At 30.2% G+C, this 57,671-nt stretch carries 58 protein-coding genes and 1 other RNA gene (2 of these 59 cut by a window edge); 35 read left to right on the top strand and 24 right to left on the bottom strand.

The window, feature by feature from the left end; all coding sequences use genetic code 11:
- The 5 genes in view from CLV86_RS03310 to CLV86_RS03290 are tightly spaced (at most 7 nt apart) and all read left to right on the top strand, a layout consistent with a single transcriptional unit that may run on beyond the window.
- Positions 1-154, top strand: the 3' portion of a protein-coding gene (locus CLV86_RS03310; RefSeq protein ID WP_121049635.1) for a hypothetical protein. The gene continues 44 nt to the left of window position 1, outside the view; only the last 154 of its 198 coding nucleotides appear in the window; its start codon lies off the left edge, out of view; its stop codon occupies positions 152-154.
- Positions 151-999: an NAD(P)H-binding protein gene (locus CLV86_RS03305; RefSeq protein ID WP_121049632.1), complete on the top strand. Its 849-nt coding sequence runs from the start codon at positions 151-153 to the stop codon at positions 997-999. Before CLV86_RS03310 ends, CLV86_RS03305 begins: the two co-directional genes overlap by 4 nt.
- 7 nt (positions 1,000-1,006) lie before the next feature.
- Positions 1,007-2,155, top strand: coding sequence for an ergothioneine biosynthesis protein EgtB (gene egtB / locus CLV86_RS03300; protein ID WP_121049629.1), 1,149 nt, complete (start codon positions 1,007-1,009; stop codon positions 2,153-2,155).
- The gene (locus CLV86_RS03295; protein WP_121049626.1) at positions 2,156-3,103 is read left to right on the top strand and encodes an L-histidine N(alpha)-methyltransferase; all 948 of its coding nucleotides are present in this window, start codon (positions 2,156-2,158) and stop codon (positions 3,101-3,103) included.
- A 1-nt stretch (position 3,104) separates the two neighbouring features.
- Positions 3,105-3,770 (top strand): aspartate/glutamate racemase family protein, encoded by a 666-nt coding sequence (locus CLV86_RS03290; protein ID WP_121049622.1) that lies wholly within the window; start codon positions 3,105-3,107, stop codon positions 3,768-3,770.
- A 114-nt stretch (positions 3,771-3,884) separates the two neighbouring features.
- On the opposite strand, the gene CLV86_RS03285 is transcribed toward CLV86_RS03290, so the two are convergent.
- Positions 3,885-6,263 carry a TonB-dependent receptor gene (locus CLV86_RS03285; protein WP_121049619.1) on the bottom strand — a complete coding sequence of 793 codons (2,379 nt, stop codon included), beginning with the start codon at positions 6,261-6,263 and terminating at the stop codon, positions 3,885-3,887.
- A 228-nt stretch (positions 6,264-6,491) separates the two neighbouring features.
- On the opposite strand from CLV86_RS03285, the gene CLV86_RS03280 reads away from it, so the two are divergent.
- From CLV86_RS03280 to CLV86_RS03260, 5 genes are all read left to right on the top strand, one after another.
- Complete coding sequence (locus CLV86_RS03280; RefSeq protein ID WP_121049615.1) at positions 6,492-7,055, top strand: TetR/AcrR family transcriptional regulator; 564 nt, start codon at positions 6,492-6,494, stop codon at positions 7,053-7,055.
- 71 nt (positions 7,056-7,126) lie between these two features.
- A complete protein-coding gene (locus CLV86_RS03275) occupies positions 7,127-7,675 on the top strand; it encodes a carboxymuconolactone decarboxylase family protein (protein WP_076733914.1) in 549 nt (182 codons plus the stop codon).
- Positions 7,676-7,733: 58 nt separating this feature from the next.
- Entirely contained in the window at positions 7,734-8,378 is a 645-nt protein-coding gene (locus CLV86_RS03270) for a DsbA family oxidoreductase (RefSeq protein ID WP_076733913.1), read from the top strand.
- Between the two features lie 127 nt (positions 8,379-8,505).
- On the top strand, positions 8,506-9,261 hold the full coding sequence (locus tag CLV86_RS03265) for a haloacid dehalogenase type II (protein ID WP_121049612.1): 756 nt from the start codon (positions 8,506-8,508) through the stop codon (positions 9,259-9,261).
- Between the two features lie 205 nt (positions 9,262-9,466).
- Entirely contained in the window at positions 9,467-11,041 is a 1,575-nt protein-coding gene (locus CLV86_RS03260; RefSeq protein ID WP_121049609.1) for a hypothetical protein, read from the top strand.
- Between the two features lie 68 nt (positions 11,042-11,109).
- On the opposite strand, the gene CLV86_RS03255 is transcribed toward CLV86_RS03260, so the two are convergent.
- Both CLV86_RS03255 and gldJ read right to left on the bottom strand, forming a co-directional pair.
- Positions 11,110-12,393 (bottom strand): UDP-N-acetylmuramoyl-tripeptide--D-alanyl-D-alanine ligase, encoded by a 1,284-nt coding sequence (locus CLV86_RS03255; RefSeq protein ID WP_121049606.1) that lies wholly within the window; start codon positions 12,391-12,393, stop codon positions 11,110-11,112.
- A gap of 66 nt (positions 12,394-12,459) precedes the next feature.
- Positions 12,460-14,124, bottom strand: coding sequence for a gliding motility lipoprotein GldJ (gldJ, locus tag CLV86_RS03250; RefSeq protein WP_076733909.1), 1,665 nt, complete (start codon positions 14,122-14,124; stop codon positions 12,460-12,462).
- 287 nt (positions 14,125-14,411) lie between these two features.
- On the opposite strand from gldJ, the gene porU reads away from it, so the two are divergent.
- From porU to CLV86_RS03215, 7 genes are all read left to right on the top strand, one after another.
- A complete protein-coding gene (porU, locus tag CLV86_RS03245; RefSeq protein ID WP_121049603.1) occupies positions 14,412-18,302 on the top strand; it encodes a type IX secretion system sortase PorU in 3,891 nt (1,296 codons plus the stop codon).
- A gap of 32 nt (positions 18,303-18,334) precedes the next feature.
- Positions 18,335-19,582, top strand: coding sequence for a type IX secretion system outer membrane channel protein PorV (gene porV / locus CLV86_RS03240; protein ID WP_076733907.1), 1,248 nt, complete (start codon positions 18,335-18,337; stop codon positions 19,580-19,582).
- A gap of 92 nt (positions 19,583-19,674) precedes the next feature.
- On the top strand, positions 19,675-20,157 hold the full coding sequence (cdd, locus tag CLV86_RS03235) for a cytidine deaminase (protein WP_121049600.1): 483 nt from the start codon (positions 19,675-19,677) through the stop codon (positions 20,155-20,157).
- A 165-nt stretch (positions 20,158-20,322) separates the two neighbouring features.
- Positions 20,323-21,324 carry a pyruvate dehydrogenase (acetyl-transferring) E1 component subunit alpha gene (gene pdhA, locus CLV86_RS03230; RefSeq protein WP_121049597.1) on the top strand — a complete coding sequence of 334 codons (1,002 nt, stop codon included), beginning with the start codon at positions 20,323-20,325 and terminating at the stop codon, positions 21,322-21,324.
- 6 nt (positions 21,325-21,330) lie between these two features.
- Positions 21,331-22,968, top strand: coding sequence for a pyruvate dehydrogenase complex dihydrolipoamide acetyltransferase (locus CLV86_RS03225; protein ID WP_121049595.1), 1,638 nt, complete (start codon positions 21,331-21,333; stop codon positions 22,966-22,968).
- A gap of 105 nt (positions 22,969-23,073) precedes the next feature.
- Entirely contained in the window at positions 23,074-24,078 is a 1,005-nt protein-coding gene (locus CLV86_RS03220) for a M28 family metallopeptidase (RefSeq protein ID WP_121049592.1), read from the top strand.
- Entirely contained in the window at positions 24,071-24,757 is a 687-nt protein-coding gene (locus CLV86_RS03215) for an SDR family NAD(P)-dependent oxidoreductase (RefSeq protein ID WP_076733902.1), read from the top strand. The genes CLV86_RS03220 and CLV86_RS03215 overlap by 8 nt, the downstream gene beginning before the upstream one ends.
- Positions 24,758-24,987: 230 nt before the next feature.
- On the opposite strand, the gene CLV86_RS03210 is transcribed toward CLV86_RS03215, so the two are convergent.
- Together CLV86_RS03210 and CLV86_RS03205 are read right to left on the bottom strand one after the other, a co-directional pair.
- Entirely contained in the window at positions 24,988-25,425 is a 438-nt protein-coding gene (locus CLV86_RS03210) for a PaaI family thioesterase (protein WP_028284032.1), read from the bottom strand.
- Between the two features lie 183 nt (positions 25,426-25,608).
- Positions 25,609-26,109, bottom strand: a complete 501-nt coding sequence (locus CLV86_RS03205) for a hypothetical protein (protein ID WP_121049589.1) — start codon at positions 26,107-26,109, stop codon at positions 25,609-25,611.
- A gap of 223 nt (positions 26,110-26,332) precedes the next feature.
- Here CLV86_RS03205 and CLV86_RS03200 point away from each other — a divergent pair, with 223 nt between their 5' ends.
- The 4 genes from CLV86_RS03200 (at position 26,333) to CLV86_RS03185 (ending at position 29,299) form a co-directional block, all read left to right on the top strand.
- A complete protein-coding gene (locus CLV86_RS03200) occupies positions 26,333-27,376 on the top strand; it encodes a flavin-containing monooxygenase (RefSeq protein WP_121049585.1) in 1,044 nt (347 codons plus the stop codon).
- Positions 27,377-27,535: 159 nt separating this feature from the next.
- A complete protein-coding gene (locus CLV86_RS03195; protein WP_121049581.1) occupies positions 27,536-28,861 on the top strand; it encodes a DEAD/DEAH box helicase in 1,326 nt (441 codons plus the stop codon).
- 3 nt (positions 28,862-28,864) lie between these two features.
- Entirely contained in the window at positions 28,865-29,074 is a 210-nt protein-coding gene (locus CLV86_RS03190; protein WP_121049578.1) for a DUF6500 family protein, read from the top strand.
- Positions 29,075-29,299, top strand: coding sequence for a VF530 family protein (locus CLV86_RS03185; protein ID WP_121049576.1), 225 nt, complete (start codon positions 29,075-29,077; stop codon positions 29,297-29,299).
- Positions 29,300-29,301: 2 nt separating this feature from the next.
- On the opposite strand, the gene CLV86_RS03180 is transcribed toward CLV86_RS03185, so the two are convergent.
- From CLV86_RS03180 to CLV86_RS03140, 10 genes are all read right to left on the bottom strand, one after another.
- Positions 29,302-29,970: a DNA alkylation repair protein gene (locus CLV86_RS03180; protein ID WP_121049574.1), complete on the bottom strand. Its 669-nt coding sequence runs from the start codon at positions 29,968-29,970 to the stop codon at positions 29,302-29,304.
- Positions 29,967-30,419 (bottom strand): tRNA (cytidine(34)-2'-O)-methyltransferase, encoded by a 453-nt coding sequence (locus CLV86_RS03175; protein ID WP_121049572.1) that lies wholly within the window; start codon positions 30,417-30,419, stop codon positions 29,967-29,969. The genes CLV86_RS03180 and CLV86_RS03175 overlap by 4 nt, the downstream gene beginning before the upstream one ends.
- A 72-nt stretch (positions 30,420-30,491) precedes the next feature.
- Positions 30,492-30,635, bottom strand: coding sequence for a hypothetical protein (locus CLV86_RS14205; protein WP_170148507.1), 144 nt, complete (start codon positions 30,633-30,635; stop codon positions 30,492-30,494).
- Positions 30,636-30,729: 94 nt separating this feature from the next.
- On the bottom strand, positions 30,730-31,494 hold the full coding sequence (gene trpA / locus CLV86_RS03170) for a tryptophan synthase subunit alpha (protein WP_121049569.1): 765 nt from the start codon (positions 31,492-31,494) through the stop codon (positions 30,730-30,732).
- Positions 31,495-31,497: 3 nt separating this feature from the next.
- The gene (gene trpB, locus CLV86_RS03165; protein ID WP_121049566.1) at positions 31,498-32,679 is read right to left on the bottom strand and encodes a tryptophan synthase subunit beta; all 1,182 of its coding nucleotides are present in this window, start codon (positions 32,677-32,679) and stop codon (positions 31,498-31,500) included.
- A gap of 43 nt (positions 32,680-32,722) precedes the next feature.
- Positions 32,723-33,358, bottom strand: coding sequence for a phosphoribosylanthranilate isomerase (locus CLV86_RS03160; protein ID WP_121049563.1), 636 nt, complete (start codon positions 33,356-33,358; stop codon positions 32,723-32,725).
- Positions 33,355-34,137 carry an indole-3-glycerol phosphate synthase TrpC gene (trpC, locus tag CLV86_RS03155; protein ID WP_121049560.1) on the bottom strand — a complete coding sequence of 261 codons (783 nt, stop codon included), beginning with the start codon at positions 34,135-34,137 and terminating at the stop codon, positions 33,355-33,357. The genes CLV86_RS03160 and trpC overlap by 4 nt, the downstream gene beginning before the upstream one ends.
- Positions 34,137-35,129 (bottom strand): anthranilate phosphoribosyltransferase, encoded by a 993-nt coding sequence (gene trpD, locus CLV86_RS03150; protein WP_121049557.1) that lies wholly within the window; start codon positions 35,127-35,129, stop codon positions 34,137-34,139. The genes trpC and trpD overlap by 1 nt, the downstream gene beginning before the upstream one ends.
- Before the next feature lie 105 nt (positions 35,130-35,234).
- Positions 35,235-35,801, bottom strand: coding sequence for an anthranilate synthase component II (locus tag CLV86_RS03145; protein WP_121049554.1), 567 nt, complete (start codon positions 35,799-35,801; stop codon positions 35,235-35,237).
- Position 35,802: 1 nt separating this feature from the next.
- Positions 35,803-37,200: an anthranilate synthase component I family protein gene (locus CLV86_RS03140; RefSeq protein WP_121049551.1), complete on the bottom strand. Its 1,398-nt coding sequence runs from the start codon at positions 37,198-37,200 to the stop codon at positions 35,803-35,805.
- A gap of 321 nt (positions 37,201-37,521) precedes the next feature.
- Here CLV86_RS03140 and CLV86_RS03135 point away from each other — a divergent pair, with 321 nt between their 5' ends.
- From CLV86_RS03135 to CLV86_RS03105, 8 genes are all read left to right on the top strand, one after another.
- Complete coding sequence (locus CLV86_RS03135; protein WP_121049548.1) at positions 37,522-38,076, top strand: TlpA disulfide reductase family protein; 555 nt, start codon at positions 37,522-37,524, stop codon at positions 38,074-38,076.
- Between the two features lie 11 nt (positions 38,077-38,087).
- On the top strand, positions 38,088-38,702 hold the full coding sequence (locus CLV86_RS03130; RefSeq protein WP_076733884.1) for a thioredoxin family protein: 615 nt from the start codon (positions 38,088-38,090) through the stop codon (positions 38,700-38,702).
- 112 nt (positions 38,703-38,814) lie between these two features.
- Complete coding sequence (locus CLV86_RS03125; RefSeq protein WP_076733883.1) at positions 38,815-39,126, top strand: rhodanese-like domain-containing protein; 312 nt, start codon at positions 38,815-38,817, stop codon at positions 39,124-39,126.
- Positions 39,127-39,145: 19 nt separating this feature from the next.
- The gene (locus tag CLV86_RS03120) at positions 39,146-39,538 is read left to right on the top strand and encodes a rhodanese-like domain-containing protein (protein ID WP_121049545.1); all 393 of its coding nucleotides are present in this window, start codon (positions 39,146-39,148) and stop codon (positions 39,536-39,538) included.
- Between the two features lie 66 nt (positions 39,539-39,604).
- Positions 39,605-39,835, top strand: coding sequence for an EamA family transporter (locus tag CLV86_RS14430; RefSeq protein ID WP_346226706.1), 231 nt, complete (start codon positions 39,605-39,607; stop codon positions 39,833-39,835).
- Positions 39,836-40,034: 199 nt separating this feature from the next.
- Positions 40,035-40,337 carry an EamA family transporter gene (locus CLV86_RS14425; protein ID WP_346226596.1) on the top strand — a complete coding sequence of 101 codons (303 nt, stop codon included), beginning with the start codon at positions 40,035-40,037 and terminating at the stop codon, positions 40,335-40,337.
- Positions 40,338-40,503: 166 nt separating this feature from the next.
- On the top strand, positions 40,504-44,079 hold the full coding sequence (locus CLV86_RS03110) for a bifunctional metallophosphoesterase/BamA family protein (RefSeq protein ID WP_121049543.1): 3,576 nt from the start codon (positions 40,504-40,506) through the stop codon (positions 44,077-44,079).
- A 197-nt stretch (positions 44,080-44,276) separates the two neighbouring features.
- A complete protein-coding gene (locus CLV86_RS03105) occupies positions 44,277-44,705 on the top strand; it encodes an FKBP-type peptidyl-prolyl cis-trans isomerase (protein ID WP_076733854.1) in 429 nt (142 codons plus the stop codon).
- Positions 44,706-44,844: 139 nt separating this feature from the next.
- Here CLV86_RS03105 and ssrA read toward each other — a convergent pair.
- Positions 44,845-45,239: a transfer-messenger RNA gene (ssrA, locus tag CLV86_RS03100) on the bottom strand.
- A gap of 324 nt (positions 45,240-45,563) precedes the next feature.
- Between ssrA and CLV86_RS03095 the strand changes: the two genes are divergently transcribed.
- The 3 genes from CLV86_RS03095 (at position 45,564) to CLV86_RS03085 (ending at position 49,244) form a co-directional block, all read left to right on the top strand.
- Entirely contained in the window at positions 45,564-45,776 is a 213-nt protein-coding gene (locus tag CLV86_RS03095; RefSeq protein WP_121049540.1) for a hypervirulence associated TUDOR domain-containing protein, read from the top strand.
- Between the two features lie 62 nt (positions 45,777-45,838).
- A complete protein-coding gene (locus CLV86_RS03090; RefSeq protein WP_121049537.1) occupies positions 45,839-47,047 on the top strand; it encodes an NAD(P)-dependent oxidoreductase in 1,209 nt (402 codons plus the stop codon).
- 64 nt (positions 47,048-47,111) lie between these two features.
- Complete coding sequence (locus CLV86_RS03085) at positions 47,112-49,244, top strand: carboxypeptidase-like regulatory domain-containing protein (RefSeq protein WP_121049534.1); 2,133 nt, start codon at positions 47,112-47,114, stop codon at positions 49,242-49,244.
- 84 nt (positions 49,245-49,328) lie between these two features.
- On the opposite strand, the gene CLV86_RS03080 is transcribed toward CLV86_RS03085, so the two are convergent.
- From CLV86_RS03080 to CLV86_RS03060, 5 genes are all read right to left on the bottom strand, one after another.
- Positions 49,329-51,218, bottom strand: coding sequence for a TlpA family protein disulfide reductase (locus CLV86_RS03080; protein ID WP_121049531.1), 1,890 nt, complete (start codon positions 51,216-51,218; stop codon positions 49,329-49,331).
- Between the two features lie 206 nt (positions 51,219-51,424).
- Positions 51,425-52,822 (bottom strand): cell envelope integrity protein CreD, encoded by a 1,398-nt coding sequence (gene creD / locus CLV86_RS03075; RefSeq protein ID WP_121049528.1) that lies wholly within the window; start codon positions 52,820-52,822, stop codon positions 51,425-51,427.
- A 55-nt stretch (positions 52,823-52,877) separates the two neighbouring features.
- Positions 52,878-53,171 (bottom strand): winged helix-turn-helix domain-containing protein, encoded by a 294-nt coding sequence (locus tag CLV86_RS03070; RefSeq protein ID WP_076733848.1) that lies wholly within the window; start codon positions 53,169-53,171, stop codon positions 52,878-52,880.
- 35 nt (positions 53,172-53,206) lie between these two features.
- Positions 53,207-53,530, bottom strand: coding sequence for a hypothetical protein (locus CLV86_RS03065; protein ID WP_121049525.1), 324 nt, complete (start codon positions 53,528-53,530; stop codon positions 53,207-53,209).
- Positions 53,527-54,135 (bottom strand): hypothetical protein, encoded by a 609-nt coding sequence (locus tag CLV86_RS03060; protein ID WP_076733846.1) that lies wholly within the window; start codon positions 54,133-54,135, stop codon positions 53,527-53,529. Before CLV86_RS03060 ends, CLV86_RS03065 begins: the two co-directional genes overlap by 4 nt.
- A 149-nt stretch (positions 54,136-54,284) precedes the next feature.
- Here CLV86_RS03060 and CLV86_RS03055 point away from each other — a divergent pair, with 149 nt between their 5' ends.
- Together CLV86_RS03055 and CLV86_RS03050 are read left to right on the top strand one after the other, a co-directional pair.
- Positions 54,285-54,644 carry a hypothetical protein gene (locus CLV86_RS03055; protein ID WP_076733845.1) on the top strand — a complete coding sequence of 120 codons (360 nt, stop codon included), beginning with the start codon at positions 54,285-54,287 and terminating at the stop codon, positions 54,642-54,644.
- Positions 54,645-54,657: 13 nt separating this feature from the next.
- Positions 54,658-55,029, top strand: a complete 372-nt coding sequence (locus CLV86_RS03050; RefSeq protein ID WP_076733844.1) for a DUF1801 domain-containing protein — start codon at positions 54,658-54,660, stop codon at positions 55,027-55,029.
- 5 nt (positions 55,030-55,034) lie between these two features.
- Here CLV86_RS03050 and CLV86_RS03045 read toward each other — a convergent pair whose 3' ends face one another.
- From CLV86_RS03045 to kdsA, 3 genes are read right to left on the bottom strand one after another with little or no spacing between them, the layout of a single operon-like run.
- Positions 55,035-55,262 carry a hypothetical protein gene (locus CLV86_RS03045; RefSeq protein ID WP_121049522.1) on the bottom strand — a complete coding sequence of 76 codons (228 nt, stop codon included), beginning with the start codon at positions 55,260-55,262 and terminating at the stop codon, positions 55,035-55,037.
- Between the two features lie 33 nt (positions 55,263-55,295).
- On the bottom strand, positions 55,296-56,156 hold the full coding sequence (locus CLV86_RS03040; protein WP_121049519.1) for a hypothetical protein: 861 nt from the start codon (positions 56,154-56,156) through the stop codon (positions 55,296-55,298).
- 19 nt (positions 56,157-56,175) lie between these two features.
- Positions 56,176-56,994 (bottom strand): 3-deoxy-8-phosphooctulonate synthase, encoded by an 819-nt coding sequence (gene kdsA / locus CLV86_RS03035; RefSeq protein ID WP_121049516.1) that lies wholly within the window; start codon positions 56,992-56,994, stop codon positions 56,176-56,178.
- Between the two features lie 317 nt (positions 56,995-57,311).
- Here kdsA and typA point away from each other — a divergent pair, with 317 nt between their 5' ends.
- A protein-coding gene (gene typA, locus CLV86_RS03030) for a translational GTPase TypA (protein ID WP_076733840.1) crosses the window boundary here: on the top strand, positions 57,312-57,671 show its beginning. It continues 1,440 nt past the right edge of the window; the window shows 360 of its 1,800 coding nt (coding positions 1-360); the start codon lies at positions 57,312-57,314; its stop codon lies off the right edge, out of view.

Raw genomic sequence — 57,671 nt, 5'->3', positions numbered from 1 at the left:
ATACAAAATAAAAGATGAAAAAGAAACATTTACCGCTATTCAAGATGAAGAAGCTTTTAAAAAAGTGGGTCAAATGAAAAAAGCTATGGAGAAATTTAAAATCAAAGCTGAAAATTTAGAGAAAGAGTTACAAGAATTAAAATCAAAAAAATGAAAATAGCAATTACATCGGTAACTGGGCAGTTAGGATCTGCAATAGCCACACAATTAATAAAAGAAATAGGTAAAGAGAATGTTATTGGTATTGCCAGAACTCCAGAAAAAGCAAAACACTTTGGAATAGAAATTAGAAAAGGAGACTATAATAGTCGAGAGCAGTTTAATAATGCTTTAGTTGGAGTAGACACAGTATTGTTAGTTTCTGGGATGGATGCGCCAGAAAAACGAATAGAACAACATAGAAATGTTATAGAAGCGGCTAAATTAAATGGAGTAAAAAAGATTGTTTATACAAGTATAGTAGGTGCAGAGCAAGGTAATGCATTTAGTCCTATCGTGCAGAGTAATAGGCAAACCGAAAAAGATATTCAAGAATCGGGACTTAATTGGGCTATTGGTAGAAATGGAATTTATATTGAACCAGATATTGAGTATATTGAAAACTATATTAAAGAAGGAGAAATAAGAAATTGTGCGCAAAACGGAAAATGTAGTTACACAAGTAGAAAAGAATTAAGTTATGCTTATGTTAATATGCTTTTAAATGATAAACTCAATGATGAAATTTATAACTTGGTAGGCGAAGCAATTACACAAACAGAACTTGCTAATTATATTAATAAGGTTTATGGAACAAATCTTATATTTAACTCAATCTCTGTAGAGGCATATACAAAAGAGAGAAAAACGGAATTAGGCGATTTTATGGGAACAATTATTGCTGGTATTTACGAAGGTATTTTAAACGGCATATATAATTTAAAATCCGATTTTAATATAGTAACAGGAAGGCAACACAAATTAGCTTTAGAAATAATAAAGGAAATAAAACATAATTAATAACAGCATGAGTAGTATCGAGTATTTTACTAAAGTTAGAGAACAAACAATCTCCTTTTGTAAACATTTAAGTATAGAAGATTACTCTATACAGGTGGCTACATTTGCTAGTCCTGCAAAATGGCATTTAGCTCATACTACTTGGTTTTTTGAGACTTTTATATTAAAAAATTATGTACAAGATTATGCGGAATTCGATGCTAATTTTAATTTTTTATTTAATAGTTATTATAACAATGTAGGTAGCAGAATATTACAAGCTAATAGAGGTAATATGTCGCGTCCTGGTATAGATGAAGTATATAAATATAGAGCACATGTAGATGCTAAGATGCAAGATTTTTTAACAAACCTTAACGATGAAAAAATTCTAGATTTAGTAACATTAGGTTTAAATCATGAGCAACAGCATCAAGAATTATTAATTACAGATGTAAAATACATGTTTGGTCACAATCCTATTTTTCCTGTTTATAACAAAGATTTTAATTTAATAAAAGATGTTAATTTAAATAAAAACAGTATTAAAATTAATTCAGGATTGTACAAAATTGGATATCAAGGAAATGATTTTTGTTACGATAATGAATTGGGTGTTCATCAAGTATTTGTAGATGATTTTGAAATAAATAATTATTTAGTTACAAATGACGATTATATAGAGTTTATAGAATCTGGAGCGTATTCAGATTTTAATTTGTGGTTAGACGATGGTTGGTCTTGGGTGAATAAAAATAAAATTAACGCACCAATGTATTGGCATAAAATAGATAATGAGTGGCATAATTATACTTTAGCAGGATTGCAAAAAGTAGATAAAAAGGCCATATTATGCCATATAAATTATTACGAAGCTCATGCATTTGCAGAGTGGAAAGGCATGAGGTTGCCAACAGAGTTTGAATGGGAAATTGCGGCGCAACAGCTTAATTGGGGAAAACGTTGGGAGTGGACAAATAGTGCGTATTTGGCATATCCAAATTTTAAAAAGGAAAATGGAGCTGTAGGAGAGTATAATGGAAAATTTATGAGTAATAGAATGGTGCTTCGTGGAGCATCTGTTGCCACCTCTAAAAACCATAGCAGACATACATATCGTAATTTTTTTAACCCAACAGAAAGATGGCAGTTTACTGGAATTAGATTAGTAAAATAGATGATAGATATATTTAAAAAAGAAATAAAACAAGGGTTAGAAAGTAATCCAAAAACACTGCCTTCAAAATATTTTTACAATAAAAAAGGAGACGCATTATTTGTAGAAATAATGAATTTACCAGAATATTATTTAACACGTAGTGAATTAGATATTTTTCAGAATAAAACTCAAGAATTAATAAGTGCTTTGCAATTAAATGTTGATACTCATTTCGAACTAATAGAATTGGGAGCTGGCGATGGTTTAAAAACAAAAAAGCTATTAAGTACTTTAAATAAACAAAACTATAAGTTTGATTATTTGCCAATAGATATTTCAATAAATGCTTTAAATCTTTTAAAAAAGGATCTTTTAGAAACCTTGCCAGACGTATCTGTAAAAACACAACAAGGAGACTATTTTGAAATACTAGCTTCTTTAAAACAAAGTAACAAGCCTAAAGTAATTTTGTTTTTAGGTTCTAATATTGGTAACATGAATGATGAAAAAGCAGAACAATTTATATATAATTTGGGTGTTAATTTAAAACCTGGAGATAAATTGTTGCTTGGTGTAGATTTAATAAAATCTAAGGATATTGTTTTGCCAGCGTATAACGACGAAAAAGGAATTACTGCACAATTTAATCTTAATTTATTAGAAAGAATAAATCAAGAATTAGATGGAGATTTTAATTTGAATAAATTTAAACACCAACCAGAATACAACGAAGCTCAAGGAATAGCAAAAAGTTTTATTGTTAGTACAGCAAACCAAACTGTAAATATTAAAGCCATTGGAGCGTCTTATAATTTTGAAGCTGGTGAAAAAATTCACACTGAAATTTCTAGAAAATATAATGATGCATTAATTAAAAATATTATATCTAATACAGATTTTACTTTAGATACTAAAATACTAGACAGTAAAAAATACTTTGCAGATTATATATTAACAAGAAACTAAAATGCATAAAACAAATCTTGCTATTTTAGGTTTAGGAAGCCGCTCTACCATATTTTATTTAAACGAATTAAATATTTTATATAATAAAATTAAAGGAGGTTATAGTACTTGTCCGTTTATATTATTAAATACAAATTTTAATACTATTAACTCTTTGTTGCCTAACCCATCTAGTCAATTAGATAAGGTTTTAAGCGCTTATGTAAACAAAATTGAAGCTTTAGATATAACGCATCTTTTAATTCCAAATATTACACTTCACGAAACTATAGATAGAATAAAAACAAAAAAAAATATTCTTCATCCTATTGCTTTAACTATAAAAAAAATTAAACAAAACAATTGGAATACAGTTGTTCTATTTGGTTCTTTTTTTAGTATGAATTCTACATATATTAAAAATGCATTTAATGCAAATGGTATAAAAGTGGTTTTGCCTTCTCAAGAAGATATGTTGTTTATTGATGAGGTGAGAAAGAGAATTTATTCTGAAACAGAATCTATGCAATTAATTGAAAAATATCATTCTTTATTACATAAATACTCAGTAATACATCCTGTTATTTTGTGCTGTACAGAGTTATCTATTTTAAAGCCAAAAAATAATGAGCTTATACTAGATATGGCAGAAGTGCAATTGCAAGAAGCTGTACAATTTGTTGTGTAAAAATTAAATTTTTACATAGAAATCTTCTAAAATTATTTTAGCATATATTATAAAAAAACAAAGCACAACCTTTTAAGATTGTGCTTTGTAAGATTAGACTAATTTTAAAATATTTTAAAACCTGTAGGTTAATACTCCGGCAAAGTTTCTTGGATCTGTTTGGTTAATATAGCTTGTTCTGTAAGCGTTGTAACCAATATTATCGAATACATTATTAACTAACACTCTAAAATTAAAGTGCTTATTAAAATTATAAGCCGCTTGAGCATTAACTTGTGTATAAGCATCTACATTAAATGGTTCTTGGTTTGGTACAATACCTTCGTGTGTAACTGCTCCCGCACTCCAATTGTTAATTGGTCTTTCTCCTGTATAATAAATACCTGCTCCAAACGATAAACCTTCTAATTTTTGTATAAAGCTATAATTAGCATAAGCATTAAAAGTATGTTTTGGAGTGTTTAATGGAGCAGAACCATAAACATAAGATGTGTGCTCTTTATACTGTGCATCTATGTATGAGTAACCAGTAATAACTTCTAGGTTTTCTAAAACACGACCACTAAGTTCTACTTCAACACCTTTACGTTCATCGTTTCCACCTTTAGCATAATATCCTGTTTCTATCCAGTTTTCGTCGTAAACAGGTAGGTTAATATCTTTGTTATTAATTTTAAAATAGGTAAAATTAAAACGTAATCTGTTATTTAACCAGTTGGTTTTAATACCAGTTTCAAACTGGTCGTAACGCTCGTTACCTAATTCTTCTCCATTTACATCTAAACGTGTTCCTGTTCTTGGGTAAGAACTATTGGTATAAGAAGCAAATACATTTATGTTTTTAAAAGGCGAAACTATAATTCCTCCTAATGGGTTAAAAGCATCACTCTCGGTAGTTTCTGTTTCTGTAATTGTTCTTGTTTTACTATAACGTAAACCTATAAAAGCTTTTAAATATTTATTAAAAGTAACAACATCTTGTGCTACAAAACCTAAAGCTTTAGATTTTGCTCCTGCTGTAGTTAGCGCAGAAAACTCAATATCGGTTGGTAATATTTTACTGTTGCTAGTAAATACATCTATAGTATCTATTGTTGCTACACGTTGTGATGTTGTACCGTAATCGCTTGTACGATAATCAAAACCAACTTGAAAAGTATGTGCTATGCTTCCGGTTTTTAAATCGTCTCCAATTAAATCAAACTGTATTACGCTATTATTATCTTCTCTTGTAGATGTAGAGTAACCTCTAGATCTTTGGTTGTACATTGCATTCCCTAATTCATCACTAACTACGCCTCCTAAACTTGCGCCTTTATCATCTAACTCTAAATTAGACTTGTAAAAAGCTCCTTTTAAACTTAACTTATCACTTAAAGTTCTATCTATTCTTAAAGAGTATGTTGTGTTTGTTGTTAAAGATTTATCATCTTCATAACCTAAAAATTGATCGTATGGTAAATCGTAAATTAAATTTTGATCATTTTCACCAAGATTTACTGTACCTACATCTGGAGTTCTACTATCTTCAAAATAATCTAATTCAAAAGTAAGTGTGGTTTTATCATCGGCTTTCCACTCAAAAGAAGGATTAATATAAAAACGGTCAGAATCAATACCACTTCTATAACTATCTGCACGTTCTAAAGCTCCGTTTATTCTAAAGGCTGTATTTTCGGTTTCTGTTAATGGCCCATACACATCAAATGTTGTTCTTGCTTGCCCGTAACTACCACCGCGTAAAGATACATTTCCACCAAAAACGTATTTAGGTGTTTTTGTTACAAGGTTTATAATTCCTCCTGGGCTTCCTAAATCTGTAGCAACACCTTGTGTTATAGATGCTGCACCTTTTAGTACTTGAATGTTATCTACACCTTGCATATCTGTTAAAACACCAACTCCTCTAAAATCTGAATGTACTCGTACACCATTTTTTAATATTGGAATTCCTCTAAATCCACGAGAAGACATACTTTCTCTTTTGTTACCATAGGTAGCAAAAGTATAAACACCAGGAACGTTTTTTGTTGCGTCCGAGATAGTTAAATTACCTTGTTGTTCAATTAATTTATCTGAAATTATAGAAATACTTTGAATTTGTTCGTAAGGTGCCAAAGGTAACCTTGTTAAAGCTTCAATTTTATCTGGATGCTCAAAGCGGTGTCCAAACACTTCTACTTCTTGTAAATCGCCATCATTTTGTAATTTGAAAGATAAAGTTACACTTTCGTTACTATTTAATTGTACTGTATTGGTTTGTGTTTTGTAGCCAACAGAAGATACTTTTACAATGTAAGAACCTTCGGCTAAATTAATGAATTCAAAATATCCATTTTCATCTGCCGAAACACCTTTACTAGTGCCTTCTAATATAACAGATGCAAAAGGAATATTATCGTTTAAATTGTTTGTTACTGTTCCACTTATTTTAGATTGTGAAAACGAAAATTGTATAGCAAATAATACTATAAAGCTTATGTTTTTTAACATGATACTATTTAGATTGGTTTTAAATAAAGCGCAAATATAATATCCAAAAGTAAGTTTGCAAAGTTTATTTAGACTAAATACAAATAAATTTTATACTAAATTGATTATTAATTATTTAAAACGTATTATTTTTTTTTAATTAAAATTGTGTTAAATCGTTTTAGTATTTCTAACTAATCGTTTAGTTTTGTGCTGTAATTAATTATTTAGTTTTTGTAGAGAAACAAAATGGCTAGAAAAAAACAGTATAACGAAGTAGAAGTACTAGAAAAGGCAATGAATCTTTTCTGGAAAAACGGTTATAAAACCACTTCTATGCAAATGCTCGAACAAGAAATGGGAATAAATAAATTTTCAATTTATTCTAGTTTTGGTAATAAGCACAGTTTATTTCTTGAAAGTTTAAAGCAATATAAATCTAGAGTAAATACAGTTTTAAAAAAATTTAAGAATGGTACTAATGGTATCGATGATATAAAAACTTTTTTTTACGATTCTGTTAGATCTAATTTTAAAAAAGAAAATGAAAAAGGCTGTTTTTTAACTAATACTTATAATGAGTTTTGCGAAACAGAAGATGAATTAGTTAAAGAACAAATGGATACTTTTATGAATAGTTTAAAAGAAATTATTATTGAAAAGTTACAAATGGATTCTAATAAAAGCAAAGAAACTGTATTAAAACAAGCTAATTATTTACTGTTAGCAAAACATGGTTTAGCTGCTGCTGCCAGAGTAAATACTAACGAAGAGATTGAAGATTATATAGAAATGACATTTAAAAATTTATAAAGCATTTTTTTTACCCAATAACTAAACAATCGTTTAGAAATAAAATAATATTAACTTTAACAAAACAAATTATGACAACTTTAAAAATTCACAACATTGAAACTGCTCCAGAAGAAAGCAAAGCATTATTAGAAAATTCTCAAAAAGCTTACGGAATGATACCTGGTTTACATGGTGTTTTAGCATCGTCTCCACAAATTTTACAGGCATACCAAACATTACACGAGTTGTTTACACAGTCTTCTTTTAATAACGACGAGTTAACAGTTGTATGGCAAACAATTAACGTAGAGCATTCTTGCCATTATTGTGTACCAGCTCATACCGGAATTGCAAAAATGATGAAGGTTGATGATGAGATTACAGACGCTTTACGTAATGAAACAAAGTTAGAAGACGAAAAATTAGAAGCTTTAAGAACAATGACACTATCTATTGTTAGAAATAGAGGTAATGTTTCACAATCAGATTTAGACGCATTTTATAATGCAGGTTACCAAGAAAAACACGTTTTAGACATTATTTTAGGATTATCACAAAAAACAATAAGTAACTATACAAATCATATTGCAAATACACCAGTAGACGAAGCTTTCAAAAAATTTGCTTGGTCTAAATAATTTAAAAATTATACCAAACAACTGTATTTATAATAACGTAAATTAAAATTTTTAGAATATGAAAGAGAAATTAAAAATAGATATTGTTTCAGATGTGGTTTGTCCGTGGTGTACCATTGGATACAAACGTTTGGAAAAAGCTATTGCAGAACTAGATTTGCAAGATAAAGTGGATATAGAGTGGCAACCATTTGAGTTAAATCCAAATATGCCTGCTGAAGGTCAAAACGTTATAGAACATATCGCTGAAAAATATGGAGCGACTTTGGAACAGCAAAAAGAATCTCAACAACGCATGGTAGAAGCTGGTAATGAGCTCGGATTTACTTTTGATTATTATGATGATATGAAAATGTCTAACACTTTTAATGCACACATATTATTAGAATATGCTAAAGATTTTAATAAACAAACCGAATTAAAAATGCAGTTAACTAAAGCTTTTTTTAGCGATCGTAAAGATGTCTCTAAAATAGATGTTTTAAGACAAGCACTTTTAGAAGTAGGATTAAATGCAGATGAAGCTTTAGCAAAATTGAAAAATGAAGAAGCACAATTAGAAGTTAGAAAAAAGCAAGATTATTGGAAAAATATGGGAGTTAATTCTGTGCCAACCATTGTTTTTAATCGTAAAAGTGCAGTAACAGGAGCGCAACCTGTAGATACTTTTAAGCAAGTATTATTAGAGCTAACGGATAAGTAAGTGTATAAATAAATTGGTGTTATTAGTACATCTATCAAAATTTTAATTAACAATTACAATTTTATAAAATTACAAACTGAAATTAAGGAAAAAAGATAGAAGAAATTTTATTAAAAACCTTGGTATTATGGGAACAACAGGAATGTTAACACCAAATTTAGTATTAGGACAGACACAAGAAAATAACAATATTATGGAAAACAAAACGAGACCGAAAGTATTATTTTTTGATGTTAACGAAACGCTTTTAGATCTTACTCAAATGAAAACTAAGGTAGGAGAAGCCTTAAATGGTAGAGAAGATTTATTATCGCTTTGGTTTACTACAATGTTGCAATATTCTTTAGTAACTACAGCAAGTGGGCAGTATGAGCATTTTGGATATGTTGGAGCAGCAGCATTGCAAATGATTGCTGCAAATAATGGAATTTCAATTTCAGAAGAAGAAGCTAGAAATAATATTGTAAATTCTTTAAGAGGCTTACCAGCTCATCCAGAAGTTAAAGAAGCATTATCTCAATTAAAAAAGGATGGTTATAAATTAGTATCGTTTACAAACTCTTCTAACGAAGGTGTTAAAAAGCAATTTGAAAGTGCAGGCTTAACAGAGTATTTTGAAGAGCGATTAAGCGTAGAAGATATTGGTAAGTTTAAACCATTTACAGACACTTATACTTGGGCAGCTAGAAAAATGGGTGTAAAGCCAGAAGAGTGTATGCTTATTGCAGCACATGGTTGGGATGTTGCAGGTGCAGTATGGGCTGGATGGAGAGCAGCATTTATTAGCAGACCAGGTCAACAATTATTTCCGCTTGCTCCAAGAACAGAGATTGTAGAGTCAGATTTAAAGAAAGTAGCACAATTACTTGTAAAATATAAGTAAGCGTTAAAATAAAAAAATCTTAATTAAAGATTTCTTATTTAATATTTAGAGCTTGAATTGGTTTAAAATTTTAAACCAATTCAAGCTTATTTTTTTATGTTTTTTGTTCAGTTATCCAAATCGGTTATTAATTAACGTTATATAGGCAGAGTTTTTATAAGCATATTTATAAATTTGTTATAAACGTCCTTATACAATTTAATTTATGGTTAGATGGTTACGCATATTTTTAATTAGTTTACTTGCAATAACAATGTTATTTTTTGCTTTAGTTTTAAGTACAAATTATCTAATAAAACAAAAAATAGAAAACTTTTTAGACTATAGGTTACCTTCCTATATTACACATACAAATAGTAGTATTATACTAAATTCTTTTGAAGGAACAATTACAATAAATAATCCTGTAGTAAATATTAAAAATCAAGAAGATAACACTTTACATACTAAAATAGATTTAGATAAAATTATAATTGAAGATGTTAGTTATTGGGATTATATTTTTAAAAATGAAATTCATATTGAAGATATTAAATTATTAAAACCTAATATTTTATATTATAAAGATGTGTTTAATAAAGCGAAAGAAAGGGATACAACGTCAAGTATTATAAAAATTTTTAAGCCTTTTATTATCGACGAATTAAGTATAGATAATACTACGCTTCATATTTATAATCAAAGTAAAGATTCTCTTTTATTGTATGTTGAAGAAGGAATGGTAGAGATTGATGATATTGTAATTAATGCAGAAACTATAACAAAAAAAATACCAGCTACCTTTAAGAATTATGAGTTTAAAGCAGATTCAATTTTTTTAAAAGCTAATAATTTTGAGAACTTAACAACATCAAAAATTAAACTAAAAAATAAGGATGCAATAATTAAAAATATAAAGTTTCAAACCAAATATAGCCGTAAAACCTTATCGAATATTATTAAGAAAGAACGTGATCACTTTAACTTAAATATAGATAGTTTAAATCTTACACAAGTTGATTTCGGATTTAAAAACCGAAAACTATTTGTAAAAACAAGAGCTATAAATATAAACGAGCCTAATTTAAACATCTTTAGAGATAAATTAGTTGCAGATGATTTGAGTATAAAAAAACTATATAGTCATTCTCTTAGAGATATTCCTTTTAATTTAACCATAGATTCCATAAAAATAAATAAAGGTAAAATTGATTATACAGAGAAGGTAAAAGTCGAAAATAATGGCGGTCAAATAGAATTTAAAAATTTTAATGCAATAATAACAAATGTTAGTAACACATATAATTCTCCAGCTAAAACAACTTTAGATATTACTGGATATTTTATGGATGTTACACCATTTAAAGCAAATTGGACTTTTGATGTTAATAATAAAAATGATGATTTTGTATTTAAAATGGATATGGATGCTTTAGAATTTCCTAGAATAAATGAGTTTACAGAACCCAATTTAAAAGTAAGATTTAAAGGGAAAACTAATAAAATGTATTTTACTATAGATGGAAATAAAACAAAATCTACTGTAGATATGAAGGTAAATTATCAAGATTTAGAAATTAATATTTTAAATAAAAACGGGAACCAAAAAAAGTGGTTGCTATCTAAAATTGCAAACTTATTTGTATCTAAAGATAGTAAGGATAAAGACAATGATTTTAGAGAAGCTATTACAGATGTAGAAAGAGACCAAACAAAATCCGTTTTTAATTTTATTTGGCTCAATACAAAACAAGGTCTTTTAAAAAGCATGACTGGAGATGGAGAAAAACAAGAAAAATAGATTAACGCTGTTCTCTTTTCTTAACTAATTCAATTAAGTATTAGTATTCTAATTTATATAATTACGTATTAAAGTAACTCTAAAATACGTTCTAAAGCCATACCTCTAGAGCCTTTTATTAAAACTGTCGCATTTTCTATATGTAAAGAATTAAAGTTTTCTTTTAACGCATTAAAGGAAGAAAAGCTTTTAATTTTAGTTGAATTACTTTTAGTATTATTAAAATTTTCTCCAATTATATATATGTTATCAATATCTAATTTAGATGCTAAATCGGATATATTTTGGTGTTCTTTCTCAGCTTCATTTCCTAACTCAAACATATCTCCTAAAAAAGCAATTTTGGTATTGTCTTTAAGTTTGCTTAAATTTTCTAAAGCAGCTTTCATGCTTGTTGGGTTTGCATTGTATGCATCCAGAATAATCTTTAAGCTTCCTTTTTCTATTATTTGAGACCTATTATTGCTAGGAGTGTAATTTTCCAAGGCAGTTTTAATATCCATTAAAGGAACATTAAAGTATTTGCCAATTATAGAAGCAGCACAAAGATTAGTAAAATTGTATTTTCCTATAAGTTTAGACTCTATTAAAATGTCATCAATTTTAAATGTTACAAAAGGATTAGCTGATACACTTTCTATTTTAAAGAAATTAGTATTTGTTTCAGAGAAGCCAAACTTTTTAATGTAAGAGTTAAGTTTTTCAATTTGTATGTTGTCATCTGCGTTTAAAAATATATAATTATTGTTTTTAATTAAATAGTTATATAATTCACTTTTTCCTTTAATAACACCTTCAACGCCTCCAAAACCTTCTAAATGTGCTTTTCCAAAATTAGTAATATACCCAAAATCTGGTTTTGCTATATTGCACAAAAAGTCTATTTCTTTTAAATGATTGGCTCCCATTTCTACAATGCCAATTTGGGTGTCTTTAGACATTGCTAAAAGTGTTAATGGAACACCAATATGATTATTTAAATTACCTACAGTAGCAGTGGTTTTGTATTTTTTAGAAAGAACAACATTTATTAATTCTTTAGTAGTGGTTTTACCATTACTTCCTGTTAATGCAATTATAGTGGTTTTTAAGTACGTTCTGTGATAAGAAGCTAAAGCTTGTAACGTTTCTAAAACGTTATTTACTAATATTGTTTGTTTAGATGTATTAAATTTAACTTCATCTATTATTACATATTTAACTCCTAAATCTAATGCAGTTTGAGTAAAAGTATTTCCATTAAAATTATCTCCTTTTAAAGCAAAAAACATACTGTTTTTTGCTATTTTTCTAGTATCTGTAGAAGTGCCATTACAGGTTAAAAATAATTCGTGTAGTTGTTCTATTTTCATAAAATAAAAGTATAAAAAAAGTCCTAACTAAACGTTAGGACTTTTAATATTATTTAAAACTAATTGTTAGTTTTTAGTTTTGTTTTTAGATTTAGATTTAGAACCTACTCTAGACATAGCACACCTAAACCCAATATAGTCTGTTGCCATATTTTGAGGGAAGTAACGTCTTTGAGCTGGATCTAACCAATATTCTCTATCTTTCCAAGAACCTCCTTTAAATACACGCGCTTCGTCGTTTATTAAAGATGTTCTTTTGCTACTTTTATCCCATTCTCTAATCATATTTCCTGCAGAATCAACTTCAGTTCTATGTTTTGGAGAATTATACATTTTGCTAGTAGTTACTTCTTCTTGACCTTCAATTTCTTCAAAATCATCATAACCACGAGAAGAACGTCTATCTCCATCTCTAAAGTTACGGTTGTCACTTCTATCAAAGTTTGTTCTTAAGTAAGTTTCATCTTCATCTACAGGTACTTGAGCAATTTCTCCTGGTAAATCTCTAGCTACTACTTTTCCATTAGGTAATGTATCAAAAACAATTTCATCTGTAGTAACAATTTTAACTGTACCATCTTCTGTAATTGCATTTTTAGTATAAACGTTTCCTCTATAGTAGTTAAAATCATTAAACTCATCATCTACAATAGGTCTGTAAACATCAGCAACCCATTCTGCAACATTTCCAGCCATATCATATAATCCGTAATCATTTGGAGCGTAAGATTTTACTTGACCAGTAATATCTGCACCATCGTCAGACCAACCTGCAATTCCACCATAATCACCTTTTCCTTGCTTAAAGTTTGCTAATTGATCTCCTTTTACCTTACGGTTTCCAGAACGAGTGTACTGTCCATCCCAAGGATATTTTTTACGACCTCTGTAAACATTGTAACTTCTAACTTCAGATAAACCTAAAGCAGCATATTCCCATTCAGTTTCTGTAGGAAGTCTATATTTAGGAGAAATTATACCTGTTTGTCTTGAAGCATAAACATTAATTTCTTCACCATTAGCATCAGTTTGTGGCTTTAATCTGCCACCTCTTAAAATATCTTCATTACCTCCAAAAGTTTGTGTTGGAGCATTTATGTATGTATCTGTACTAAAATTAGCATCTGCAGTTGCTTCGTATTGGCTATCTTGTTTTAAGTATCCTTCTTCTTGTAATGCTTTTTCTTGAACTCTATCCGATCTCCAGTTAGCATACTCAACAGCTTGAATCCAGCTTACTCCAACTACAGGATACTGTCCGTAACCTGGATGACGTAAATAGTTTTCTGTCATTACTTCATTGTAACCTAAACGGTTTCTCCATACTAAAGTATCTGGTACTACACCTTCATATATTTTTCTAAAGTTTTCATCTTCTGGTGGGTATACTTGCTTAATCCAATCTAAATACATTAAGTAATTTTGGTTGGTAACTTCAGTTTCATCCATGTAAAAAGATTGAACGTGTTGTTGATTAGGTGTGTTATTCCAATCGTGCATAACATCATCTTGAACACGTCCCATTGTAAAGGTACCTCCTTCTATAAACACAGTTCCTGGAGGTGTTTCTTGTTCTTTAAATTTTGTGTTGTATTGAAATCCGCCTTCTTTAGCATTAATTTCCCAACCAGTGGCACTATCTACATTCGATCCGCCAGATCTACCACATCCAACCAAGGTTAGTGATACAGCTAATAGCATTAAAACCCTTGATACAATTACTTTTTTCATACTTAATATGTTTATGTAAGCTAATTATGTTTTTTTTGGAGACGCAATATAATAATTCTACCTAACTCTACAAGTTATTTTGCAAAATTAACTTAAAAAAATATTACACTTCAACCTATTTATTTACTTTACATCGATTTAAAATTTGTTTTTAAAAACGTTTTTTAACGATGTTTTGAAACATTATAACGTCTGTTTTTTTAATTTATTATTGTAATTTTGAAACGTTTTTATGAAAATGTTAAAATTATAATAATAACATTTAAATAATCACGTTATTTAAAGCAATGAAAAAGATATTATTTGTTATTACAGTACTGCTATGTACTCTAGTATATTCGCAACAAAAGAAATTTAATTTAACTTGGACTGATTCTAAAACTTTAAGCACAGGAAGTTATAGCTTAACGCTCCCTATTTTTTTGCCTGAAGAAAATTATAGTATCAACCCAAAAACAGGAATAAGTTTTGTCGCTCAATGGGATGTTAGCTCAAGTATTAACGAAGATAATGTTACATTATCTAACGTTAAATATGCTTCAATTTCAAAATCAGAATTAAAAGATCTTGATTTAAAAACGATTCCATCTACTCTTCAATATAGTTTAAAAAATGCTATAGCAAGAGAAAATAGATATGCTCTTCTTACAGTCTCTAGTATTATAAAAACGGGAACAAATGCGTACAAAAAAATTACTTCTTTTACTGTAAACTACGAAAACTCTAATGTTTCTTATAGAACTAATAATAATCAAACTATTACTAATTCTGTATTAAGCTCTGGAACTTGGTATAAATTTGGAATAGATAAATCTGGTGTTTTTAAATTGTCTAAAAGTTTTTTAAATAGTTTAGGTATTAATACAGATGTTATCGATCCAAGAACAATTAAAATTTATGGTAATGGTGGGCAAATGATACCTTATTTAAATAATGAGGATTATCCTTTAGATCCTGTAGAGAATGCTATAAAAGTGGTTGGTGAGCAAGATGGTGTTTTTAACGATGGAGATTATGTAATGTTTTATGGAGTGGGTCCTAAAGGTATTGTGGATAATTCAATTATTAATACAAATATAAACCCATATCAAGATGTAACGTATTATTATTTAAATGTTGGTTTTGGTTTTGGAAAGAGAATTCAAAACATGATTGAACCTACGGCCAATGCAACAGTTAATATTTCAACATTTCAAGATTATAAATTTCATGAAGTTGATGAGTTTAATTTAGCTTTTGTTGGAAGAAGATGGTTTGGTGATAAATTGGATGTAGAAACAACTAAATCTTTCGATTTTAATTTTCCTAACATTGTTACAGAAGAATCGGTTAAGTTTAAATTTTTTGGAGCATCTACATCTGGGAGTTCTGCAAATTGGACAATTAGTGCTAATAATAATGTTATTACAACTTTAACAACTCCAGGAATTAACTTAAATGACGATATTTACGGAGTAAATGTAAGCTATAATGGTGATGTTAATGTAAGTTCAGATAATATTTCTATAACAGTAGATTACGATAAATTAGGAGTGCCTAGTGCTGTAGGATATATAGATTATATATCAATTGAAGCAACAAGAAATCTAAATTTTATTGGCACACAATTTGAATTTTACAATCGAATTTCTGCTGAAAATACTGGAGTAGGAATGTACACTATAAGTAATGCGGCTAATCTTTCTGAAGTTTGGGATATTACAGATATAAATAATATTACTACAAAACTTAATTCTGAATCTACATTAAATTTTAAAGCAAATTTAGGGAGTTTAAAAAAATATGTTGCGGTAACACCGTTTAATTTGTTTGAACCTTTAAATTTAGGTGTGTCAACAGTTTTTAATCAAAACATAAAAGGCACAATATTTAAAAACGCTCAAGGAGATTTTCAGGATATAGATTACGTAATAGTATCACCAAACTCACTTATTAGTCAAGCAAGTCGTCTAGCACAAATAAATAGAGAGAAAAATAATTTAAATGTAAAGGTAATTAGCTTAGAAGCTATATATAGTGAGTTTAATACTGGTAATACAGATATTGCTGCTATTAGAAATTTAGCTAAATACGTTTATGATAATGCAAGCTCAGCAGATAAAAGAATTAAATACCTATGTCTTTTTGGAGATAGTTCGTTCGATTATAAAGGAAGAGTAGCTTCAAATACATATAATACACCATCTTGGCATGCTTATGAGAGTTTTAACCTAACAGGTTCATACGTTTCAGATGATTTTTATGGAATGATGGATCCAAATGAAGGCACAATGATTTCTTCAGATAAATTGGATATTGCAGTTGGTCGATTCCTTGCCGATTCTCCAGATCGCGCTAAAGAAATGGTAGATAAAGTTGAAGTCTATTATTCTACTGCCGCATTAGGTAATTGGAGGAATAATTTTTTAGCAATTTCAGACGATGTTGATGATGTTTATGAAGCAGAATTGCAAGAAACCACAGATCAAATTGCCGATGATATTACAGCAGCAAAACCATTTTTAAATCCAGTTAAAGTTCACACAGATGCATACCAACAAGAAGCCTCTTCTGGTGGAGATCGTTATCCTTCTGTAACTACAGCAATAGCTAATGCTGTAGAAAATGGAGCTTTAGTGGTTAATTATTTTGGTCATGGAGGAGAAGATGGTTGGGCATTCGAGAGATTGTTTCAAAAACCAGATGTACAAGCTTTAAGAAACGAGTGTAAATTAAGTTGTTTTGTAACCGTAACTTGTGAGTATACACGTTTCGATAATCCATTAAGAGTTACAGCTGGAGAATTAGTATATTGGAATAAAGATGGAGGAGCTATTTCGCTAGTATCCACAACACGTCAAATCTATTTTTCGGTTGGTGTAAATTTTAATAAAAAATTAGAGGAATATCTATTCTCCTATAATGATTCCGATATTTATGAAGATCATGAGTATCCTTCTATAGCAGAAGCTTTAAGGTTAACTAAAGTAAGTAATAGTATAGCTGGTGTAGGGCAAAAAACTTTAGTTTTTAGTTTTGGTGACCCAGCATTAAAATTAGCATTTCCAAAACCTAATGTGCGTTTAACAAAAATAAACGATGTCCCAATAGCAGGTAATAATGAGGTTTTAGAGGCATTAAGTTATGCGAAACTTTCTGGCGAAGTTACAGATGTTGCAGGAAATGTTTTAACAAACTATAACGGAAAAGTAGTTACAACTATTTACGATAAGCCTATTACAAGAGAAACATTAGGTAATGATTTCACGTATGATGGACCAAACCTTATTATTATGGAATTCGAAACATTAGGAGAAGTGATTTTTCGAGGGCAATCTACTGTTACTAATGGTGAATTTGAATTCGATTTTATTGTGCCAAGAGATATTGGTGTGCCAGTTGGTTTTGGAAAAGTAAGTTTTTATGCATCTCAAGAAGGGTCTGTTAACGATCAATCTGGTGCTGCAGTAAATACACTACAAATTGGAGGAGTAAATGAAAACGCAGCAGAAGATAATATAGGTCCAAATATAAGTCTCTATATGAATGATGAAAATTTCGTTTCAGGAGGTGTTACAAACGAATCTCCAACATTACTATTAAAATTACAAGACGAAAACGGAATTAATACTGCTAGTGGTATTGGTCATGATATCGTAGCTATATTAGATGGAGATGAAGTAAATCCATATGTGCTTAATAATTATTACGTAACAGAGTTAGATGATTATACTAAAGGATCTTTAACGTATCCATTTAGAGATTTAGAGCCAGGTTTACACACCTTAACATTAAAAGCATGGGATGTTTACAATAATTCTTCTACCGCAGAGTTACAGTTTAGAGTATTTAATGAAGATGAAAGTTTAATAATAGAAAACGTATTAAACTACCCAAACCCATTTGTAAATTATACAGAGTTTTGGTTTACTCATAATAGCTCAGAAACTTTAGATATATCTGTACAAATTTTCACCGTTTCAGGAAAATTAGTTAGAACATTAAACGGTCAAACCAATGGAGACGCATGTTTAAATTGCGGAAAAGCAGCAAATTCTACATCTAGAGATATTGTTTGGGATGGTAGAGACGATTTTGGTGATAAAATAGGAAAAGGAACTTATGTCTATAAATTAAAAGTGCATTCTAGCGCTACAAATAAAACAGTAGAAAGAATAGAGAAACTTGTAATACTATAATAAAGATTTATATTTGTCAAATAAAAAAAATTATGAAAAAGAATATATTAGTACTAATGGTGTTTGCTTTTGCTTTAAAAAGTTATTCACAAACACCTGCAAATTCATTTGTAGTTCAACCTTATCAAGACACAAGGGTAATAACTACAGGTGTGCCTTTTTTATTAATAGCGCCAGATGCTAGAGCAGCTGCAATGGGAGATATGGGTGTTGCCACCTCACCAGATGCCTTCTCTCAGCAATGGAATCCTGCAAAATATGTTTTCTCTACAGCAAAATCTGGAGTAGGAGTTAGTTATACTCCATATTTAAGCAAATTAGTTAACGATATATTTCTTGGTAATGTTACCTATTTTAACAGAATAAATGAGCAAAGTGCATTTGCAGCAAGTTTTAAATATTTCTCGCTTGGAGATATTGAATTTGTTGAAGATGAAAACTCTATCCCATTAATTCAATCACCAAACGAGTTAACGTTAGATTTATCTTATACATTAAGATTAAGTGACCAATTTGGTATGGCTGTAGCCATGCGTTATTTACGTTCAGATTTAAAATTAAACTTAGGAGATAATGATGCAACAGCAGCAAGTACATTTGGTGTAGATATCACAGGATATTATCAAGGAGAAGAGGAAGCTTATAACGATTTTAATGGTCGTTGGAGAGGTGGTTTTGCCATCCAAAATTTAGGACCTAAATTTAAATATGATGAAGGTGGTCAAGAAAATTTTCAACCAACAACTTTACGTTTAGGAGGTGGCTTCGATTTTATTTTCGATCAATATAACAAATTAGGAGTAACAGCAGAGTTTGCAAAACTTTTAGTGCCAACACCTCCAGTTTTAGGAGATAGAATAGAATATACCGAAAGTGGTGAAACACCAGGTTATCAAGCAGACGAAGATATAACAGTTGCAACAGAAAACAATTATATTATAGATGGTCAAGATAATAATGTAGATTTTGTTTCAGGAATATTTCAATCTTTTGGTGATGCTCCAGGTGGATTTAAAGAAGAACTACAAGAATTTACTTACGCTGTTGGTTTAGAGTACTTATATCAAGAATCTTTTGCCTTTAGAACAGGTTACTTTAACGAGCACGAAACAAAAGGAGCTCGTAAGTTTTTTGCTTTAGGAGCAGGTTTTAAATACAATGTATTAAATATCGATTTATCATATTTATTCTCTGCATCAAAGGTGCAAAGCCCATTAGAAAGTACATTGCGTTTTTCTTTAACATTTAATCTTGGAGAAGGAGAATATACAGAGTATTAATAATTTATTTATATTTATACAAATTAAAACTATTGCCCAAAGCAATAGTTTTTTTGTCTAATTTAGTTTTTAGCCCTTTTTAAATATAATATATGAAAGAAGTTAAAATAGAATCGAAACTATATATTTTCGATTCTTTAAAAGAAACTCCAGAAAATATTCAAAGCCTAATGCAAGAAGCAATTAAAGCAAGAGAAAACGCTTACGCTCCATATTCTAACTTTCATGTTGGAGCAGCTATTCTTTTAGATAATGGAGAGATTGTTTCTGGTAGTAATCAAGAAAATGCTTCTTATCCTTCTGGTTTATGTGCAGAACGTACAGCAATTTTTTATGCCGGAGCAAAATTTCCAAAGGCAAAAATTATAAAAATGGCAATTACAGCAGCGTCTAAAAACCAAAAAACTAGCGAGCCAATTCCTCCATGTGGAGCATGTAGGCAATCTATTGCAGAGTACGAAACAAAACAAAATCAGCCTGTAGAAATTTATTTTATGGGTGAAATAGGTAAGGTTATGAAGTCTAATTCATTAGCTAACCTATTACCATTTGGATTCGATTCTTCAAATCTATAACGTTTTCGTAAATAATTTGTCAATTTTCGCTTTTGCATTACCAATTCAAAGTATTACTTTTGTTAGTACAACTCAATTTTTTAAATTGAAATAATTGATTAATACCAGTTTTAAATTGGTAATAAAAAAAATGAACGATTTATTTTTTTATAATAAACACCAAAAATGCAGAAAATAACTAAAGAAGTTTACCTTAAATGGTATGAAGATATGTATTTCTGGAGAAAGTTTGAAGACAAACTTGCTGCAGTTTATATCCAACAAAAAGTTCGTGGATTCCTTCACTTATATAATGGTCAAGAAGCAGTATTAGCAGGAGCTTTACATGCAATGGATTTAACAAAAGATAAAATGATTACTGCATACCGTAATCACGTTCAACCTATAGGTATGGGTGTAGATCCTAAGCGTGTTATGGCAGAGCTTTATGGTAAAGCAACCGGAACATCTAAAGGTTTAGGTGGTTCTATGCACATTTTTTCTAAAGAACACCGTTTTTATGGAGGACATGGTATTGTTGGAGGTCAAATTCCATTGGGAGCAGGAATTGCTTTTGGAGACAAATACCACGATAAAGATGCTGTAACTATTTGCTGTTTTGGTGACGGAGCTGCAAGACAAGGTTCTTTACACGAAACATTTAACTTAGCAATGTTATGGAATTTACCTGTTGTTTTTGTTTGCGAAAACAATGGTTATGCCATGGGTACAAGTGTAGAGCGTACTGCAAACCATACAGATGTTTGGAAGTTAGGACGTGGATACGAGATGCCTTCTGGGCCAGTAGATGGAATGAATCCTATTAAAGTAGCTGAAGCTTTTGATGAGGCAATTACAAGAGCTAGATCTGGTGGCGGACCAACATTTTTAGAAGTAAAAACATACAGATATAGAGGTCACTCAATGTCTGATGCACAACATTATAGAACAAAAGAAGAAGTAGAAGAGTACAAGAAAATAGATCCTATTAAACAAGTTAAGGATATAATTCTTAAAGAAAAATACGCTACCGAAGACGAAATAAAAGATATAGATAAGCGTGTTAAAGCATTAGTTTCAGAATGTGAGAAATTTGCAGAAGAATCTCCATACCCAGAAAAGAGTGTTATGTACGATTCTGTTTATGAGCAAGAAGATTATCCATTTATAGAGCATAAAATAAAATAATAAGCTATGGCAGAAGTAATAAATATGCCGCGTTTAAGCGACACAATGGAAGAAGGAACTGTAGCAAGTTGGCTTAAAAAAGTAGGTGATAAAGTAGAGGAAGGCGATATATTAGCTGAAATTGAAACAGACAAAGCTACCATGGAATTTGAATCTTTTAATGAAGGTACATTACTTCATATTGGTATTCAAGAAGGAGAGACAGCAAAAGTAGATTCACTTTTAGCTATTATTGGAGAAGAAGGTGAAGATATTTCAGGTTTATTAGAAGGCGGTTCTGCACAAGAAAAACCAACAGAAAATAAAGCTAAAGAAGAGGATAAAGTTGAAGAAGAGTCTGATAACTCAACAGCAACCGAGTCAACATCTGAAAGTTTACCAGAAGGAGTTGTTGTTGTAACAATGCCACGTTTAAGTGATACTATGGAGGAGGGTACTGTAGCAACTTGGTTAAAGAAAGTTGGTGATACAGTAGAAGAAGGCGATATTCTTGCAGAAATAGAGACAGATAAAGCAACAATGGAGTTTGAATCTTTTCAGTCTGGAACTTTACTTCATATAGGTTTAGAAGAAGGAGATTCAGCAAAAGTAGATTCGCTTTTAGCAATTATTGGTCCTGAAGGAACAGATGTATCTTCAGTAGCTAAAAACTTTTCAGTAGAAGGTTCTTCAGCTAAAAAAGAAGAAGCACCAAAAAAGGAAACGCCTAAAAATGAAGCTCCAAAAACAGAAACTAAAAAAGAAGCGCCTAAAGCTTCAGCTTCGACATCAAATTCTACACCTGATGGCGGTAGAGTATTTGTTTCACCTTTAGCCAAAAAAATGGCAGAGGAGAAAGGTATTCAGCTTAATCACGTTAAAGGAACAGGAGAAAACGGTCGTATTGTAAAGCGAGATATAGAAAACTTTACATCTACTCAAGCATCATCGGCATCAGCAGCTAAATTTGTACCTACTGGTCAAGAAGATTTTGATGAAGTTCCAAACTCTAACATGCGTAAAGCTATTGCTAAAAACTTAGCAAAATCTAAATTTACTGCACCACATTACTACTTAAATGTAGAGTTTGATATGGAAAATGCTATTGCTTTTAGAAAGCAATACAATTCTGTACCTGATACAAAAATATCTTATAATGATATTGTTGTAAAAGCATGTGCATTAGCTTTAAAACAACATCCACAAGTTAACTCTCAGTGGTTTGATGATAGAATGAAATTAAATAACCATGTACATATTGGTGTTGCAGTAGCAGTACCAGACGGTTTATTAGTACCAGTAGTTAAATTTGCTAACGAGCAAACTTTACCACAAATTGGTGCAGCGGTTAGAGAATATGCTGGTAAGGCAAGAAATAAAAAACTTGCTTTAGACGAAATGGAAGGTAGTACTTTTACTGTTTCTAATTTAGGAATGTTTGGTATAGATAGTTTTACTTCTATTATTAATCAACCTAATTCAGCAATTTTATCTGTTGGAAATATTGTAGAGAAGCCAGTAGTTAAAAACGGACAAATAGTTGTTGGTAATACAATGAAATTATGTTTAGCTTGCGACCATAGAACAGTAGATGGTGCAACAGGAGCACAATTTTTACAAACATTAAAAGGATATATTGAAAATCCAGTTACAATGCTAGTATAATTTTTACCATTAAGAGGTAAACCAATAATCTTAATAAAACTAAAAACCTATTTCATAAATATGAAGTAGGTTTTTTTTATCTTTAAACTCAAATAAAAAAATCACATGAAAATAATAACTACACTTAGTGTTTTAGCTTTATTTATAGGTTGCGATTCTGCTAAAAAAACATCTAATACAACTATTCAAAATACCACCGAAAAAATAACACAAACGGTAGAGAATAAAAAGGAAGATCAAGATTTTATAAATGCTGCAGAAATAAAAGAAATAGTGTCTTTTTTAGCTTCAGATAATTTGAATGGTCGAGACACCGGAAGTGAAGGTATAGATAAAGCTGCAACTTACATAGAAACAGCATTTAAAAAGTACGGATTAAAGCCATATTTCGATACATATCGCGATAATTTTAAAGTCGAAACACTCGACGCTTTTAATGTTGTTGGGTATTTAGAAGGAACAGATGCTAAGCTTAAAAACGAATTTATTATTATTGGAGCACATTACGACCATATTGGTTCTGGTAAAGATGTAAATGGAGATACTATTGCTAATGGAGCTAATGATAATGCTGCGGGAACGAGTGGTGTAATAGCTTTGGCAAAATATTTTTCTGAAAATAAAAACAATAAAAGAAGCATTATTTTTACAACATTTACTGCTGAAGAAAAAGGATTATTAGGCTCAAAACATTTGGCGGAAAGACTAAAGGAAAGTGAAATTAACCTGTACACAATGATTAATTTAGAGATGATTGGTGTACCTTTTAAAGATAGAGACTATCAAGCATTTATTACAGGCCACGAATTATCAAACCTAGGAGAAAAAATGAATAATTATGCAGGCGAAAAACTTATTGGAGCGTCAGATGTTTCAAAAAAATATGGGTTGTTTAAAAGGTCAGATAATTATGCTTTTTACCAAGCTTTTAATGTGCCAAGTCACACTGTGTCGTCTTGCGATTTAACTAATTTTGATTTTTACCATCATGTAGATGATGAGGTAGATAAATTAGATTATAATTTTATGGCAAGTCTAATAAATAAATTAGCACCAGTAATAGAAACAATGGCAAATACAGCATCACAAGAAATTAAAATGCATGAATAGTAAAAATATTATAATTACCGGAACAAGTAGAGGTATTGGTTTTGAGTTGGTACATATCTTAGCAAATCAAGGTCATAATGTATTGGCGCTATCAAGAAACGCACAGCCAGTAAGTAATCTTCAGTTTGATAATATAGAATCTTTTGCTTTCGATTTAGGAAAAAAAGAAGACTATAAAAAGGTTGAAGATTACGTGACTAAAGAGTGGAAGCATGTAGATATTTTAATTAATAATGCAGGAGCATTGTTAAATAAACCATTTGCAGAAACCTCTATGGAAGATTTTGAACACGTTTATAAAACAAACGTATTTGGTGTTGCCGAAATGACGCGTCGTGTTTTACCATTTTTAAAAAGCGATGGACACGTAGTCACCATTAGTTCTATGGGAGGTGTACAAGGTAGTGTTAAGTTTCCTGGACTGTCTGCATATAGTTCTAGTAAAGGTGCAGTGGTAACGCTTACAGAGCTTTTAGCCGAGGAGTATAAAGAAACTGGACCAAGCTTTAATGTACTTGCTTTGGGTGCAGTACAAACAGAAATGCTAGAAGAAGCTTTTCCTGGCTATCAAGCACCTACAACAGCTTTAGAAATGGCAGAATATATTGCAGATTTCTCTTTAAATGGTAATAAGTATTATAACGGTAAAATGTTACAGGTCTCTAATTCTACACCTTAAATTTCGAGATTTCGAATTTTTATAACGGTTTGTGTAAGAATAGTAAGGGATTTCGAAGGACTGAACTTTCAATTTATCACTTAGCCAAATTTGCAATTTTTTCTTTAATTAATAGACATGCAAAATTGTAAATTTTGCGGACTTTGTAAAATGCACTTCACTTTGGGATAAGCACTAAAACCCTTATTATTTTTACACTTTGTTACCTGTAGGCTATTTTGTTTCAGTTCCTATTTTTCCGTTGATTTGTTAATTCGTATGAAATTATATACGCCTTTTCCTTCTGCAATTAATTCATCATTCTGAAAGGCTTTCATTTTCGTTACAAGTATTCTATTACCTAACCTAACTATTTTACCTTCCACAATTATTTCAGATGCTTCAGCACCTTTTAAATAATCTATTCTTAAATCAATAGTTACTAATTTATCTTCCAATGACGTAAAGTGAGTGCTTCCTGCAATACCACCAACAGAGTCCATTATTGTAGCAATAATTCCTCCGTGCCACCTGTTTGTTCTCATATCTCCAACAATTTCATCTCTAAAGGGAACTTTAACTTTTACAAACCCTTTTTCAAGTTCCAATAATTTTAGTCCTAAAAATTTATGAACTGGAATACCTTCTTCAATTATTTGTTTAATAAATCCTATGTTTTTTTCTATCATTTATTTTGATTCTAATTATTGTTCTTGGCTTACAGGTAACGTCACTCGAATATGATTCCGTTTCAATGAATTATATTCAACGTTATATAAATTCGAAGTTAGCAGATTTTTTTTACAAAGTCAAATTCTTGTATAAATGAAATAGCTAGTAATTTTTTTTAGTTAATTAAGTATTAAAATGCTTTAAATCAACGTAAATTTAATAGGGTTCATTAATCTCCAAGTACCACGTATTTTGGACGATTTTTTTAAAATAATTAAAAACTTCTTTTCATTACTACTGCAAACCAACGTAATTTTTCCTCTCTCTATTTGTAATTTGGATTCAGGATTTGCTTCATATTTTACTTTTTGTAAAACAATATTATCCCATTCAATACCAAACGCAATTCCTTTTTTAATAGCTTTTCTAAAACTTTCAATAGCTCCAGTTTTAAACTCTAAAATTATAGAGTCTACTTCAGGTATGTTTTCTTTTGGATTTGCCGCTTTAACTAACGGAATAAGGTATTTAATATCTTCTTTTGTTGGTAGACTTCTTAGTATTTTTTTTTCGTTCTGTTTTTTTAAAGCTTTAAATACAGTGGTAACCAGTTTAGTTTTTTCGAAGTTTTCTTGAGAAAATATATTTTGAGATATAAATAATGAGATGATAAACAATAAAATATATTGTTGGTTTTTCATGTTTTTAAATTTTATTATTTTTTAACTGCTAAAAACTTTGTTTTAAAGTCTTTTACAATTGCATAGCTAATAAATATTTGTTTTGGTAATATGTTGTTTAAACTTTATTTAGGTTCTAAGCAAATATACCTTAAAATTAAACTAGTGAATTGTTATTAATTAGTAAATACTTAGTGGTTCTCACTTATGTTTCTATTTTTGCATGGAATTAAATTAGTTACAGATGTTGGATTATGTGGTAATAGGAGGAGCGCAAGCAGGATTAGCAATGGCTTATCATTTAAAAGCAATGAACAAAGAGTTTATTGTTGTTGATGGTGAAAAGGAGATTGGTGCCTCTTGGTTAAATAGGTGGGATTCTTTAAAATTATTTACACCTACCGAATATAACCATCTTCCAGGTTTTAAATTTCAAGCTCCAAAAGGACATTATCCTACCAAGTTTGAAGTGGCTAATTATTTTAAATCCTACGTAGATAAATTTAAAATTCCAGTACAACTAAATACGTTGGTTACAGCTGTGCATAAAACAGAAAAAGGGTTTTATATCGAGCATAAAAATGGAGAAATTGAAGCTAAAAATGTTATTGTAGCAACCGGACCATTTCATATACCTTATACGCCGCCTTGCCATACAAAGATTTCAGAAAGCATACTTCAAATGCATAGTAATTATTATAAAAATGCAAAACAATTACAAGATGGAGATGCATTGGTTGTGGGTGGTGGCGATTCTGGTTATCAAATTTTAAACGAAATTTCTAAAAATAAATCAAGAACCGTTTATTTCTCTGGAGATACAAATGTAAAATCTATACCACAACAATTTTTAGGTAAAACATTATGGTGGTGGTTTACATTAGTAGGCTTTTTAAGTTTTAGTAAATATAGTTGGATTGGAAAAAAAATTAATTCTTCTACACAGCCAGTTATAGGTACAGACGTAAAAGAGATATTATCCAGAGACAATGTTATTGCTGTTGGGAGAACTAAAGATGCTTTAAATAATGATATTTTTTTTAAAACTAAAAAAGTATCGACAATTAAAAACATTGTTTGGGCTACAGGTTATCGCCCTAATTTTAACTGGATTCAAGGTCTAGAATTAGATGCAGATAATTACCCAAAAAATTACAGAGGAGTAAGTAATATAGAAGGCTTATATTTTATAGGATTACCATGGATGTATACACGTGGCTCGGCAACTTTAGGAGGAGTAAGTAAAGATGCAGATTATTTGGCTGGTGTTATTAGCAATAAAAATTGATAGTTTTATTTATTAAATTTGTTTAAAACACAAACATTTGCCAATTATAGCAGCAAACTATAAATAAGTACTACCTTTACACAAAAAAAAGAGGTGATGTTTATAAAATAGATGTTCATCTTAAAACGCCAAATTAAGGCTCTCAAGTAAACACTATTTATGTCATTTAAATTATTAGGGCTGTCCGAGCCTATACTAAAAGCAATTAGTAAAAAAGGATACAATATACCTTCACCAATACAAGCAAAAGCAATACCACCAGTTTTAGATGGATACGATGTTTTAGCATCTGCACAAACAGGAACAGGAAAAACAGCAGGTTTTACTTTGCCAATGTTGCACTTATTAAGCGAAAACCCTAAAGAAAAATTTAGACCTATTCGTGCATTAGTATTAACACCAACACGAGAATTAGCAGCGCAAGTGTATGCTAATGTTAAAGAATATAGCGAATTTTTAAATTTAAGAAGTGCCGTTATATTTGGCGGTGTAAACCAAAAACCACAAGTAGCAACTATTAGAAAAGGTGTAGATGTTTTGGTGGCAACACCAGGTCGTTTAATAGATTTAAACAACCAAGGCTTATTGTCTTTAAAACGTGTAGAAATATTTGTTTTAGATGAAGCAGATAGAATGCTTGATATGGGTTTTTTACGTGACATAGAACGCGTCATGAAACTAATGCCAGATAAAAGGCAAAACCTTATGTTTTCTGCAACGTTTTCTAAGGATATAAAAAAGTTAGCTTTTAATATTCTTAAAAATCCTGTACAGGTTGAAGCTACTCCTGAAAATACAACAGTTGAAGCTATATCCCAAAAAATATATCGTGTAGCAAAAGGTTTAAAAACCGATTTGGTAATTAAATTAATTTCCGATGGTAATTGGAAACAAGTACTTGTGTTTACACGTACAAAACACGGAGCCAATAAATTAACTAAGAAAATGATTAGCTCCGGAATTACCGCTGCAGCAATTCATGGAAATAAAAGTCAAGGCGCAAGAACCAAAGCTTTAAAAGGTTTTAAAGACGGTACAATTCGCGTAATGGTAGCAACAGATATTGCCGCACGTGGATTGGATATTCCATTATTACCACATGTTATTAATTTTGAAATACCCAATATTTCTGAAGATTATGTACACAGAATAGGAAGAACAGGTAGAGCAGGAGCTAAAGGAGAAGCTATATCTTTAGTAAGTGCGGACGAAACACAGTATTTACGTGATATTGAAAAGCTAATTGGAGAAAAATTACCAGTACAAATAATGGAAGGTTTCGAGCCAGATCCCAATGCATCTACAGCACCAATAAAACCAAGGCAAAATAGACAGCCAAGAAATAAAAAGGCAAAAGGTCCTGGAGATAGGTCTAAAAAGAATTCTAACTCAAGAAATGGAGGAGGAAGAAACCGTAGTAAAAATAAGAGCAGAAGTTCTAGTAACGATAGACGCTCAACTAGTGATAGACGTTCTAGAAATTAAAGGATGACTAAAGAATTAAAAGAAAAAATTATAGAAGTCTGCAATCAAAAAATTGCTCAAAAAGGAGATAATGTCGGATTATCATTTTATGCGTTTTTTAAAAATAAAAATGACAATCCAAAATTGCTAATGGAGGCTGCTACTTGGTGGATTGAAACGCACCAATTAGATCATTTTGAGAAAGCTATTAAAATAAAACAAATGGTATTATAAATGTCACAACCAAACAATCCACTCCACGGAATTAAACTTGAGAAAATTGTAACCGATTTACAAGCGCATTATGGTTGGGAATACATGGGTTATAATATAAAAATTAAATGTTTTACAGATAACCCATCAGTTAAATCTAGTCTTAAATTTTTACGCCGTACACCTTGGGCTCGAAAAAAAGTTGAGGATTTTTATTTAGAATACTTAAAGAAAAATAATATATAATATTAAGTAATTAGTCTTAAAGCTTCTTTTTTGCTTAAATTACTTAGCGGTGTAGCTGCTACAAATTCTAAAACCCAATTAGGATTTGTGCGACTATATTCTCTTAAAACCCAACCAATGGCTTTGTTTATAAAAAACTCTTTAGAGCCCAAAAGGTTATTAATGGTGTAAGCCATTAAACTAGAATCTAAATCTGTTTTGTATTTTAATTGAAATAATAACGCAGAACGTTGCAACCATATATGTTCTGAATTTAACCACTTATCAACGTATTCTTTTTGTAATTCGGGAAAGATTTTAAAGTAGTTGCCTAATAGTTTTACTGCTATAAAATCTACAGTATCCCACCAAGATTTATTAGTTATCATAAACTCGAATAAAGCAATGTCTTTTTGTTCTGTTTGCTTTAAATAATTAAAAGAAAGTTCTTGTGCAAAATATTGAAATTCTCTTTCTGGTTTAGCCCAAAGTGTTTTAACTATAGTTTCTAATTCTTCTTTTTCTGGAAGATAGGTTTTAACTAAAAATGGTTTTTGAATGCTTCTTCTTACTTCCGTTTTAATACCATAAGTTACAAATTGATCTCGCATATAAGCTTGCTGCTTTAATGCTATTTGGGAATTTGCATTACGAGAAAATTCAGTTTCTAAAGCACTTATTAAGTTATTCATTTTAATTGCCTTAAACCTTCGTAAATTATAATGCTTACAGCGTTTGCTAAGTTTAGACTGCGTACATGTTCGCTGTAAAGTGGAATTTTAAATAAAGCGTTTTCATGTTTTTGAATGATAGGTTTTGGTAAGCCTTTAGATTCTTTACCAAATATTAAAAATAAATCATCTTCAAATTTAATATCCCAATGTTGCTTTTTGCCATGACTTGATAAAAAAGCCATTTTCTTGTCTTTATTTATTTTAAAAAAATCTTGAATACTATCATAATATGTAACGTTAAGATGTTGCCAATAATCTAGTCCGGCTCGCTTTAACCTCGCGTCTGTAATTTCAAAACCAAAAGGCTTTACTAGGTGTAGATTAGAACCAGATGCTAAAGCTAGTCTACCAATGTTTCCTGTATTATTAGGTATTTCGGGTTCTATTAAAACAATGTTTAATGCCATAATAATTATAATAAGTAAAGCCCAAACTTAATATTAAGTTTGGGCTTTACAAAGTAATAATTTTAAAATAAATTATTGCTTGTTTTGTTGCTTCTTGATAGTTGATTTATCAATATCAAATTTATTTGTTTTTATATCCGTGTTCCCAGTTGGGTTGGTAGGATTTGTTTGTGTTTTTGTAGTTTTAAATTTCTTTTTGTCTTTTATAGTTCCCATAATATTTTTGTTTTATTGATTCTATACTAATATACAAATCATCAATAAAAACATATCACAAGGCTTAGTTAAAACATTGATTATCAATGCTAAACTATCTTAAAATTAGGCTTGTAAAATTATTTATTTTAGTAACACCTTCGCTTTTTAAGTGTTTTATAAACGCAGAACCTATAATCGCTCCTTTAGCATATTTTGTAGCTTGTTTAAAAGTTTCACTATCACTAATACCAAAACCTATAATTTGAGGATTCTTTAAGTTCATATCTGCAATGCGTTTAAAGTAATTAGTTTGTGCTTCTCCAAAACCAGAGCTGCTACCTGTTACACTTGCGCTACTTACCATATAAATAAATCCATTTGAAATGGAATCTATAAAATTAATACGTTCTACAGAGGTTTGCGGAGTTATTAAAAACACATTTATTAAACCATATTTTTCAAAAATAGCTTTGTATTTTTCGTTATAAACATCTACAGGCAAATCTGGAATTATTAAACCATCAATACCAATATCTTGACACTTTTTACAAAATGCTTCTACACCATATTGAAGCATAGGATTAAAATAACCCATAAGTATTAATGGAATAGACACGGTTTTACGAATGTCTTTTAATTGATTAAAAAGAACATTGGTTGTCATTCCGTTTTTTAATGCTTGTGTAGAGCTTGCTTGTATTGTTGGTCCATCTGCTAATGGGTCGCTAAAAGGTAGTCCTATTTCAATCATATCTACACCATTTTTTTCAAGGTTTTCTATTATTGAGACTGTGTCGTCTAGTTTAGGGAAACCTGCAGAAAAATATATAGAAAGTAACTTTTTATTTTCTTTTAGTTTTTGATTAATTCTATTCACAATTTATAATTTGAAATGATTAATATAAGTATCAAGATCTTTATCTCCACGACCAGACAAACTTAATACAACAATATCGTCTGGTTTAAATGTTTTATGTCCAAAAACAGCTAGTGCGTGAGAACTTTCTATTGCAGGAATGATGCCTTCTAGTTCGCATAATTCTAATCCAGCAGTCATAGCTTGATCGTCTGTAACCGAAACAAATTCGGCACGTCCAGTTTTAAATAAATGAGCATGCATTGGTCCAACACCCGGATAATCTAGTCCAGCAGAAATAGAATATGGTTCTGTAATCTGTCCGTCGTTAGTTTGCATTAATAAGGTTTTACTACCATGAATAATACCTTCTTTACCTAATGCCGAGGTTGCTGCACTTTTTCCAGAGTTAACACCTTTTCCTGCGGCTTCAACGGCTATTAAATTTACATTAGTGTTTTCTAAATAATGATAATAAGCACCTGCAGCATTACTACCTCCACCTACACATGCTATTACATAGTCTGGTGTGCTTTTTCCTTCTTTTTCTTGTAATTGCCACTGTATCTCCTCTGAAACGACAGCTTGAAATCTAGCTACCATATCTGGATATGGATGAGGTCCAACAACACTTCCAATAATATAATGTGTGTCTACAGGATTGTTTATCCAATCTCTTATGGCTTCATTAGTAGCGTCTTTTAATGTTTTGCTTCCAGATAATGCTGGTACAACTTTAGCGCCTAACATTTTCATTCTTGCAACATTTGGTGCTTGACGTGCAATATCAATTTCTCCCATGTAAACAATACACTCCATGCCCATAAGTGCACAAACAGTTGCTGTTGCTACACCATGTTGTCCTGCTCCAGTTTCTGCTATAATTCGTTTTTTTCCTAAACGCTGAGCCATTAAAATTTGACCAATAGTATTGTTAATTTTGTGAGCTCCAGTATGGTTTAAGTCTTCTCGTTTTAAATAAATTTTTGTATTGTATTTTTTACTTAATCGTTTTGCAAAGTAAAGTGGAGATGGGCGCCCGACGTAATCTTTTAATAATTGATTAAACTCTTCTTTAAAAGAAGGTTCTTGCATTACTTTTAGGTAATTTAAGCGTAGCTCTTCTACATTTGGGTAAAGCATTTCTGGAATGTATGCGCCTCCAAAATCGCCGTAGTAACCTTTGTTGTTGATGTTATATTTCATTTTCTTTTTCAATGAATAAAGTAATTTCTACCTTAAATAGTAATTATCTTATATAGTTAGCATCTATTAATTTTTTTTGAAAAGCTTTTAGCTTTGTAATGTCTTTTAATTTTGCAGCAGTTTCAAATTTGCTGTTTAAATCTAATGTGCAGCAAAGTTCAGACTCTGGCCTTTTTAAAAATAGGAGCAAAGCATCTAATTCTTTTGGACCAATACCACCACTTAAAAAGTAAGGTTTAATGGATGGGTATTTTTTTAAAACATTCCAGTTAAAAGTATAGCCATTTCCACCAGGTTCTTTGCCTTTTGTATCGAATAAATAATAATCGCAAACGTCTTCAAAAGGTTCTAAAACTTTAAAATCGAATTGATTTTTTATAGAAAACACTTTAATTACTATTATATCTAAAGCTTTTAATTTAGAACATAATTCTGGTGTCTCATCACCATGTAACTGTACACCTTGTAGATTATGTTTTTCTACTTTTCCTCTAATATAATCGAAGGTAGAATTTACAAAAACACCTATTTTTTTAATGTTCTCTGGTAGTTCTGGTATTACACTATTAAAGTATCGAGGTGATTTTTCATAAAAAATGAAACCCATATAACTAGGATTAAGTTCTGCAACATCAAGGATGTTGTTTTCATTTTTCATTCCACATATTTTTAGATTCATTTTAAATCGTTTATAAATTTTTGGGCACTATTGCCTGCATTATCTGTTTTCATAAAATTTTCACCAATTAAAAAGCCTTTATAGCCAAAAGGCTGTAAGGTTTTAATGGCTTCTATACTGCTTATTCCACTTTCTGATACTTTTACGAAATCATCTGGAATTTGTTCGCTCAATAGTTTGCTTGTTTCTAGGCTAACTTCAAACGTTTTTAAATTTCTATTATTTACACCAAGCATATCTAGGCTAGGCATGATTGATTTTTGTAATTCTGCTTCATTATGCACTTCCAATAATACGTCTAAATTTAGGCTTTTTGCAAACTCAGAATATTGCTTAATTTCAGCTTTTGTTAAAATGGCTGCTATTAGTAAAATAACATCTGCACCATAAGCTTTAGCTTCAATAATTTGATATTGGTCTATAATAAATTCTTTACGTAGTAATGGTAAATTGCAACTTGCTCTCGCGGTTAATAAATCGTCTAAAGAGCCACCAAAATATTTTCCATCTGTTAAAACAGACATGCCGCAAACTCCAGCATTTTCATAACCTTTGGCTACATCGAATACGTTTAGAGTGTTGTTAATTATTTGTTTTGAAGGCGATCTGCGTTTGTGTTCTGCAATTATTCCTGTATTACTATTTTTTAATTTATTAGCTAACGAAATGGTTTTTTTATTAAAAAGGATTGATTGTTCTAACTGTGCTACGGGAATAAGTTGTTTTCGAAGGTTTACTTCTATACGTTTGTCTTTAACTATTTTTGTTAAAATATCCATTATTTACTTAATTGAATTAAACGTTCTAAACTTGCTTTTGCTTTGCCGCTTTCTAAACTCTCTTTTGCTAATTCAAATCCTTCTTGATGAGAAATGTTTTTTACTGTAGCAATAGCTAATCCTGCATTGGCAAAAACAACATTATTTTGTGCTTCTGTTCCTTTATTATTAATTATATTTTTGAAAATTTTTGCAGCTTCTTTTACTGTTGCTCCTCCAAAAATATCTGCTTGTTCCAATTGTTCAACTTTTAAATCTGATGGCTCTATTATGGTTTCTGCATTATTAGAAATAATTTTAGTTTTTCCTGTTAAAGAAATCTCATCGTAGCCATCTAAAGCATGTACAATACTGTATTTTTTGTCTGTATTTTGATATAAATAACCGTAAAGTCTTTGTAATTCTAAATTAAAAACTCCAACCATTTGGTTTTGCGGAAAAGAAGGATTTACCATTGGACCTAACATGTTAAAAAATGTTTTTACACCCAATTCTTTTCTAATTGGAGCTACATGTTTCATGGCTGGATGAAACAATGGCGCATGTAAAACACATATACTTGCTTGGTCTAAAGCGTATTTTAAAAAGTCTGCTTTTTTTGAAAAATGAATACCTAAAGCTTCCATAACATTTGAAGATCCTGAAGCAGATGACACACCATAATTACCATGTTTTGCAACTTTTACTCCAGCTCCAGCAGTTACAAAAGAAGAAATTGTAGAGATATTAAAAGTGTCTTTTCCATCTCCACCAGTTCCACACAAGTCTATAGTATTAAAATTAGATAAATCTATTCTTATGCATAACTCTAAAAGAGCATCACGAAATCCTTTAAGCTCTTCTAAGGTAATGCTACGCATCATAAATACAGTTAGAAAAGAAGCAATTTGGCTTTGGTTATATTGCCCTTTAGAAATGTTTATTAACACATTTCTAGCCTCTTCGCTCGAGATGTTTTCGTGATTAATTAATCTGTTTAATATTTTTCTCATTTTATTTCCGCGAAAGCGATTAACTTTATTATTTTAAATGTTTTATGCTTTAATATGCAAAATATATTTGTCTTCTATTAAAAGCGCCGGATAAATTTAATTGTTTTAGCTTTTTACCCAATTGTCTAGAATTTGTTTTCCTAAAGGAGTTAATACACTTTCAGGATGATATTGTACTCCTCTAACATCGTAAACTTTATGTCTTAAAGACATTACTTGCCCATTCTCATCAAAAGAAGTGGCTTCTAATTCTTCTGGTAAATTAGCATTAACAACCCAAGAGTGATACCTGCCTACTTCTATAGTTTTCTCCATGCCTTTAAATAAAACTTCATTATCTACAGTAATATCGACTTTTGCAGCTACACCATGAAAAACACTTTCTAAATTTATTAGTGTGCCTCCATAAACTTCGCCAATTGCTTGTTGCCCTAAGCACACTCCCAAAATACTTTTTGTTGGACCGTATTGTTTAATTATTGCTTTTAATAAGCCAGCTTCGTCTGGTATTCCTGGACCAGGAGATAGTACTATTTTATGAAAAGAGTCAACTTCTTCTAAAGTTAATTTATCGTTTCTTTTTACAGTTACTTCACAATCTAAATCCTCTAAATAATGAACCAAATTATATGTAAAACTGTCGTAATTATCTATTACTAATACTTTTTTCATATTAAATTTCTTTTGCTAATTCAATAGCATTTGTCAATGCTCCTAATTTATTATAGACCTCTTGTAACTCATTCTCTGGATTAGATTTAGAAACTAATCCAGCTCCAGCCTGCCAATGTAATTCGTGGTTTTTGCTTAAAAAAGTTCTAATCATTATTGCATGATTATAATTACCATTAAAATCCATAAAACCAATAGCTCCACCATAAAAAGCACGGCTTGTTTTCTCGTATTTTTCTATTAGTTGCATGGCTTTATGTTTTGGCGCTCCGCTTAAAGTTCCTGCAGGAAATGTATCTGCAACAACTTGCATAGTAGCAGTATTGTCGTGAATTTTTCCTGTAACCTTACTAACTAAATGAATAACATGAGAGAAGAATTGGGCTTCCTTATAAGTTTCAACCTTTACTTGGCTGCCATGTCTACTTAAATCGTTTCTGGCTAAATCTACTAGCATTACATGTTCAGAGTTTTCTTTTTCATCTTCTGCAAGCTTTTTTGCTAATCCAGTATCTTTTTCATCATTTCCAGTACGTTTAAAAGTGCCGGCAATAGGATGGATTTCTGCGATTCCTTCGTTTACTACCAATTGGGCTTCGGGAGAACTTCCAAAAATTTTAAAATTGCCATAATCGAAATAAAATAAATATGGAGATGGATTAATGCTACGTAATGCACGATAAACATTAAACTCGTCTCCTTTAAACGTTTGAGAGAATTTTTTTGATAAAACAAGCTGAAAAACATCTCCTCTTGCACAGTGTTTTTTAGCTAATGTTACATGGTCTTTATATTCGTCGTCTGTAAGATTTGATTTTATTTTTGAATCTGTAGAAAATTCAAATGAAGCAAAATTAGTAGACTTTATAATATGTAATATTTCATCTATATTGCTAGCATTATCATTAAAACAATGAGCAAAAATATAGGCTTCATTTTTAAAATGATTAATTGCAATAATGTTTTGATAGACAGCATAATAAATATCTGGTATATCTATTGAGTTTTCTTTTTTTGAAATTTCTATATCTTCAAAGTACTTTACAGCATCGTAAGCAGTATATCCAAAAATACCGTTGTTTATAAACTTAAAATCATGATCGGAATTTACTTTAAAACGTTTAGTAAACTTATGGATCATTTTAGGAACATCTTTAGTACGATTTCTAAGTATACTTCCATCTGGAAATTTTTGTTCAATTGTGTCTCCAGATACTTTTATAGAAGCAATAGGATTAAAACAGATATAAGAGAAACTGTTATCGTTTGCATGATAATCACTACTTTCTAGTAAAATACTATTGGGAAATTTATCTCTAATTTTTAAATAGATACTAACTGGAGTAATAGTATCTGCAAGAATTTTTTTGTAATTAGTGTAAAGGCTAAAAGTTTTCATTTAATGCTGAATTTATATCAATAACTCATTTTTTATGAGATGTTGCTTTTATTTAATTAATTCTGAGAAAAAGGTCAGAATGTAAAAAGGCTTGTCGTGAGACAAGCCTTTTTGTATAGTTATATAAATAATACTTATTAGGATTAGTTCACGAAGTTAAAGTTTCGAGAATTCCACCACCAAGTATTATTTAAAAAAATGTTCATAATATATTCTAAAGCGTCAAATATATAAATTGGATTTCAAGAATCAAAATTAAATTTAATGTAAATATTTGTTAAAAATGGTTAATGTTTATAATTCTGTGATTATTTTTATAAAATGATGAGATATGTTTTATTATTATTTGTGCTAATTTTTGCTTGCAAGCAAAATACAAGCCAAGAAGATGTAAAGTTAGAAACAGAAACAGTTGCTAATGTTCAAGATGCTAATCAAGATATTAACTTAAAAGATATAGACTTAAAAGTTTATAATTTTAATGAGCTTGAACCATTGTTAAATAAGACCGAAGACAAGATTTATGTAGTGAATTTTTGGGCAACATGGTGTGCGCCATGTGTTAAAGAATTACCTTATTTTGAAGCTTTAAATGAAAACTATAAAAATAAAAACGTAGAAGTATTATTAGTGAGTTTAGATTTTCCAAAGCAATACGATACTAAACTTAAACCATTTATAGCAAAGCACAAGTTAAAATCTGAAATAGTAGTTTTAAACGATGTGGACGCAAATACTTGGATACCCAAAGTAGATAAAGAATGGACAGGAGCTATTCCTGCAACAATAATATATAATAAAAATAAAAGAGTGTTTTTTGAAAAGTCTTTTACCTTAGAAGAACTAGAATTGGAAGTAGATAAATTTATAAACTAAAAAATAGAAAAATGAAAAAAGTATTAAAATTAATGTTGTTAACAACAGTTGTTTTTGGCATTTGGTCATTTACAAACGTAGAAAATGATAAAGGTTATAAAGTAGGAGATGTAGTTGCCGATTTTAAACTACAGAATATAGATGGTAGAACGGTTTCTATGTCGGATTTTGACGATGCAAAAGGCTTTATAATTACATTTACGTGTAATACATGCCCTTATGCAGTAGCCTATGAAGATAGAATAGAGGCGTTAAATAAAATGTATGCCGAAAAAGGTTATCCTGTAATTGCAATTATGCCTAATAACGTAAAAGTAAAGCCAGGAGATAGCATGGAGGCTATGAAAGAGCGAGCAATGGAAAAAGGTTTTACATTCCCATATTTAATGGACGAAGGTCAACGTGTATATCCACAGTTTGGAGCAACCAAAACACCTCATATTTATGTAGTACAAAAAACAAAAAAAGGAAATGTTGTTAAGTACATAGGTGCTATAGATGATAATTATCAAAATGCAGAAGAAGTAAAAAAGAAATATGTTGAAGATGCTGTAAATGCATTATTAAATGGGAAAGAAGTTGAAGTGACTGAAACTAAAGCAATTGGTTGTACAATAAAAGTTTAGAAATAAAATATTTCTACAAAAAAACCTGAAGTTGTAACACTTCAGGTTTTTTTACGTCTATATCTTAATGAAACGTTAATTTCATTAACTTTGCAATTAAAAAAAACTATAAATGTCAGATTTATCACAAGAGCAATGGGCTAAACAATTAAAAGCAGATGAAAATGCTTTTATACTAGATGTAAGAACAGAAGAAGAAGTTGAAGATGGTTTTATTCCCAATGCAAAAAATTTAAACATATTTAAAGGCCAAGCTTTTATTTATGAATTGGAAGCCTTAGATAAAAGTAAGAACTATTATGTGTACTGCAGGTCTGGTGGCCGTAGTGGACAAGCATGTGCTATAATGAATGAAATGGGTTTTGAGAATGCTTATAATTTATTAGGAGGTTTTTCAGAATGGACGGGAGATGTCGAGAAATAAAAAAACAAACAAAAATTAAATGAAAAATTCAGCCACTATAATTGTTTTAATACTAGCTATTTGTCTTTTTAGTTGTTCTACAAAAACAGAGCAAGGAATTACTGTAGTGTCTACAGAAGAAATTGAAACTTTAAAAGATTTAAATAACGTACAATTAGTAGATGTAAGAACTCCTGTAGAGTATCAATCTGGACATCTTTTTAACTCTCAAAATATAGATTATAATTCTCCTACTTTTGAAGCAGATATATCAAAATTAGATAAAGAAAAGCCTGTAATATTATATTGCCAAAAAGGAGGTAGAAGTGCCAAATGTGCAGAGATAATGCTTAAAGCTGGTTTTAAAAAAATATACGATTTAAAAGGAGGTTATTCAGAATGGGAACATGCTGATTTGAAAGTGAATCTTTAATCTCTTTATATAAAACAAATAAAAAACCTCTAAGTATTATCATTACACAATTTTAGCGTCTATCAAATTGTATTTTTTAGATCCTTAGGCTCATTATTTTTTACAATACCATTTTTATTAAAAAATAAAATTTCTCTTAAAGGAAATAAAAAAACATTGCTGGTCGCTCGAAGCGTTTTTGGTCTTATTTCTATGACCTTGTTTTTTTTGTCATTAAAATATATTGCTATGGGAGCAGCAGTTTCTTTAAGATATATAGCTCCTGTTTTTGCAGCTTTTTTGCTGTATATTTTTTAAAAGAACGTGTAAAACCTATTCAATGGTTATTTTTTATTTTAGCTTTTTCTGGAGTATTGGTGTTAAAAGGTTTTGATAATAAATTACAAATTGAAGGTGTAGTTTTTGCATTAATATCTGCAATCTTTGCCGGATTAGTTTACATAACTATTAGAAAAATAGGGAGCAAGGATCATCCTGTGGTAGTTTAAATTATTTTATGATTATTTCAGCGGTTATAGGTGGTACTCTATCTATTAATAATTGGCAAACACCACAACTAAACGTATGGCTTATATTTTTAAGCCTTGGCGTGTTTGGCTATTTTGGACAGGTATATATGACAAAAGCACTACAGTTAGGGGAAACAAGTAAATTAGCTCCTTTAAAATATTTAGAAGTTGTTTTTTCAATGTTAATAGGATTAATTTGGTTTAGTGAAAACTATACTTTATTCAGTTTGCTAGGAATAGGATTAATAATTTCAGGTTTATTACTTAATCTATTTGTTAAGGATAAATAGAAAACTTAAAGTATCAAGTTTCTTTTTTATTTTCACAATTTAAACTTTAAGGTTATAACTATTTCGTAATACTTTTTTTAAGAATTAGGAGATGCTTCAATAATAGTTTTATAAAAGCACAGTTTCTAAATTTTAATTTAAGAATTTTGCGTAAATTAACCTTTATATGAAAAGCACTTTAAACTCAAAACAAATAAAAACTTTTATTTATTCACTTTCTATACTTCTATTTTTTGGGCAATTAGAGGCTCAAGAAATTTCTAAAAGTATTTATATGACATCTAATTTAGGGTCAGATAAAAATACAAATGCACAAAAAATTCTAGAAGCAATAGTTAATGCTTCTCAAAAAGATAATAATGCAGCATTTATAGCTTTAGGAAATAGCACAAGAAAAAATGGTTTTCCAAAAAATGAAACTCTACGTAAAGCCGAAGAAGATTTTCTTAAAACAGAAGTACTAAAACCACTTTCAAATTTTAATGGTCAGGTTATATTTATTCCAGGTAAAAACGAATGGAATAAAGGCGGGCATAAAAATATAGACGATTTAGAGTCTTATTTGCAAGATAATAGTAAAGCAAAATTTTGGCCAAACGATGGATGTCCAATAGAACGCGAGACGTTAAGTGACGAGGTAGAGTTAGTAATGGTAGATACACAATGGTATCTTGAAGATTGGGATAAATATCCTTATATAAATAATAAATGTGAAATAAAAACGAGAGAACAGTTTTTTCTAGAATTTAAAGACGAACTTAAAGACGAGCAGAATAAAACTATTGTTGTGGCATTACATCATCCTGTATTAACTGCAACACGACAAGGTTTAATAAATAGAATGGGTGGTTTATCTAAACAAGCCTATTACCATAACGATATGCAATATCTTGTAGGAACATTAGAAACTTTAGCAAGTCAATTTAACGATGTAATTTTTGTATCTGGTGCAGATAAGAATTTACAGTTTTTAATGGACGACGACATACCACAGATAATTAGTGGTGCTGCCGGAAAAACGACCAAGACAAATGCAGAGGTAGACAAAGGTTATTTTGGTACTAACCAACCAGGCTTTGCAAAACTTAATGTGTTTAAAGATGGTAGCTCTGAAGTAGAAATATATACATTAGAAGGTGAGCAAACTAAAAAAGTGTATTCAAAACAAATTAAATTAAAAAAGGGAACTTTAGAAGATTTTAGCTATCATAAAAATAGCGATTTCGGAAGCACCCAAAAAGCTTCAATTTATACAAAAGAAGAGGTAAATAAATCTGGATTTTATAAATGGTTTTTTGGAGAGCACTATAGAGATATTTATGGTCGTGAAATAGAAGCGCCAGTACTTTTTCTAGACAGCTTACCACATAACGTAAAAGCCATTACAGAAGGAGGAGGAAACCAATCTAGAAGTTTAAGACTTATAGATGATAATGAAAACGAATATACCGTAAGAGAACTTAGAAAAAGTGGTGTAAGATTCATTCAATCTAAAATTAAAAACCATTATGTTTTAGATTATATGGAAGATACAGTTGCAGAGGAGATAGTACAAGATTACTATACAACAGCACAACCATATGCACAATTTGCAATTAACGAGCTTTTAGATGCTATAGATATTGCACACGCAAATCCAAAAATTGTCTATTTACCAAAACAAGAACGATTAGGTAGGTTTAACGAGAACTATGGAGATAAATTATATATGTTCGAAGAACATGTTGGAGACGAAAACAAAGAATTTAAGACTTTTGGAAATGCAGACGATATTATTAGCACAAAAGATATGCTACTTGAACTGCAAAACGATAAAGACGCTAAAATTGACGAAGACAGTTATTTAAGAGCTCGATTGTTCGATATGCTTATTGGGGATTGGGATAGACATGAAGATCAATGGCGTTGGGCTCTACACGAGCAAAATAATGGCGAGTTATTATACAAGCCAATCCCTAGAGATAGAGATCAAGCATTTTCTAAATACGATGGTGTTTTTCCATTTATTTTAAAAGCAGTATCACCATTAGCCAGAAACATGCAAACCTATGCTCCAGAAGTTCAAAATGTAAAAACATTTAATAATGCTGTATATTATTTAGATAAGAATTTTATTAACACTTCAAGCTGGCAGGATTGGGAAAAGCAAGCAAAAAATATTCAAAATAACCTTACAGATGAGGTTATTGATAATGCTTTTGCTAATCTTTTAAAAGATACTAAAGATGAAAGTATAGACAATATAAAATCCATTTTAAAGCAAAGACGCGAAAACATGGTGTCTATTGCTAAAGATTATTATAACTATTTTAAAGAACACGAAATTATTGTAGCAACCAATAAGGATAATACTATAAACGTTTTAAGGTTGCCAAATGGAGAGACCAAAGTAACAGTTTTACAAAAAAATAAAACCATTTTTGAAAACACTTATACAAAAGAAGAAACAAAAGAAATATGGTTATTTGCTTTAGATGGGAATGATAATATTACAGTTTCTGGAGAAGGAAATAATTACATAAAATTAAAAGTGTTTGGAGGAGAAGAAAATGATATTTATAATATAGAAAATAAAAGAGCAGTTAAGGTTTACGATTATAAATCAAAGAAAAACACCTTTAATACTCCTGTAAGTAAAAAACTTACAGACTCTTATAATATTAATAATTACAATCCTCAAAAACGTAAATACTCTAATAATGTTTTATTACCTACAATTGGTTTCGATCCAGATGCAGGATTTAATGCGGGCTTAACAAATACATATACAACTTATTCGCTATTACGAAATCCATTTACCACACAACACACATTTAATGCTTCTTATTACTCTGCAACTCAAGGATTCGAGTTTTCTTATAATGGAGAATTTGCCCATATATTTCATAACTGGAATTTAGGATTAGATGCTAGAGTAACAAGCGAAAATTTTGCTACAAATTTCTTTGGGATAGGTAATGAAACACAGTACAATGAAGATGCTGTAGACATGGATTTTAACCGTACAAAAATTAAACAATGGCATTTTCAACCGTCTTTAATTTATAAAACTAGTGGTAATGTAAGTGGGCATGTAGCCGCACGAATAGAATCTCACGAGGTTGCAAATATAAATAATGGTTTTGCGCAAACATATTTTAATGCTAATGACGATGTTTTCGAAAATCAAATTTATGCAGGAGCAGAAGTAGGAGTAGAATTTAATAATAAAAAGGGATTATTAAGTTTACCTAAAAGAGGAATTGCTTTAGGTATTTTAGCAGGATATAAGCAAACATTAGATTCAGAATTCGATAACAAGTTTACATATGTTAAACCTACAGTATCTTTTATTTATCCTCTTCACGAAAGTGGTCTGGCAACTTTAGCAACAAAAGCACAAGCAAATTTTATTATTGGCGATAATTATGAATTTTATCATGCTGCTACATTGGGAGGTAACACAAGTTTAAGAGGGTATAGAAACGAACGCTTTTTAGGTAAAACATCATTTTTTCAAACAACAGACCTTAGACTTTGTTTTATAGAGCAAGAAACTGGATTTATTCCACTTAGAATAGGTGTTACAGGAGGATACGATTTAGGGCGTGTTTGGATTGAAAATGAAAATTCTAACAAATGGCATAGTAGTTATGGAGGCTCTATTTTCATAAACGGTTTTCAAGCATTTACAGCAAATATTGGATACTATACAAGTACAGAAGATAGCCGTATTATATTTACTGCTGGATTCCGTTTCTAAATAGAAAAGCAAAATTTTAATTAAACTTTAAAGTACAGCTAAATAATATTTAGTTGTACTTTTTTGTTTTTTAACCTTTTTCAATCAAAATAAGATTTTGAAGTTAAGTTTTTCTTAAATATTGGCGAAACATGTCATTTCATTCTTTATTGGCCATAACAATCAATAGCTTTGTTGTTTAACTATAATAAAAAATTATGAGTCAAGTAAAAGCAAATGATACCGTAAAAGTACATTACACAGGAAAGCTTAAAGATGGTCAAGTGTTTGATAGTTCAGAAGGACGCGAACCATTAGAGTTTACTCTAGGAAAAGGTATGTTAATTCCTGGATTTGAAAATGCGGTAATTGAGATGAAAGTGAATGACAAGAAAACAGTTAATATTCCTGTTAATGAAGCTTATGGAGAAGTAAATCCAGACTTATTTCACAACGTGGAAAAAGCAATGTTGCCAGCAGAAGTAAAACCAGAAGTTGGTTTAGGATTAGTATCAAAAGATCCTCAAGGTAACGAGCACCAGTTTAGAATTGCAGAGGTTAACGAAGACCATATTATTGTAGATGGAAATCATCCTTTAGCAGGAAAAGAATTAGTATTCGATTTAGAATTAGTAGAGATTAAATAATTTGTAGTATTGCATAAAAAAAACGCTGTAAACATATTGCTTACAGCGTTTTTTTGTACACTAAATATTTTAAATTTATAATTTTTCATTACTTTCCAAAAAATAAAAACGCCCTAAAATCAATGCTTTAGGGCGTTTATTGTGGAGCCGGAGAGAATCGAACTCTCGTCCAAACAAGTAACAAAGTAGCTTTCTACACGTTTATTCTTTTCTTGTTTTTTCGATTAAAAGCTGGTTAAAGACAACCTACTTTTAACTTATCTTTTTAATCTCGAAATGGCATCAAAGCGCTACCAAATCTATATTGACTTTTACGATATCTCTAATGGAACGCCGCCAATCAAGGCTTTCCGGAGACATAAAGCTTGCTCACCTTGTGAGCCGAGGCTTAATCCTACTATAATTCAGATTAGGCAGCTAAAGCGTAGTTATTCTCGCCGTTTAAAAAGTTGATCTAGCCTTTAACGTGTTTCAAAATCATTACACGACGTGCTTACTAGTTTATTAATCTCGCTGTCAAAACCAGGCGGCCCCAATTAAAAGAAACAATTAAAAAATCTAAACTTATAATAGAATTTTTTAAACATCTCATTTTTTTAAAATAGTTTTAATGGCGTTATCCGTTTTTGCTTTTAATGGCAAAAACGTGTCAGGCTCTCGGCAGTCGCTTTTTTTAAGAAAAACAAAAAAGAGCTTCAACAAAGCCTCCATCCTTAACGCACAAACCAAGAAATAGGACTGTAAATTTCAAGGGTAGCAAAACTACTAAAAATATTAACTCAAAAGCCATACCAATTAACTTTTATCATTTCATTATGAAAATGTGTCATTGTAAATGTATAACTTTAAAATAAAAAAATGATAAAAACAGGAACAAGCGTAAAATGGAGTTGGGGAAATGGAACCGCTAGAGGCACCGTAGAAAAAACATATACTACATCTGTAACAAAAACAATAAAAGAAACAGAGGTTACCAGAAATGGAGAGTTTGGTAACAAAGCTTTGTATATAAAACAAGACGATGGAAATTATGTTTTAAAACTAGAAAGCGAAGTTTCTAGAGCAGATTAAATTTATTTGCGAAAGCCTTTTAATAAAAGTAATTTAGCGAAAATAATAATTACACATTATCAATGAAATTCGCCATAATAAAAGAACGTAAAAACCCGCCAGACCGTCGTGTAGTTTTTTCACCTCAAGATTTAAAAACATTAAAAAACAATTTTCCAGAGGCAGAAATTGTTGTCGAATCTTCAGATATTAGAGTCTTTAATGATTCAGAATATCAAAAATTAGGTTTTCAAGTTTCAGAAGATGTAACGGATGCAGATGTTATGTTTGGTGTAAAAGAAGTGCCTTTAGACGCTTTAATACCCAACAAAAAATACTTTTTCTTTAGTCATACAATTAAAAAACAACCGTACAATAGAAAACTTCTAAAAGCAATTTTAGAAAAAAATATAGAAATGTACGATCATGAAACTATAGTAAAACAAAACGGTGCTAGGTTAATTGGTTTTGGTCGTTATGCGGGCTTAGTTGGTGCGTATAATGGATTTAGAGCTTTAGGCTTGCGAGATAATTTATTTAACTTACCAAAAGTAGAGACGCTTAGGGATTTAGACGCTGTAAAGGCAGAGTTAGATAAAATAACAGTACCAAATATTAAAATATTACTTACAGGTACAGGAAAAGTAGCGTATGGTGCAAAAGAAATTTTAGACCATTTAAAAATAAAACAAGTTAGTGATGCCTTGTACTTAACAAGTGAGTTTACAGAACCTGTTTATGTTATGGCAGATGTTATGGAATATGCTAAACGTAAAGATGGTAAAGTAGGAGATAAATTAGCATTTTATAAAGATGCATCAGATTACGAAAGTAACTTTATGCCTTATGCTAAACACACAGATTTCTTTATAGCAGGACATTTTTATGGCGATGGTGCACCATATTTGTTTACAAGAGAAGATGCTAAACACCCAGAATTTAAAATTAATTTAATAGCCGATATTTCTTGCGATATAGATGGTCCTGTAGCAAGTACAATTAGGCCATCTACAATTGCAGATCCTTTTTATGGTTATGATGCCAAAACAGAAAAAGAAGTTGCTTTCGATGCAGAAGGAGCAATTACTATGATGGCTGTAGATAATTTACCTTGCGAGTTGCCAAAAGATGCAAGTGAAGGTTTTGGAGACATGTTCTTAAAGCATGTAATTCCATCTTTCTTTAATAATGATGAAAAAGGTATTTTAAAACGTGCTAAAATGACAACAAGTGATGGTAAATTAACACCAAGATTTGCTTATTTACAAGGTTACGTAGACGGTGAAGAATAATAAAACGTCCGGTTAGGAGTTTTAACAAGCAACTTGTTATATTTATAAATACAAAATAAAGACTATGAAATTTATAAAATATGTATTCACTTTAGCTATTTTAATTATGTTTTCCTCTTGCGAGAACGATAATAATATTCCTTTAAACGAAAGTTCGGAAGCTGGTGATACTAATCCTTTTCTTCAAAATTTTGGAAGCGCAATTCAAGCACGCTTTTTAGGTACTGTTGTAAACGAAGAAAATAACCCAATTGCTGGCGTAACTATTAATATAGGTTCTCAGTTTGCAGTAACAGATGCAAATGGAGCATTTTCTATACCACAAGCAACTGTATATCAAAAATTTGCTAATATTAAAGCAACTAAGTCAGGATTTATAGATGGTTCGCGTTCTATAGTGCCATCTACAGGAGTTAACCAAGTTAAAATAATGTTGTTAAGTTTAGACAGTGTGGCTACAATTACTGCAGGTCAAGCTTTCACTTTAGGCTTAACAGATGGAACAGAAGTTGAGCTCCCAGAAAGTTTTATAAATCAATTTGGTGGTCCTTATCAAGGTAATATAGATGTTATTATTAAGCATTTAAGTGTAGATGATGCGAATATGAAATACCAAATGCCAGGAACGCTTTTAGCCGAAAATGCAGAAGGTGCTTTAAGAGTTTTGGAAACTGTAGGAATGATTGCTGTAGAGCTAAGAGGAGAAGCAGGAGAGGAGTTAAATATTGCTCCTGGACAAACAGCAAAAATTAAAATTCCTGTAGGAAGTAGTGTAACAAATCCACCTGTTACAATACCATTATGGTCTTTTGATGAGGATAATGGTTATTGGAAAGAAGAAGGGTTTGGTGAGTTAGATGGAGACAAATTTGTGGCAGAAGTATCACATTTTTCATTTTGGAATTGGGATTTTCAATATCCTGCAGTTAATGTTTGTATAACTTTGGAAGATGCAAACGGAAACGTGTTACCAAATACAGAATTAGATATATACTCTTCAGCATTAAACGCAACAGGAACGTATGGTTTAACAAATGCAAATGGTGAAGAATGTGGATTAGTACCACAAGACGAAGAGATAACATTAATAGTGCCTAATTTTGGTTGTCAAGGAGTTAATTTTACTACTACTATTGGTCCATTTGCTGTAGATGAAAATATAACCATTACAGTCTCGAATAGTACGGGATTAACCACCAATTTTTCTGCTACATTTAATAATTGTAGTGGAGAGCCAATTACAGATGGTTACCTTAATTTATTTTATAATAATATAAATCATTTTATTCCTGTTACAAATGGTATAATTTCTCAAGTAATAACATATTGTTCTTCGGATACAGCTTTTACAGCACAAGTTTTTGACTTTACCAATAATCAATCTTCAAATATAATTAGTGGTAATTTTTCATCACCAAATACAGATTTAGGAACCGAAATGTCATGTGTAGAATTAATAGATACAGATAGCGATGGTATTACAGACATATTAGAAGATTTAAACGAAAATGGTAATTTAGAAGATGATGATACAGATCAAGATGGTACTCCAAATTACCAAGATGTAGATGATGATGGAGATGGTATTAATACAATAGACGAAGATGCTAATAATGATGGTAACCCAATGAATGATGATACCGATTTAGATCAAACACCAGATTATTTAGATGATATCGATAATAACTCTAATATGTTTGATGCCGAAATCTATGAAATAGGTTGTGTCATGGGTAGTTATACTTACGATTTCTCATTGTATTATGAGAGTGGAGATTTTCCAAACTTTAATTATGTATATTATGAAACTTTGCAAGATGCGCAAGTAGAAGTTAATGCTTTATCTATGCCTTATACATCAACACTTTCTGGTGTACCACAAACCTATTACGTAAGAGTTGAGAGTGGTTTTACAGGACAAAACACAATAGGTGTTATTACAGCTTTGGGCTATCCAGATAGTGATGGTGATGGTTTGTTAGATTGTGAAGAAACATCTGGAATAGATTATCCAGAAACAACTTGCAACCCTAATGGAAATATAACAAATCCTAATTTAGCAGATAGCGATGGAGATGGATTAACAGATTGTGAAGAGGTTTCTGGAGTGGATGATGCTTCCACACTTTGTGTGCCAGAAGGTATAACAGATCCTAATCTTTTAGATACCGATGGAGACGGTAATAACGATTGCTAAATAACATATAAAATGTTACTTTTAATATTATAAAAAAAGGCTTCCAATTTGGAAGCCTTTTTATTTGCGAAATACTATTTAAAATTAAGATTTTAAAAGCTCAATCATTAAATCCATTTCTTGTTTTAGTTTATCGTTACTACCGCTAAAGCCAACAGATTTGAAGTTTATTTTTCCACTTGGACCAATAATTACTTTTGTTGGAATTCCTGTTATACCATATTTATTAGCCACTTCATACTTGTTACTATCTTTTATTTTTTCATCTATTAATACATGAAAATCGTAGTTATTGTCTTTAATAAATTTGGCAACATCTTTTTCACGATTAGCACCGTTTTCAAAAGTATCTACAAATAATAATACAACGTTTTCATCTTCCTTATACTTTTCAACTACTTCTTGCATTCCAGGAAAAGATGCTTTACAAGGTCCACACCATGTTGCCCAGAAATCTAAAATAACAGTCTTTCCTTTTAATTCATTTAGAGCTATATTTTTACCTTCTAAATTTTTTAAAACAAATTGTGGTGCTTCTTCATCAAGCATAGACTTTTTTAATTTGGCTAATTCTTTTTTGCGATTTTTTTCTTTTAGATCTGCAATTATTAAATTAAAATCTTGAATACTTTTATTAGGGTTTACTTTTGTGTAAGCTGTTTTATAGTACTCGGTTATTTTTTTTGTGCTATTTCCTGAGTTTAAAAAACTATTTGCTTTTTTAGCAGCTAATTCATATTGCTCATCTGCCATTAAAAATTGAATGTAACGTTCGTTTAGTTCTGCTTCTTTTCCTTCTCCAATAGCTTGAGATTGATACTTAATGGCTTCTTTTATATTTCCTAATTTAAATTGTATTAAAGCATAAGTATCTGCATACATATTATACGTGCTATTTAAACTGTTTTCATATTGTTTTTTAGATAAATATTGAGGCTTATTGGATAAATCGGTTTTGGTAGCAGTTATTAAATCTAAAGAAGCTTTAGATAGTTTAGAAGCCATTTCTAAATTCTCACCACTCTCTGCAGCTGGCCAAGCAACACTGTTATATAATCCGGCTTTTTCTTGTTTTCCTTCAATTTTATCTGCATAAACTTTAAAATTAGCTTCGTCGCCAGCCTTAAATTTTTCAGCAGCTAAACCAGTAGCTGCATAGGTTAAAGAGGGATTCATGCCAAAACTGGTTTCAATTTCACTAAAAATTTTCTCTTTTTCAGCTAGTGTTTTAGCATCGTAAAAGTTGTTCATTAGCGATTGTTGCTTAGCTTTACCTTTAGGAAATTTAGTCATTGCAATTTTAGAGACAGAATCCATTGCTGCTCTGTTTCTAAGGTTTGCATAGATGGTAGATATATTAGAGTAATCTTCTTCGGTTAAATTATTTTTAGAAGTTATGTCGCTAATGTAAAATTCTGCTAATCTCTTTGCTTTATCTTTATTTTCTGTTTGTGCTAATTGTATATGTATTACTCTCCAGTTTTCTTTAATTTCCGGATGCGTATTTATTGCTTTTTCTAATGCTTTTAAGCTGTTTTCTTCAGATCCTTTTAAACCGAAGTCGCTACCATTACCAAGTTTGTAATATTCTATTGCAGCATTTGCTCCTTTGGCAATTTCTTCATTTTTATTATAAACAGGAAATAAATAACCTTCTTTATTATTGTTGTCAAATTTATCATCTATTTTAAAATGAAATGATATTGCACTTACAGAATCTGGAACAGTAATAACGGCTTTGTTGTCATTAAAATTTAAATCGTAAGCATATGGTTTAGATTGCACTAAATTATAAAAGATGCTTTCGTCTATTTTTTTATCTCCATTGTAAGTAATAGTAAATGGATCGTTTTGAATAATTTTATTTGTAGACATTTCAAATTCTCCCATTGTGAGTGTGTTTTCTTTTTCTTTATTATTACATGAAAAAAAGAGGAATACTAATAGTAAAAAATAGGCTGGTAAGTTTTTCATATTATTTAAAATTAAAAATTTAGATTCCTAAATTTAATGAAAACAAGCGGATTAATATGTTATATCGTATCCTATAATTTTAATTCTCAATATTCTAGCGGTTAAATATTAAATGTCCAAGAGCTAAAAACAATAACTGTTTATTTGTTATTAAAACGACACTCATGATTTTTTTTTACAGAGGAGTGCCATTATGGTTTACTTAATTATCCATTATTCCAATCTATTTTTCTTGAAACAAACATTACTAATGCTAGTATTATAAATAAGCCTATGCTACCTACAACTAATGCGTAACTTTCGAGTTGAATAATTATGTATATAAATGTATATAACGCGGTTAAAGAAAGGCCAATAAATACTGGAAATTTCCATGTTTTTAAAATAGATTTAGAGTATAATGTAATAAGCGCGATTACCGATGTTCCTGCAATTAAATAGGCTTTTAAAAAGTTACTATGTTCGCTAATAGAAACAAGTAAGGTGTAAAACATGGTAAGTGCTAACCCAATCATTAAATATTGAAAAGGATGAATACCAATTTTGCTTAATGTTTGTATTAAAAAGAATAATAAAAACGTTAAGCCAATAACCAAAAATCCATATTTGGCAGAGCGTTCGCTTTTGGTATATTCGTCTACCGGAATCATAAAATTAACACCAAAAGCAAACTCTTTTAAGTCTGGTAAATATCCATAGTGTTGTTGAGAAAACGGTCTGTTAAGATCCAGTATATTCCATTTAGCATTAAAACCATCGCTTGTAAATTTATTATCGTTATATGGTAAAAACTCACCAAAAAAGTTAGCATCTTTCCAATTGGAGTTTATGTTAGCCTTAGTTTCTTTACCAATAGGAATAAATCTTATTTGTTCGCTTCCTTTTACATTAAAATTAAAGCTGAAATTTATATTATTTTTAAAAACGTCCTCGGTTAATTTTTTTAAGTTTTTTGTTTCAAGTGTATGCATAGCTAAGCTATTATAGCGTTGCTCTTTTTTGTCGCTGTAATTTGAAGCTAACTCGTATAAATTATTATTAAATTGAAGTTTAGCAGTGGTAACACCTTTAAGATTAGAGGTTTTTACCATAAGTTTTGCTTTGTCCCATAAAACATGTTTAGGGTTTATTTCTCCTAACGAAAAGTCTGGATTTTTAAAGTTTCCGTTTAAATTTATTTTACTATCGTAAACAGCAGTTTTAAAAATACCACGTTCTTTTTTTTCAGGATTTACGGTTGAAGCAATATCTAATTCTGAAGGAAAAAAATAGGCATAATTTATGTTTTCAATAGTTTCGGTGTAAGATTCATTAGTTTCCTTATTTGTTACCGTTTTTTGAGTAAACACTTTATACGGTATTTTTAAAATAGGACCATAGAGAAGTACTTCGTTTCCCCATTTATCATTTATTTCTTTTACAACACTTTCTTGTCTTCTAGAGCGCTCATTAATTAAATTCTGAATAAAAAATAATGGTATTAATAAAATTAATGTTAAAAAACCAACCATTGCTAGTCTTGCAGTGATTGATGTTTTTAACCAATGTCCAAATTTGTTTGTGTTCCTATTGTGCAGGTTGTTTGTGTTTTGTGAGTCTTGCATAATTATTGTTTTAAAAGTACTTTGTATTTCAAAGTGATTAATTAAAAAAAAGTGTTTAAGATTTATGTATTAATTTTTCTAGTGCGTTAATATGTTTTTTAAACTCTACTTTACCTAATTTGGTAGTGCTATATCTTGTATTTGGTTTTTTTCCGATAAATTGTTTTTCAATTTTTATGTATTCGGCTTTTTCTAGTGCTTTAGTATGGCTTGCTAAATTACCATCGGTAGCGCCTAAAAGCTCTTTTAATGTGTTAAAATCTGCATATTCGTTTACCATTAAAATAGACATGATTCCAAGTCTAATTCTATGGTCGAATAGTTTATTTATGTTTGTTATTATGCTCATACATTTCCCGATTAACAGGAGTGTTTTATAATGTTTTATTTTTGGTAGTTTATTTCTTCTCGATCAATACGCTTCATCTTTTTTAGAAGAAAAGTTGCACCTGCTGCAAATAATCCAAATATAAGGGCTACAGGAATTAACATAACTACAGCTTGTTCTGTAGTTTTGCGCTTACTCATTTGTTTTACAATAGTTATGGAACTTTCGTTTATTTCTTTATTATCAATAATCCCATTATTATCTTTATCGTAAAAGGCAACTTGCTCCTTAAATTTATTGTTAGAATAATAAGCATAACTTAAACCACAACAATAAATAAGAATTGTAGTAATAATTCCAACTTTTAATATTCTATTCATTTTGTATCGTATTTAAAGTGCATAATAGCACCATAGATAATATGCATTACTCCAAAACCTAAAACCCAAAGGTAAAACCCATAACCAGGATAGTATGCCGCAATAAGACCTAAAATAATTTCAATAAATCCTAAGTATTTAATATTACCAATACTATATTTTGATGCACTTACAAGAGCTAAACCATAAAAAATAAGCATTAAACCACCAGTTTGGCCATATTTTCCTTGGGCTAAAATAATTAGAATGTATAAACCACCAGCTATTAACGGAATTAAAAAATTAAAAATTAAACGTCTTGAAGAAGCATCCCAAATTTTTTCTCCATTTTTTTTTGCTTTTCTAGTGGTAAGAAAAATACCAGTAACAATACTAAATAGTGCTACCAAAAATAAAACCAGCATAACTGTTCTAAAAATCCAGCCATCTAAAAGTAATGTTCCATAGCTATATGTGTTAACTAAGTAGTAAGTAACTGCTGCACCAATTAGAGCGTATATTCCAGCCATAATGCCAGATAAACCACTTAACGAAATGAATCGAGAACTTTTATTCATGAGATTTTTTATCTCACTGATGTCTTTTAAATAATCTTTGTTGCTCATAATAAAGTACTTTGAATTACAAAGTAAATTAAATTATTTGAATGTAACAAGTTAAATAATTTATAATTTTTATCTATTTCTCTTTTAGCAATGTTGTACCAAGAAATTATTTTGGTTAATTTTAAAATCTAATTAAAAAAAATAAAACCATGATAGTTACACTTTTAACAATAGCCAATATAGCAGGAGGAATATTATTAGGTTTAGCGACATTAGATAAGTGGGACGGCGAGCGTAATTTTTTTAATAAAATAGCCGCTACTTTAGCGCCTTTTCAAACCATTATAGGTGGAGCATTAGTAGTTTTAGCGTTAATAAGATTATTTGGTAATGGAGGATTAATATTTAATATTATAAGTTTATTAGGTGGTTTTTTATTATTAACTCATGTTATAGTTAAAGCTCCTGCTTTTAAGGATACATTATATAAATTATCTGATAAGTTAATGCCATTTAAAGCTAGTATTGGAATTGCTTTAATAGTTATTGGTATAATTACCTTATTTTAATAAATATAAAATTGTGAATCCAGCCGAAGCTTATATTTTAAATCAGCCCGAGCCATATCGAGCCATGTTATTACATGTTCAAGTTATAATTGAACATACTATTCCAGAAGTTGAGTTAAAATATAAGTGGAGAATTCCTTGTTATTATGTTGGTAAAAAACCAATATGCTATTTAAATGCAAGCCATAAACATGAATTTGTAGATGTTGCTTTTTGGCATTCTAATTATATAACTAAATATACAGAGCATTTGTTTAGTGAGAAACGTAAGGTTGTAAAATCTTTACGCTATAAATCTTTAGAAGATATAAAAGATGCTATTTTAATTTCTGTTTTACAACAAGTAAATAACAGCGAAGAAAATGGTTTCTATAAAAAAGAATAAAACAATTAGAATGTTGTTGGACCATGTTTAAATATGGCATAAACCGTTGAAATTAAAAATATAAATAAGAGAATGATTAATGCTATTGCAATAGTTTTTAAAATAGGCTCACCGCCAGCATTTATGTAATCATTATCATAAATATTTTTTAAAACATAATTACGTTTTTCTTTATTTGGATATCTAATTTTTAATATTAAATATCCTATAATGTAAAGTATAAAATGATTCAAAATTTATTTTGTTGTTAGCTTTTGTTAAATGTGCTAAACTCTAAATATAGTCCCAAAAGATATTACACGTTCTAAAAACCAAAAATGTTGAGAGGCGCTTTCGTTTGTATTAATGGTAGTTCTAATATCTGGCATATTTATGTATCCAGCTCTTAAATCTCCTTGGATAAAAAAGTGCTTAAAGAAAGTAAAGTTTAATCCTGCATTAAAATGAATACCATAACCAGATAAATGAAACTCATCATATCTTTCTTTAAGAAGTAGCGTTGTGTTCGTTTTTGGGTATAATGCTCCAGCTCCAAGGCCTTCTGTTATATTTATTTGGAATTTATCTGTATTTGGTAAATGTATAAAGCTAGAAATATCATCATGTCTTGCAAATTCTAAATACGCATAATTTAAACCGTTAGTATGTTCAAACTGAAGAAAATATCTAGACATAAAATAGTCGCTTCCATCATAATTACCATTAAACATACTACCAGGCTCTTGTTCAGGTAAATTAACAGTTCCAGAAATACTTTTAAAATCATCTACGTTTAAAACATATTTCATATGGTCTATTCCTAAAGCAATAGAGTAATGATCATTTATAAAATAACCTAACTTAAAATTGGTTTGTGGAATGGTAATACGGCTTGGGTTAATATAATCAATATGCCAACCTTTAGGCTTATCTACTGCCGATGCATTATTTATTGTGAAATTGTAATTTTCACCTTTAAAATTAATATCAGATCTCGAGTAAGCCTCCCTGTTTCCTCCCCAACTAATATAAAATTTACCTTTATTTGAACTTGTGTATTTGGTTGTTATCTCTTCTTGAGAAAAAGCAAAAAGAGTAGCAAAAAATGAAACTAATAGAAATAGTTTTTTAGTGTATAAATGTTTCATTAAAGAGGGTAAAATAAATTTAAAGTGAATTTACAACTTTGCGTATTGCAGTTAAATTAGTTAATAATGTTTCTAAGTTATCTAAATGAAGCATGTTTGCACCATCACTTTTTGCGTTAGCAGGATCAAAATGTGTTTCTATAAATAAGCCATCTACATTATTTACAACACCTGCACGAGCAATAGTTTCTATCATATCTGGTCTACCACCAGTAACACCAACACTTTGGTTTGGCTGTTGTAATGAGTGTGTTACATCTAGTACTGTTGGAGCATATTGTCTCATGGTTGGAATACCACGAAAATCTACAATCATGTCTTGGTAGCCAAACATAGTACCACGATCTGTAATCCAAGCTTTATCGCTACCAGAATCTTTTACCTTTTGTACAGCATGTTTCATAGCTTCTGGACTCATAAATTGTCCTTTTTTTAGGTTTACCACTTTTCCTGTTTTTGCAGCAGCTACAACTAAATCTGTTTGGCGTACTAAAAATGCTGGAATTTGTAATACATCTACATATTGTGCAGCTAATGCGGCGTCACTAGTTTCGTGTATATCTGTAACTGTAGGTACGTCGAATTTTTCTGAAACTTTAGCTAATATTTCTAATGCTCTTTCGTTTCCAATTCCTGTAAAACTATCTATTCTACTACGGTTTGCTTTTTTAAAGCTTCCTTTAAATACGTATGGTATTTGTAGTTTGTTGGTTATTTCTACAACACGTTCGGCAATTTTAAATGCCATTTCTTCTCCTTCTATGGCACATGGTCCACATAATAAAAAGAAGTTATTTGACTCTGTATGTTTTATTTTTGGGATGTCTTGCAATTGCATAAGCTAAGTTCTTAATTAAGTCAGCAAAGATAATACTAAAAAACCGATTTTAAGCAAGCCTACATTAGTGATTCCCTTTCCTTTTTTATTTAATATTAAGTGATAATTACTTTATAATTGTAATGATATTTTTACACCCACACTAATGCGCATAAAAGAATAGATAAAATAACGTGACCTTTTGTAGCTTAGTCTTTTACATAAATTTTAGTACTAATTTTAATAGGCTACAACAGGAAATGCTTAAAAAAAAATAAAAGTATATAAATCAATAAAAATTAAGTACCTTTGCACGCTTAAAATAAGGCACTAATACTATGGCTAAAATTAAAAATATCGCAATTATTGCGCACGTAGATCACGGTAAAACAACTTTGGTAGATAAAATTATGTACCACTGCCAACTGTTTCGTGAAAATGAAAACACTGGAGATTTAATTCTTGATAATAATGATTTAGAGCGTGAGCGTGGTATTACCATTACGTCTAAAAACGTTTCGGTTGTATACAAGGATACTAAAATTAATATTATAGATACACCTGGTCACGCCGATTTTGGAGGTGAAGTAGAGCGTGTTTTAAACATGGCTGATGGTGTTTTATTATTAGTAGATGCTTTTGAAGGCCCAATGCCTCAAACGCGTTTTGTATTACAAAAAGCTATTGACTTAGGTTTA

It is taken from the genome of Lacinutrix venerupis (assembly GCF_003663945.1).
GTDB lineage: Bacteria > Bacteroidota > Bacteroidia > Flavobacteriales > Flavobacteriaceae > Lacinutrix > Lacinutrix venerupis.
This window is presented reverse-complemented; position numbering and strand designations above follow the sequence as displayed.

Coding starts and splice junctions, on each gene's coding strand:
- CLV86_RS03305 (WP_121049632.1), top strand. CDS start 151: ATGAAAATAGCAATTACATCGGTAACTGGGCAGTTAGGATCTGCAATA.
- egtB (WP_121049629.1), top strand. CDS start 1,007: ATGAGTAGTATCGAGTATTTTACTAAAGTTAGAGAACAAACAATCTCC.
- CLV86_RS03295 (WP_121049626.1), top strand. CDS start 2,156: ATGATAGATATATTTAAAAAAGAAATAAAACAAGGGTTAGAAAGTAAT.
- CLV86_RS03290 (WP_121049622.1), top strand. CDS start 3,105: ATGCATAAAACAAATCTTGCTATTTTAGGTTTAGGAAGCCGCTCTACC.
- CLV86_RS03285 (WP_121049619.1), bottom strand. CDS start 6,263: ATGTTAAAAAACATAAGCTTTATAGTATTATTTGCTATACAATTTTCG.
- CLV86_RS03280 (WP_121049615.1), top strand. CDS start 6,492: ATGGCTAGAAAAAAACAGTATAACGAAGTAGAAGTACTAGAAAAGGCA.
- CLV86_RS03275 (WP_076733914.1), top strand. CDS start 7,127: ATGACAACTTTAAAAATTCACAACATTGAAACTGCTCCAGAAGAAAGC.
- CLV86_RS03270 (WP_076733913.1), top strand. CDS start 7,734: ATGAAAGAGAAATTAAAAATAGATATTGTTTCAGATGTGGTTTGTCCG.
- CLV86_RS03265 (WP_121049612.1), top strand. CDS start 8,506: ATGGGAACAACAGGAATGTTAACACCAAATTTAGTATTAGGACAGACA.
- CLV86_RS03260 (WP_121049609.1), top strand. CDS start 9,467: ATGGTTAGATGGTTACGCATATTTTTAATTAGTTTACTTGCAATAACA.
- CLV86_RS03255 (WP_121049606.1), bottom strand. CDS start 12,393: ATGAAAATAGAACAACTACACGAATTATTTTTAACCTGTAATGGCACT.
- gldJ (WP_076733909.1), bottom strand. CDS start 14,124: ATGAAAAAAGTAATTGTATCAAGGGTTTTAATGCTATTAGCTGTATCA.
- porU (WP_121049603.1), top strand. CDS start 14,412: ATGAAAAAGATATTATTTGTTATTACAGTACTGCTATGTACTCTAGTA.
- porV (WP_076733907.1), top strand. CDS start 18,335: ATGAAAAAGAATATATTAGTACTAATGGTGTTTGCTTTTGCTTTAAAA.
- cdd (WP_121049600.1), top strand. CDS start 19,675: ATGAAAGAAGTTAAAATAGAATCGAAACTATATATTTTCGATTCTTTA.
- pdhA (WP_121049597.1), top strand. CDS start 20,323: ATGCAGAAAATAACTAAAGAAGTTTACCTTAAATGGTATGAAGATATG.
- CLV86_RS03225 (WP_121049595.1), top strand. CDS start 21,331: ATGGCAGAAGTAATAAATATGCCGCGTTTAAGCGACACAATGGAAGAA.
- CLV86_RS03220 (WP_121049592.1), top strand. CDS start 23,074: ATGAAAATAATAACTACACTTAGTGTTTTAGCTTTATTTATAGGTTGC.
- CLV86_RS03215 (WP_076733902.1), top strand. CDS start 24,071: ATGAATAGTAAAAATATTATAATTACCGGAACAAGTAGAGGTATTGGT.
- CLV86_RS03210 (WP_028284032.1), bottom strand. CDS start 25,425: ATGATAGAAAAAAACATAGGATTTATTAAACAAATAATTGAAGAAGGT.
- CLV86_RS03205 (WP_121049589.1), bottom strand. CDS start 26,109: ATGAAAAACCAACAATATATTTTATTGTTTATCATCTCATTATTTATA.
- CLV86_RS03200 (WP_121049585.1), top strand. CDS start 26,333: ATGTTGGATTATGTGGTAATAGGAGGAGCGCAAGCAGGATTAGCAATG.
- CLV86_RS03195 (WP_121049581.1), top strand. CDS start 27,536: ATGTCATTTAAATTATTAGGGCTGTCCGAGCCTATACTAAAAGCAATT.
- CLV86_RS03190 (WP_121049578.1), top strand. CDS start 28,865: ATGACTAAAGAATTAAAAGAAAAAATTATAGAAGTCTGCAATCAAAAA.
- CLV86_RS03185 (WP_121049576.1), top strand. CDS start 29,075: ATGTCACAACCAAACAATCCACTCCACGGAATTAAACTTGAGAAAATT.
- CLV86_RS03180 (WP_121049574.1), bottom strand. CDS start 29,970: ATGAATAACTTAATAAGTGCTTTAGAAACTGAATTTTCTCGTAATGCA.
- CLV86_RS03175 (WP_121049572.1), bottom strand. CDS start 30,419: ATGGCATTAAACATTGTTTTAATAGAACCCGAAATACCTAATAATACA.
- CLV86_RS14205 (WP_170148507.1), bottom strand. CDS start 30,635: ATGGGAACTATAAAAGACAAAAAGAAATTTAAAACTACAAAAACACAA.
- trpB (WP_121049566.1), bottom strand. CDS start 32,679: ATGAAATATAACATCAACAACAAAGGTTACTACGGCGATTTTGGAGGC.
- CLV86_RS03160 (WP_121049563.1), bottom strand. CDS start 33,358: ATGAATCTAAAAATATGTGGAATGAAAAATGAAAACAACATCCTTGAT.
- trpC (WP_121049560.1), bottom strand. CDS start 34,137: ATGGATATTTTAACAAAAATAGTTAAAGACAAACGTATAGAAGTAAAC.
- trpD (WP_121049557.1), bottom strand. CDS start 35,129: ATGAGAAAAATATTAAACAGATTAATTAATCACGAAAACATCTCGAGC.
- CLV86_RS03145 (WP_121049554.1), bottom strand. CDS start 35,801: ATGAAAAAAGTATTAGTAATAGATAATTACGACAGTTTTACATATAAT.
- CLV86_RS03140 (WP_121049551.1), bottom strand. CDS start 37,200: ATGAAAACTTTTAGCCTTTACACTAATTACAAAAAAATTCTTGCAGAT.
- CLV86_RS03135 (WP_121049548.1), top strand. CDS start 37,522: ATGATGAGATATGTTTTATTATTATTTGTGCTAATTTTTGCTTGCAAG.
- CLV86_RS03130 (WP_076733884.1), top strand. CDS start 38,088: ATGAAAAAAGTATTAAAATTAATGTTGTTAACAACAGTTGTTTTTGGC.
- CLV86_RS03125 (WP_076733883.1), top strand. CDS start 38,815: ATGTCAGATTTATCACAAGAGCAATGGGCTAAACAATTAAAAGCAGAT.
- CLV86_RS03120 (WP_121049545.1), top strand. CDS start 39,146: ATGAAAAATTCAGCCACTATAATTGTTTTAATACTAGCTATTTGTCTT.
- CLV86_RS14425 (WP_346226596.1), top strand. CDS start 40,035: ATGATTATTTCAGCGGTTATAGGTGGTACTCTATCTATTAATAATTGG.
- CLV86_RS03110 (WP_121049543.1), top strand. CDS start 40,504: ATGAAAAGCACTTTAAACTCAAAACAAATAAAAACTTTTATTTATTCA.
- CLV86_RS03105 (WP_076733854.1), top strand. CDS start 44,277: ATGAGTCAAGTAAAAGCAAATGATACCGTAAAAGTACATTACACAGGA.
- CLV86_RS03095 (WP_121049540.1), top strand. CDS start 45,564: ATGATAAAAACAGGAACAAGCGTAAAATGGAGTTGGGGAAATGGAACC.
- CLV86_RS03090 (WP_121049537.1), top strand. CDS start 45,839: ATGAAATTCGCCATAATAAAAGAACGTAAAAACCCGCCAGACCGTCGT.
- CLV86_RS03085 (WP_121049534.1), top strand. CDS start 47,112: ATGAAATTTATAAAATATGTATTCACTTTAGCTATTTTAATTATGTTT.
- CLV86_RS03080 (WP_121049531.1), bottom strand. CDS start 51,218: ATGAAAAACTTACCAGCCTATTTTTTACTATTAGTATTCCTCTTTTTT.
- creD (WP_121049528.1), bottom strand. CDS start 52,822: ATGCAAGACTCACAAAACACAAACAACCTGCACAATAGGAACACAAAC.
- CLV86_RS03070 (WP_076733848.1), bottom strand. CDS start 53,171: ATGAGCATAATAACAAACATAAATAAACTATTCGACCATAGAATTAGA.
- CLV86_RS03065 (WP_121049525.1), bottom strand. CDS start 53,530: ATGAATAGAATATTAAAAGTTGGAATTATTACTACAATTCTTATTTAT.
- CLV86_RS03060 (WP_076733846.1), bottom strand. CDS start 54,135: ATGAGCAACAAAGATTATTTAAAAGACATCAGTGAGATAAAAAATCTC.
- CLV86_RS03055 (WP_076733845.1), top strand. CDS start 54,285: ATGATAGTTACACTTTTAACAATAGCCAATATAGCAGGAGGAATATTA.
- CLV86_RS03040 (WP_121049519.1), bottom strand. CDS start 56,156: ATGAAACATTTATACACTAAAAAACTATTTCTATTAGTTTCATTTTTT.
- kdsA (WP_121049516.1), bottom strand. CDS start 56,994: ATGCAATTGCAAGACATCCCAAAAATAAAACATACAGAGTCAAATAAC.